The organism is Mesorhizobium sp. WSM4808, assembly GCF_055811675.1.
The window spans coordinates 14,790-58,699 of record NZ_JBVVQX010000002.1; the positions used below are offsets into that span (position 1 = coordinate 14,790).

A 43,910-nucleotide genomic window follows, 5' to 3' on the forward strand; every position below is an offset into this window, starting at 1 on the left:
CGCGGGCGTTATTTGCCCCCCCCGTTTTTTTGGTTTTGGTACCTGCCCCGCCTAGGGGGGGGGGGTTGTTTTATTTTCGGCGCTTGGATTGGGGTTTGGGGGGGGGGGGCGCCCTACGATGGAGGTGAACATGCCCCGCGACGCGCTGCTCCTGCTCTCCCGGTTGCTGCTCGCCGCCCTGTTCGTGCCTTCCGGTTTCCAGGCATTGAGCGACATTGCGGGCACCACAGGTTATTTCGCCGGCCTCGGCCTGCCGCTGCCGGCACTTGCCGCCTGGGGCACGGGACTGTTCGAACTGATCGCCGGGCTGCTCATCCTGGTCGGTTTCCAGACCCGGATCGCGGCGCTGCTGCTCGCTGCCTTCTGCATTGCCGCTGGCTTCATCGGCCATTACGGCCAGGGCGACGGCGACGGGATGCTCGCCTTCCTGCACCAGCAGATGCTGATGAAGGACATTGCGATATCAGGCGGGTTTGTTGCGCTGGCGATGGCCGGTGCGGGCGCATGGTCGATCGACGGGCGCGGTGCGGTTTGACATCTTTGCTTACACGCGCCCGAGCTGGTCGACCCCCACTCCGTCTCGGCTTCGCCGAGCCACCTCTCCCCCGATCGACGGGGTAGAGGAAGGGCGCGAGCCTATTGCCGCCAACGCTCTTCCAACGAGGCTCCCTTCCTTTCCCTCCGGAGAGGGGAAAGGTGGCGCTGCGAAGCAGCGACGGATTGGGGGAAGCCGGTCCTCAAACGCGAAGCCGCTGATAAATCACGCTCTGGTAGGCCGTGTTCATTTCACTGAAAGGCTCGGGCCGCCCTCGACAGCCAGCACCAGCCGGCGGTTGGTGATCCTGGCCAGCTGTGCCAGGCGCCCGGCCGGCCGCTCGCCATAGAGATCGGCCAGCGATGCCGGCAAGACCAGCGCCAGCACGCCGTTGGCGCGCTGTTCCCATTTCAGCCTGGGCATGATGCCGGGCATCGACGCCGTCAGCAGGTAGACGACGCGCATCATCGCGGCGAGCACGCGGGCGCGCTCCAGATAACGCGGCGGCGCCAGCGCCTTGATCTCGGGGGCGATGGCTTCGTTGAAGATGCCGTCGTGACGAAAGGCGTTGGCCATGGCCAGGAAGGCACGGCCGGGATGGTCGACGCCGAAGAAGGAGGCGTGCGCAATGATGTTGAGCGATTGCTTGCCGCGATATTCGGGATGCGCGCGCCAGCCGATATCGGCCAGCAATGCGGCCGCGTGGCGGTAGCGAGCCTCGTCTTCGGTCTCGTCGATGCCGAAAGCGGCAAAGGTCTTGGCGGTCCAGTCGACAAGTTCATGCGCATGGGCGACGGAGCGCGAGCGCAGGCGGGCGAGTTCCTCCGACGCCGAAATCAAGGGGTCGGCCTTCTGCTCGGCCTCATCGAGCAGCGAATAGAGAAAGCCTTCGCGTACGCCCAGAGCCGAGACGATGATCTTCGACGGCTGCATCGCCGCCATGATCTCCTGCAGCACGACGGCGCCATAGGGCAGCAGCGAACGGCGGTTCTTGGAAACGCCTTCGATGCCCTTGACCTTCTCGATCTCGGCCTTGGCCACCTGCTTGAGGAAATTCGCCGCGCTTTCAGCCGAGATCTCGTAATGGTGCATGACGCCAAGCGGATAGTTGGTCATCTCCATGTGCAGCCGGGCAAGATTTCGCCAGGTGCCGCCGACGGCGTAGAAGGGCCTGCCCTGCCCGCCTTTCAACAGCTTGGCCTTCGCCAGTTCGTCACGCGTGATCTTGGCAGCCTGAGCCAGCGAGTTCTTCGCCATGTCCTGCAGGCGCAGACCGCCCAGCGGCAGCGTGATGCCGTCGCCGATCGCTTCGCCGGCGACGTCGACCAGTTCGAGGCTGCCGCCGCCCAGATCGCCGGCGATGCCGTCGGCCGGATGGAAGCCGGAAATGACGCCGAGCGCCGAATAATACGCTTCCTGACGGCCGCTGATGACACGGATCTCGGTCTTCAGCACTTCCTCGGCGCGGTGGATGAAATCGGGACCGTTGACCGCCTCGCGGGCCGCGGCGGTGGCCAGCACATACATATGCTCGGCGCCGGCCTGGTCGGAAAGCGCGCGAAAGCGGCGGAACTCTTCCATCGAGCGCGTCACCGCCTCGGGATCGAGCTTGCCAGTCGAAACGATGCCGCGGCCGAGACCGGCCAGCATCTTTTCGTTGAACAGCATGGTCGGCGAGCGCGCCAGTCCCTCATAGACGACGAGACGGATCGAGTTCGATCCGATGTCGATGATGGACAGCGGTCGGCGGTCCTGCAGCCGGCCCTGGGAATCAGACAGCATCAGCCGGACGCTGCGGCGTTCTTCTTGCGGCGCTTGAACTGCGCGATGCGCTTGGGCGCATGCGATTTCAGCGCGTCACCCCGTCCCGACAGGCTCGGATTGGTCATGAAATATTCCTGCGCGTTGAACGGTTCCTCGCCCTCCTCCAGCACGACGCGCCGGGAGGTTCCATCAGCCAATACGTCGAAACTTTGCTGATTGTCCATGATGTTGCCCAGCATGATCTGGCCAAGGATCTGTTCATGCACAGTTGGATTGGTGATCGGCACCATGGTTTCGACGCGGCGGTCGAGATTGCGCGGCATCAGGTCGGCCGAAGAGATGTAGACGATCGCCTCGTCCGACGGCAGGCCGTAACCATTGCCGAAACAGTAAATGCGGCTGTGTTCGAGAAAACGGCCGACGATCGACTTTACGCGGATGTTTTCCGACAGGCCCGGAACCTGCGGCCGCAGGCAGCAGATGCCGCGCACGACAAGATCGATCTCGACGCCGGCGCGGCTGGCATCGTAGAGCGCGTCGATGATGATCGGATCGACAAGTGCGTTCATCTTCATCCAGATGCGCGCCGGTTTCCCCTGCACCGCGTAGGCAATCTCGTCGGCAATGTGCTTCAGGATGCGGCTTCTCAGCGTGAACGGCGAGATCGCCAGCCGCATTTCGTCCGTCGGCTCGGCATAGCCGGTGATGAAATTGAACAGCTGGGCGACATCGCGGGCAATCGTCGGATCGGTGGTGAAGAAGGACAGGTCGGTGTAGATGCGCGCCGTTACCGGATGGTAGTTGCCGGTGCCGAGGTGCACGTAGTTGCGCAGCTTGCCGTCCTCGCGCCGCACCACCAGCGACATTTTCGAATGGGTTTTCAGCTCGAGAAAGCCGAACACGACCTGCACGCCGGCACGCTCCAGGTCGCGCGCCCAGCGAATGTTGGCTTCTTCGTCGAAGCGCGCCTTGAGCTCGACAAGCGCGGTGACCGACTTGCCGGCCTCGGCCGCGTCGACCAGCGCACGCACGATCGGGCTGTCATTGGAGGTGCGGTAAAGCGTCTGCTTGATCGCCACCACTTCCGGATCGGCCATCGCCTGGCGCAGGAACTGCACCACGACGTCAAACGATTCGTAGGGGTGATGGACGACGATGTCCTTCTCGCGGATGGCGGCGAAACAATCGCCGCCATGCTCGCGGATGCGCTCGGGAAAACGCGGATTGTAGGGCATGAATTTCAGGTCGTCGCGGGGAACGGCCACGATCTCGGAAATCTGGCTGAGCGCCAATGGACCGGTCAAGACGCTGATGCGGCTCGACGACACGCCAAGCTCGCCGGCGACGAAATCGCGCAATTCGCCAGGCATCAGCCTGTCGAATTCGATGCGGATCACCGAACCCCGCCGCCGCCGCTTCAGCGCCGTTTCGAACAGGCGAACCAAATCCTCGGACTCCTCCTCGACCTCGATATCGCTGTCGCGAATGATACGGAACGTGCCGGAGCCCTTGACCTCGTAGCCGGGGAAGAGCTTGCCGATATAGAGGCCGACCGCCTCTTCCAGCGGGATGAAGCGGACATGATGCTTGCGGTCCGGCAGACGGATGAAGCGCTTCAGCGCCACCGGCAGGCGCAGCAGCGCGCTCATCTCCTCGCCATTCTTGCGATGGCGCAATTGCAGCGCCATCGAGAAGCCGAGATTGGGGATGAACGGAAACGGATGCGCCGGGTCGATCGACAGCGGGGTGAGCACCGGGAAAACCTGTTCCTGGAAATGGTCTTCCAGCCAAATCTTCTCGTCCTTGGTCAGCGCATCGCGGGTGATGCTCTCGATGCCTTCCTTGTTGAGCAGCACGGTAAGCGCCGAAAGGCTCTTCTGCTGGTCTTCCTGCAGTCGCTCGACCTCACGCAGCAGCTGTTCGAGCTGCTGTTCGGGGGTGCGGCCGTCAGGGCTCTTCAGCGTGATGCCCTCGCGCACCTGGCCGGCAAGACCGGCAACACGGACCATGAAGAACTCGTCGAGGTTGGCGGCCGAGATCGACAGGAAGCGGACGCGCTCCAGCAGCGGATGATTGAGGTTCAGCGATTCCTCGAGAACGCGCCGGTTGAACTGCAGCCAGGAAAACTCGCGGTTGACAAACCGGTCCGGGTTGCCGCCCTCCGGGCGAGCCACCTCGACATCCACGAATTCGTTCTGCACCGGCTTCAGTTCGTTCATGATTCCCGCTCTTCCCGTACCGTCAGCCGGTTAGCCGTCTTATAGCGACCCATGGTCCATCCCGAAAACCGAAATCGGTTTTCGGGTCATGGGTTAACCGGCTTAACTTATCCTCTGACAGGCTTTTGCGACAGTTTCATTTCATCGAACTTGCAAAGAGGTCTGATATGATCCAGATGCAGACGAGACTGCGTTAAGGAGACGACGATGGCAGGCGGTTCCATTCCCCATTTTCAGAACGATGCGGGCTTTCAGGCAATCGACATCGGCGTGAAGGAATTCATGTGCACGGGCGCCAATCCGCCTTTCGACCACCCGCATGTGTTTCTGGACATGGGCGACGACAACGAAAAAGTCTGCCCCTATTGCTCGACGCTCTACCGCTATTCGCCGAAGCTGAAGGCAACGGAAACGCTGCCGGCCGGCTGCATCTACATAGAACAAGCCGCCTGAGTCTTTCGCGACCAGCCCGATGAACGACACGCGCTCCCGGCAAATTGTCATCGCCGGGGCGGGTGTCGCCGGATTGACCGCAGCCCTCGCGTTCGCCGAACGCGGCTACCTTGTTCGGGTGTTCGAACAGGCGCAGCGCCTGGAAGCTGCCGGCGCCGGCATCCAGCTCTCTCCAAACGCGACCCTCATCCTTCGCCAGCTTGGTGTACTCGACCGGCTGCTGCCGGCGGCGGTGCGGCCGGAAGCCGTGGTGTTGAAGGAGGCCGCGACCTTGCGCGAACTGGCGCGCGTGCCGCTGGGGCAAGCCGCCGAAACGCGCTGGCAGGCACCCTATCTCGTCGCGCACAGGGCCGATCTGCAGAGCGCACTGACCGCGCGCGTTGCCGAGATGCCGGATATCCATCTCACCACCGGCGCCCGCATCGGCGACGTTGACACCGGCCCGGATGGCATCACCGCGACGGCCGAGATCGGCGGCAAGACCATCGAGGCGGAGGGTTTCCTGCTGGTTGGGGCCGATGGCGTCTGGTCGTCGGTGCGCGCACTTGTCGATTCGGCCAAGGGGTCGGCTTCGCCAAGGAACCATTTCTCCGGCGAACTGGCCTGGCGCGCCACCGTCGCGGCCGGCAGTGCCGCCGGTCGGAGCTTTGCCGCCATAGGCGCCAGGGACTGCGTCACCACCTTCCTGCATCCCGGCTTCCATATGGTCGCCTATCCCGTCAGCAAGGGTGCGGCCTTCAATCTCGCGGCCTTCACCAGGGGCGACCGCATTGCCGAGGGCTGGTCCGGCAACGCCGACGCCGGGATCCTGACCCGAGCCCTGCGCGGCACCGCGGCAGAACTTGCCCGTCTGGTCGAGCAGGCCGGCCCGTGGACCGCATGGCCGATCCACACTGTTGACCCGCAACAGCCCTGGACAACACCGAACGGCATTGCGCTGATCGGCGACGCCGCGCATGCGATGACCCCATTCGCTGCGCAAGGTGCGGCGATGGCGATCGAGGATGCGGCGACGCTTGCCGACATCATCGCCGACTTCCCTGCCGACCCCCTGGCCGCACTTGCCGTCTGGGAGCAGTCTCGGCGGCCGCGTGTCGCGCAGGTCGCCCGACGCGGCGCTGTCAACCGGCTGGCCTGGCATGCCTCGGGTCCAGTGGCGATTGCGCGCAATGTGTTCCTGAAGGTGCGCTCGTCGGAAAAACTCGCGGCGGATCTGGACTGGCTCTACGGCTGGCGGGCTCATTAGAATGCTTACATCGATAGAATGCTTACATCGGTCGACCTTGACGTAATGGCAATTTGTAGTTACATTTTTGTAGTCAACGAGGCGCAAATTGCGATTTGAATGGGACGCCGAAAAGGCGAAATCCAATTTCCGCAAGCATGGCGTAAGCTTCGACACCGCCGTTCGTGTTTTCGCCGATCCTTTCGCGCTATTGGAGCATGATCGAATTGAAGGGGGCGAATATCGTTGGCAGACAACCGGCTTGGTTGACACCGCATTGATATTGCTGGTTGCACACGCAGATCGAGAGGAAGACGGGATCGAGGTGATCCGCATCATTTCAGCGCGGCGAGCTACGTCCAAAGAGAAAAGGCATTATGCGCAAAATCGTTCGATATGAATTCGACCCGGCCAATCCGCCTCCTCTGACAGAAGCACAGAAAGCGGAGATCGCGGCTTTGAAGGCGCGACCAGAGGATGATGTCGACACGAGCGACATTCCCGAATTGACCGAGGAATTCTGGCAGAACGCCGTCCGAAATCCTTATTTCAAGCCGGTCAAGCAACAACTGACCCTGCGTCTCGATTCTGACCTCGTCGCCTGGTTCAAAAGGCGCGCACCGGATGGTCGCGGCTACCAGGGTGCAATCAACAGAGCGCTTCGAGAATATGTGTCCAAACAGGATCGCAAGGCCGGCTGATCACCGGAATGGCCTTCAATTATACAGCCGCATCGACAGGCCAAGCGATACAGGCAGCGGGTTCCACCAGCCGGTGCGCAGGCCGGCGATGCGCAAGGCCGCCGCCGTCCAGGTGTTGCAGCCGACCAGTGCGTTGAAATGGCCATTGGCTTCGTAGAAGCCGTCGAACCTGGAATAGGCTGCGTCCGGAACGAGGGTCGGGCCTTTCGGTCCCCGCTGGAAACTTGCATCGATGAAATCGAGCAACGCCGTGAACCGATCCTCGGTGATGTCGAATCCCGCGATATCGGGGCGCGGTTCGAGGATGTCACCGGCGACATCGACATGCATGACCGACGCGTCGAGTGTCAGTGCCTTCATCACCGGCACCGCCTTCAGCTCGGACCATGTCGGCGTCTCCAGGTAGAAGGCGCGGCCGCCCCAGCCGAAGACGATGTAGCGGACCTCCGGCCTGTCGGCCGGTATGCCCGCGTCGACCAGGAAATGGAAACGCCGGCGCACGGCGTCATCGACCGGGATGGCGATATCGGTGTGGATCGGATTGTTCAGCACCAGGATGTGACGCGTCGCGGCTGGCACGGCGGCGGCGGCCGGCCACAGCGGCCGTGGCACGAAGGTGCCCGTCGTCAGGGCGAGTGCGACGAGAACCAACAGAAGACCCAGAAAACGTCCCAGTCTTTTCATGAAAGGCGGCCCTGCAAACGCGCTCCGGCGCGACACGAACGCCCGCCTGTTATCCATACGCAAAAGAGCCCGGCAGTGTTTCAGCCGGGCTCTTCGTGGCCGTCGAGGCCTAGTGCAGGATCTGCGACAGGAACAGCTTCGTGCGCTCGTGGCGCGGGTGGTCGAAGAACTCGGCCGGCGTGTTCTGCTCGACGATCTGGCCCTGGTCCATGAAGATTACACGGTTGGCGACCTTGCGGGCGAAGCCCATCTCGTGGGTGACACACAGCATGGTCATGCCTTCCTCGGCAAGGCCAACCATGGTCTCCAGCACTTCCTTGATCATCTCCGGATCGAGCGCCGAGGTCGGCTCGTCGAACAGCATGATGCGCGGGTTCATGCACAGCGAACGGGCAATCGCCACACGCTGCTGCTGGCCGCCGGACAATTGGCCGGGATATTTGTGGGCCTGTTCCGGAATCTTGACGCGCTTGAGGAAATGCATGGCGATTTCCTCGGCCTGTTTCTTCGGCGTCTTGCGCACCCAGATCGGCGCCAGCGTGCAGTTCTCCAGGATGGTCAGATGCGGGAACAGGTTGAAGTGCTGGAACACCATGCCGACCTCGCGGCGCACCTCGTCGATCTTCTTGAGATCGTTGGTCAGTTCCTTGCCATCGACGATGATCTTGCCCTTCTGGTGCTCCTCCAGACGGTTGATGCAGCGGATCATGGTCGATTTGCCGGAGCCGGAGGGGCCGCAGATGACGATACGCTCGCCGCGCATCACTTTCAGGTTGATGTCCTTCAGCACATGGAACTCGCCGTACCATTTGTGCATGGCGATGATGTCGATGGCGACATCGGTCGTCGAAATCTGCATCTTGGCGGCGTTGACCTTGATCTCTTCGGCGCTGACGGCATTTTCGGTGGCCATGACAGGGATCCCCTTGTTCTTTTGTCGTTGGTAGTGATGCATGTCGTTATCCCAAAACCGCTATACACTTTTGGGCGACATGCATTCAGCGTTTGTGGCCGGTGTCGAGCCGGCGTTCGGTGTACATTGAATAGCGCGACATGCCGAAGCAGAACAGCCAGAAGACGAAGGCCGCGAAGATCAGGCCTGACCTCGCCGTCTGCGCGGTTGCCCAGTTTGCATCGGAGAAATTCTGTTTGACGATGCCGAGCAGGTCGAACATCGAGATGATGATGACCAGGCTGGTGTCCTTGAACATGCCGATGAAGGTGTTGACGATGCCTGGAATAACCAGTTTCAGCGCCTGCGGCATGACGATGAAATACATTTTCTGCCAATAGCCGAGACCGAGCGAATCGGCACCTTCATACTGGCCCTTGGGGATCGCCTGCAGGCCGCCGCGCACCACTTCGGCCATATAGGCCGCGGCAAACAGCGACACCCCGATCAGCGCGCGCAGGAACTTGTCGAACGACACACCCTCCGGCAGGAACAGCGGCAGCATGACGCTGGCGAAGAACAGCACGGTGATCAGCGGGATGCCGCGCACCGTCTCGATGAAGACAACGCACAGCGTCTTGATGATCGGCATCTTGGAACGGCGGCCGAGCGCCAGCACGATGCCGAGCGGCAGCGACACGGCAATGCCGACGAAAGACAGGCTGAGCGTCACCAAGAGCCCACCCCAAAGCGAGGTCTCGACATGCGGCAGGCCGAACATGCCGCCGACCAGCAGGACGAAGGCGACGATCGGCAGCACGAAGAACAGCAGAACCGCATTCAGCCCTTTGCGCGGCACCTTCGGGATCAGCATCGGCACCAGCAGCGCCACGAACAGGATAGCGACCAGGATCGGCCGCCAGCGCTCCTCGATGGGATAGCGCCCGAGCATGAACTGGCCGAATTTGGCATTGACGAAAGCCCAGCAGGCGCCGGTCCAGCCATCCGGCTGGATGCCGCCTTGCGCCACCGTGGCGCATACGGTCCGGTCCGGTCCCGTCCACACGGCGTTGATGAACGCCCAATTGATGATTTGCGGCAGGATCATCGCCACCAGGGCGATGCCGACGATCGTCAAGATGGTGTCGCCGGCAGAAGCGATCAGGTTCTTGCGCACCCAAGCGCCGAGGCCGGTGACGCTGGCGGGCGCCGGCTGCGCCAGCACCATTTCGGTGCGCACCCAGGACATATCATGTTCTTGCATGTCCTTACCTCACCTCTCCACCAGCGCCATCTTGGCGTTGAACCAGTTCATCACAAGCGAGGTCAGGAGGCTGATGGCGAGGTAGATCACCATCATGATCACCACGCCTTCGACGGCCTGGCCGGTCTGGTTCAGCACCGTCCCGGCGGTCGCCGTCAGGTCCGGATAGCCGATGGCGATGGCCAGCGACGAGTTCTTGGTCAGGTTGAGATACTGGCTGGTCAGCGGCGGAATGACGATGCGCATGGCCTGCGGCACGACGACCAGCCGCAGGATCGATCCGGACCGCAAGCCCAACGCACCGGCAGCTTCCGTCTGGCCCGCGCTGACACCCCTGATGCCGGCGCGCACGATCTCGGCGATGAAGGCGGCGGTATAGCAGGACAGCGCCAGATAAAGCGACAGGAACTCCGGCCGGACCTGGAAGCCGCCGGTCAGGTTGAAAGTCGACTGCTTCGGGTAGTCGAAGCTCAGGGGAAAGCCGCTCAGCGCATAGGCGAGCAGCGGCAGCCCGACGATCAGCGCCGCGGACGTCCAAAACACTGGAAATTGCTGGCCGGTCGCCATCTGCCGTTGCCGCGCCTTGCGCGCGACGAACCACGCCATGGCGATGCCGACAAGCAGGGCGACGAAGATCAGCCATGAGCCGTCGCCCCACACGGCGCGTGGAAAATAGAAACCGCGCTGGTTGAGGAAGGAGCCGAACGGCAGGTTGTAGCTGTCGCGTGGTGCCGGCAGCACGGCCAGCACGCCGGAATACCAGAAGAAGATGACCAGCAGCGGCGGGATGTTGCGGAAGACCTCGACATAGACGGTGCAGATCTTCCGGATCAGCCAGTTCTGCGAGAGCCGGCCGATGCCGATGACGAAGCCGATGATTGTCGCGGTGATGATGCCGACGATGGCGACGATGAGCGTGTTGAGGAGGCCGACCAGAATGGCGCGGCCATAGGTCGAATCCGACGAATAGGCGATCGCGCTCTCGCTGATGTCGAAGCCGGCGCGGCCCTTGAGGAAGCCGAAGCCTGAAGCGATGCGCAGCCGCGTCAGGTTGTCGATGACGTTGTGGGCAATCCACCAGACGCCCGCCACCAGCAGCACGACGACCAGCACCTGGAAGAATATGCCCCGGATTTTCGGATCGTTGATGAAGGAGCCGCGGCTGGGCTCCTCGCGAAGTACGTCCTGCGATGCCATTCGACCGTCCCCTGGAAAGAGAAACCGGGAGGCAGATGATCTGCCTCCCGGATCACATTTCGATCAGCGGATCGGCGGCGCGTATTGCAGGCCGCCCTTGGTCCACAGCGCGTTGATGCCGCGCGCGATCTTCAGCGGGCTGCCCGAGCCGACATTGCGCTCGAACATTTCGCCATAATTGCCGACGGCCTTGACGATGTTGACCACCCAGTCATTGGAGACGCCGAGATCGGTGCCGATCTTGGTATCGGCTTCCTGGCCGAGCACGCGCTTGATCTCGGGGCTTGCCGAGTTCTTCATCTCCTCGACATTGGCCTTGGTGATGCCGAGCTCTTCAGCCTGCAGCAGCGCGAAATAGGTCCACTTGACGATGTGATACCACTGGTCGTCGCCCTGGCGAACGGCCGGTCCGAGCGGCTCCTTGGAGATGATCTCGGGCAGCACGACGTGGTCGGCCGGCGCTCCCAGCGTCAGGCGGATGCCGTAGAGGCCCGACTGATCGGTGGTGTAGACGTCGCAGCGGCCGGCATCATAGGCGGCGTTGACCTCTTCCAGCTTCTCGAAGACGACGGGATTGTACTCCATCTTGTTGGCCTTGAAGTAGTCGGCGAGGTTCAGCTCGGTGGTGGTGCCGCTCTGCACGCAGACGGCTGCGCCCGAAAGCTGCAGGGCCGAATTGACGCCCGGCAGCTTCTTGGCGTTGATCATGAAACCCTGGCCGTCATAGTAGGTGACGCCGATGAAGTTCAGGCCAAGCGCCGTATCGCGGTTGATGGTCCAGGTGGTGTTGCGCGACAGGATGTCGATCTCGCCCGACTGCAGCGCGGTGAACCGCTCCTTGGCGCTGAGCGGCGTGAACTTGACCTTGGAGCCGTCACCAAAGACGGCGGCCGCGACAGCGCGGCAGAAATCCGCATCGATGCCTTGCCAGTCACCCTTGTCGTCCGGCGCCGAAAAGCCGGCAAGGCCGGTGGAGACGCCGCACTGGATGAAGCCCTTCGCCTTGACGGTGTCGAGCGTGGCCGCCGACGCGGCGGACGCCATCAATCCAAGCGTGGCGGCGCCTAGAATGCCGATAGCAATGTGTTTCATGACCCACAGACCCTTTTCTCTGTTTTCAGGAGTAAATCCTGATTTTTTTCTCCCGTGTGAACGCGGCTTCATCCCGGCCCATTCCCGAAACCCCGCATCGTAACCGACGCGCCGCCTCCCATTCACAAATGTCATCGAAGGCGATAATTCCTGTGAGGTCAAGGGAAATGACCGAAACCCAAAGAGTTTGAAAACCGATTGCCGCAAATGCCCGATTTACAGACAAACACGCCCGCGATTTAGCCAGCAGGGCTAATAAAGGCGGCAAATCTCATGCAACGCCAACGCGGGGCCAATACGGGCCGCGGCAGCGAAATCCATCCCGGGCAATAGCTCGTCGTTGTTGACCTCCGCGTGCGACGAACTACCAGGTCCCAAGATTGTCATCTGACAATTTACTGACGGCTGCATACCAATACAGACCGCCGACGAAGACTGTTCTCAAAGGGCTTGAAAGACGATCCAGATCCCGATGGCGGCCATCAACGCGCCTGAAACGCGCGGAATCAGCTGCCCGGTCGGCACCGTCTTCTCCAGCAGAACAAGGATGGCGATGCCGGCGATCCACAGCACGTTCATGACGCCACCGACGAACAACAGAGCCATCAGCGCCCAGCAGCACCCCAGGCAATAAGCGCCGTGATCGATGCCGAGCCGAAGCGCGCCGAGCGGAGCGGAGCGGAATCCGCCACGGCCGGCCAGGAACGCGATCGGCGCCTGACATTCGCGCAGGCAGACGCCCTTCATCGGCGTCCATTGATAGAGACCGGCGGCGATCAGAACGAGGCCGCCGAGGATCGCGCTGCCGGTTGCCATCGAGGGATCGAGCAAGGCAAGACGGGCGAGAAGCCATTGCGCACCGGTCGCCAGGAGGCTGAAGACGACCCAGACGGCGAGATAGCCGGCAAAAAACCATCCCGTCGAAGCGATGGGCCGGCCATCCGCCCGCGCCTTGCGGCCGACACCGGCATAGAGCAGCAACATCGGCGCGACCGACGGCGTCATCATGCCGACCATCATCACCGCCCACATCGTGAAGGTGAAGGCGAAATCGCCCAATGCCCAGGGCCGGAAGCCGGGCGCCATGGCGGCGCCCATATCCATGCCGGCCATATCCATGCCGGCCATGTCGCCGCCTCCGCCGTCCGGCAAGGGGGAGCCGGGCATGACCATGGTGGCGGCGAGCCACAGCACATAGGCCCAGGCGAGCACGGCAATCACCACGAGCGCGGCCATCACGACCGCGCGATCGCGCCTCAGCACCGCCTCGAGGGCCGTATCGCCCATTGGATCAGGTCAATGCACGATGCCGCTCTGCGTAAGATGCAGATTGGCGAAATGGCTGTGCGTATCGGCCAGTTCGAACTTGATCGGGCCCGTCGCCTTGGTCCAGCCGCGCCCGACCTCGGCGATCGCGTATTCGAAGCCGTGCGGCAAGTCGATGCGCGCCTGGTGCGCGGCGCCGGTGACCGGATTCCGGATCGGCTCGCCGCGACCGTCGGTTATACCCTCGACATGCAGCTGACTGGTTCGCGCGTCGACGTCGATCTTGAATTCGATCGGCGCGAAGATCGGATCGTGGAATTTCTCCAGCGTGGTCGAAAAGACCTGAAATATCGTTGCACCTGGCTCGGTGTCCAGACCGCCCAATATGCGAAGCAGCGCGCCACGTTGGGCTTCCGTCGCCCTCTCGTCGATGACCACCGCGGCTTCACCCCCGCCCTGGTGTATGGCGCCGGGCCATCTGAAAATCCCGACGAACCGCAACCCGTCGAGCTTGGTGTCGCCGTGATGGCCGCTCTCGATTTCCATGCCGGCGACCGCCTGGCAGAATCCGTATGTCGGCATGGCGTTGAACTGGCACGGGCAGCCATAGGCGCAGTTGCAGTTGATGAATTCGCTCGCCTTCATGGCCCATTTGACGTCCGGCATGTCATTCCTCCCTTGCCGCACTCACGCTTCATGAGCGCGATCCGGATCGTGGAGGACCAGAAGTCAACCGGCAGCAACCATCCGGCAGCATCTGATCGAAGCAATCCGGCGATTAATATTAGCAGGAAATCATATACCTTCCGCAGCCGCCCACAATAGGCCGATCGGCTGAGATTAGGGCTCCGAACGCAGGTCAATAAAAGGCCGCCTTTCGCGATAGGAATTTTTTCTTGACACCCTGCCCTCAGCTATGGTACATATTCGTCCATGGTGCTGATTTGCGCCGATAACCCGCCGCACAGGCGGGTTTTTCGTTTAATACCCTGCCCCAGCATCGCTGTTTTTGCCGCGACGAACTGGCATATCGAAGTCCGCCTCCTGGCGGGCGGTGGCTGTTGCACGGTCCATAGCGCCGCACTATGGCTACCGGCTTGTCAAACGAGGCGACGCAGAATGGCGAAAGACGGCGAGCACTTTAGCGGCGGGATGGGCGTCAACACGCGGCTTGCCCATTCGGGCAACAATCCGCACGACTATTTCGGCTTCGTCAATCCGCCGGTGGTGCATGCTTCGACCGTGCTGTTTCGCGACGCGGCTTCGATGGCGGCGCGCACCCAGAAATACACTTACGGCACGCGCGGCACACCGACGACCGATGCGCTTGCCCATGCCATAGACGCGCTGGAAGGCTCGGCAGGCACGATCCTGGTGCCGTCGGGCCTTGCGGCGGTGACGGTGCCGCTGCTCGCCTTCGTCTCGGCCGGCGACCATCTGCTGATCGTCGATACCGTCTATCATCCAACCCGCAATTTCGCTGACACGATGCTGAAGCGGCTGGGCGTCGAGGTCGAGTATTACGCCCCCGATGTCGGCGCCGGCATCGCGGCGTTGATCAAGCCCAACACCAAGGTGGTGTTCACGGAATCGCCGGCCTCCAACACGTTCGAGGTGCAGGACATCCCGGCTATCGCCAAGGCGGCGCACGCCGCGGGCGCCATCGTCATGATGGACAATACGTGGGCGACGCCACTCTATTTCCGTCCGCTCGACCACGGTGTCGACATCTCGATCCATGCGGCGACCAAATACCCGGCCGGCCATTCCGACGTGCTGCTCGGCACGGTGTCGGCCAATGAGAGCTGCTGGACGCATCTTTACGAGAGCTTCTGCACGCTTGGCTGTTGCGCCGGGCCCGACGACGTCTACCAGGTGCTGCGTGGCCTGCGCAGCATGGGCGTGCGCCTCGAACACCATCAGCGCAGTACGCTTGCCATCGCCTCCTGGCTCGAGGGCCAGAAGGGCGTGGCGCGCGTGCTCCACCCGGCCCTGCCCAGCCATCCGGACCACGCTCTGTGGAAGCGGGATTTCTCCGGCTCCAGCGGCATCTTTTCCATCGTTCTTGCCGGTGGCGGCCAGAAGCAGCAGCACGCCTTTCTCGACGCGCTGCGGATCTTCGGCCTCGGCTATTCCTGGGGCGGCTATGAGAGCCTTGCCGTACCGGTCTGGCTCGGCGACCGCGTCGTTCCAAAAGCGCCCTATGAGGGTCCGTTGATCCGCCTGCAGATCGGCCTCGAGGACGTCGACGACCTGAAGGCCGACATCTCGCGCGGCCTGACCGCCGCGGCGGCTGCGTAGCGGAATTCTATTCCCTAAAATTGTGGTTTACCGGATCAGTTTGGCTTTCAAATTCAACGATGCCGCGTCATTGCGGTGCGATCAGCACATTTTCGACTTCCCCTGGAATACCGGCAGAGTTTTCGACCCCATGGCTTTCCGCCTTTTTGTTCCCATTCTTGCCGGTGCGACGCTGCGCGAGCGTCTCGTCGCCTGTATCGGCGCGACGATCGGCATTGCACTCACCGGCGTGATCGCCAGCCTTGTGCTCGGCAACGGCCCGCATGTGCCACTGCTGGTGGCGCCGATGGGGGCGTCGGCGGTGCTGCTGTTCGCCGTGCCCGCCAGTCCGCTGGCACAGCCATGGTCGATCATCGGCGGCAACACGATATCGGCGCTGGTCGGCGTGATCGTGGCGCATTTCATCCACGAAACCGCCCTTGCCAGCGGCATCGCGGTGGCACTGGCCATTGCCGCCATGTCGTTCACGCGCTGCCTGCATCCGCCGGGCGGAGCGGCCGCGCTGACCGCGGTGCTGGGAGGGCCTGCCGTCATCAGCGCCGGCTTCCTGTTTCCATTCGTGCCGGTGGCGCTGAACTCGATCCTGCTGGTGGCGCTCGGCTACGGCTTCCACAGGCTGGCCCGGCGCAATTATCCGCATGTGCCGGTTGCAGCGCCGGCGAACAGCCACGGCACCGGCGATCCGCCGGCGCAACTGCGCGTCGGCTTCCGCTCCGAAGACATCGATGCCGCGCTTGGCGCACTCGACGAGACGTTCGATATCGATCGCAACGATCTCGACCGGCTGCTGCGGCAGGTCGAATTGCAGGCGATGGTGCGCGCGCACAAGACCCTTCTGTGCGAGGACATCATGTCGCGCGATGTCATCTCGGTCGATGCTCACACCTCGACCGAGGCGGCGCGCCAATTGCTGCTTGACCACAACATCCGGACCCTGCCGGTCGTCAATGCTGAAGCCAGGCTGGCAGGGACCGTGGGATTGCGCGAACTCACCCAGGCCTTTGGGACGGTCGGATCCGTTATATCGCCCGCGGCAACAGCCGCCGCAGGCTTTGCCGCCATGGGTCTGCTGCCGGTGCTCACCGACGGCCGCAGCCATGCGGTCATCATCGTCGACGACGACAAGCGGATTCTCGGGCTGATCACCCAGACCGATCTGTTGGCGGCCACGGCGCGCCTGCAGGCTGCCTGACAAGCCTTCGCTCGCACTGTAGGGTAGCGGCCGCCGGACCCGGCAGAAAATCTTCGGGAACCTTCTGCCGGCGACAGCGTCCAATCTCCCGATCGAGAATCTTGGTTCGGAGATTGGGTTGAGGAAACTGGCGATGCCTGCTGTGTTGACGGCCGTGCCTTCCGCTGTGCCAGGCGAGATGCAGCTTGTGCACCGCGCGCTGGCGCGCGACGACGACGCCTTCCGCACCATCATCAAGACACATAATCAGCGGCTCTACCGGATCGCGCGCGGCGTCGTGCGCAATGACAGCGAGGCCGAGGACATCGTCCAGGAGGCCTACCTCAAGGCTTTCGCCCATCTCGATGCGTTTCGCGGCGACTCCTCGCTCGCCACATGGCTGTCGCGCATCGTCATCAACGAGGCGCTCGGCCGCCTGCGCAAAAGGCGCAGAACGGTGGCAATGCCGGAAAATCCGCAAGCCGAGATCATCCGGTTCCCCCTCCACCCCGGCGACGATCCGGAACGGACGATGGCGCAAAGGCAGATCCTCCAACTGGTCGAACAGGCCACAGACAGCCTTCCCGACGTCTACCGGACGGTGTTCGTGGCGCGGGTGATCGAGGGGCTGAGCATCGAGGAGACCGCCGATCTCCTCGGCGTGCGGCCGCAAACCGTCAAGACAAGGCTGCACCGCGCCCGCGCCCTCGTGCGCAAGGCGCTGGACGATCAGATCGGGCCGGTGCTGCTCGATGCCTTCCCCTTCGCCGGCCGGCGTTGCGAACGACTGACCAGCGCGGTCATGCGGCGGCTCGGGCTGGAAAGCTGAGCCTCACCGGATTCAATTGATTTTGGCGGGAACGTTTGCCGCTGGCCAGCATCCAACGACCGTCAACCGAAAACACAGTCCGGCGAGATTTTCAGCGTCCGGCGAAGGAGATGCCATGTCCATCCGACACACTGCCGCGCTCGCCGCCCTGCTGCTGCTCGGCACCGCCCCGTTCGCACAAGCCGCCGACAAGCCAACCGATCCGCAGATCGCTCACATCGCCTATACGGCCGGGGTCATCGACATTGAAGCGGCCAAGCTGGCCATCGAAAAATCGAAGACCAAGGAGGTCGTGGATTTCGCCAACGACATGGTGCGCGACCACGAAGCCGTGAACGTGCAGGCGCTCGATCTGGTGAAGAAGCTCAAGGTCACGCCGGAAGACAACGCCACCAGCCAGGCGCTGACCAAAGCTGCGGCGGAGGAGCGGGCCAAGCTCGCCAAACTCGACGGCGCTGCCTTCGACAAGGCCTATGTCGATAACGAGGTCGCCTACCACAAGCAGGTCAACGGCGCGCTCGAAACCCTTTTGATCCCGTCGGCGCAGAATGCCGACCTGAAGAGCCTGCTGGAAACCGGCCTGAAGATTTTCCAGGGCCATGAGCAGCACGCCGAGCACGTCGCCGGCATGCTCAAGTAAGGACCGGGAGCATGCCGAAACGCCATCTGTGGATTGCGTTGACGCTGGCCGTCGGTACCGTTCCGGCGCGAGCAGAAACCATCCAGGTCATCATCGACAGGCTGGTGTTCTCGCCAGCCAGCGTCGAGGCCAAGGTCGGCGACACGATCGAGTGGGTGAACAAGGATGTGTTCGCCCACACGGCCACCGTGAAAGGCGGCTGGGAAGTGATGATCCCGCCGAAGAAATCCGCAAGCCTGACATTGAAGGCCGCGGGACCGGTCGACTATTTCTGCCGCTTTCACCCCAACATGAAAGGCCGTTTGGTGGTGGCGCCCTGATCCAACGCCAACGAGTGCATGTCGCCCAAAAGTGACCTCGGTTTTGGGAGAACGACATGCATAAAAACAAAGACCTGAAGCGGGTCGCCTGGCCTTTCAGGCGACCCGCTTCAGGCTCGCCTGGCCTCGTCGGGACGCGCGATATGCGTCCACGAGCCGTCATAGCCCGGCTCGCGGCGTGCCATCCAGGCATTCAGCCCTTCGCGCAGATCAGCGGTCGGGGCCATGCGGGCGAACTGCTCGGCCTCGACCAGCAAACCTTCGGCGATGCTCTGGTTGAGGCCGCGGGCCACTGCCGTGAGGATGCCGGCAATCGCCAGATCGGAGTGTCGCAGGATACGCCTGGCCAGGCCGATCGCGGCCGGCATCAATTCGGCATGCGGCACAACCTCGTTGACGAGACCCAACTCAAGCGCCCGCGGCGGCGCAAACCAGTCACCGGTCAACAGCAACTCCAGCGCCCGCTTGCGCCCGGCGATCCTTGGCAGGCGTTGGGTTCCACCGAAGGTCGGCGGCATTGCGAGGTTGATTTCCGGCTTGGCGAACAAAGCGCGGTCACTGGCGATGGCGAGCGGCACCGCCTCGGTGATTTCGCAACCGCCACCAAAGGCAATGCCGTTGACGGCAGCGATGACGGGTTTGCGAAACGCTTCCAGCCTCGCCGTCAGCCGTTGCCCGCGCATGACGAAATCACGCATCGCGACATCCACGCCGAGCGCCACGCTGGCCGAGAACTCATGAATGTCGCCGCCGGCCGAAAACGCCCGCTCCCCTGCACCGGTCAGAATGACCGCACGAACGCTGTCATCGACTTCAATGTCGTCAAGGATCGCAAGCAGGCCATCGATCAGGGCATAGTTCAAGGCGTTGAGCTTCTCCGGCCGATTGAGGGTGAGGATGGCAATCCCATCCCGGGGTTCCTTGAGGACAAGATCGGTCATTGGCTCTTCCTTCTTCATCATGCTGATGACCGGAAGACTATGCCCCTTTCCGCTTGTGTATATTCACTAGTCGGTATACCTAAGCTCATGCCTGACACGCAAAGTCCTACACGCAAACGTATTGTCGATGCCGCGACCAGGCTCTTCTATGCCGAAGGAATCGGTCGCGTCAGCGTCGATGCCGTCGCCGAGGAAGCGGGTCTCACCAAACGCACGCTCTACTACCATTTCAAGAGCAAGGACGACCTCATCGCCGCCTATCTCGATGGCCGCGACCAACCCAATCTGAAGCGGATGGCCGGCTGGTTCGATGCCGCCGAAGGCGGCGCGGATCGCAAGGTCGAGGCGATCTTCACCAATCTGGCGAGGTCCGCTCGTCACCCGAAATGGAAAGGATGCGGCTTCCTGCGCACGGCCGCCGAACTCGCCTCGATGCCCGGACATCCGGCGGTCAAGGTCGGCGCGCGGCACAAGCTGAATTTCGAAACATGGCTGGCCGGCGCCTTGTCGGACCATGGCGTCGGCGAGCCGCCTGCCTTGGCACGCGAGATCGTGCTTTTGATCGACGGCTGCTTTTCGATCATGCTGATCCACCGCAACCCCGATTACATCGAGGCCGCCGGCCGCGCCGCGGCGACGCTGGTGCGGGCGCGGATTTCAGGCAGCCAGGTCTAAAGCGCGACGCGCTTTAAGCCTTTGGTTTTATGCATGTCGTTGCGCCAAAACCGGGGCCACTTTTGGGCGACATGCATTAGAAACCAAACGCCAGCCATGCGGTGCCGGCGGCCAGCGTTATCAGCGTCAGCGGCAAGCCGACCTTGAAAAAAGCGCCGAACGACAGCGTCGTGCCGGCGGCTCGGCCCTGTTCGGCGACGATCAGGTTGGCGACCGAACCCAGCAGCGTGAAATTGCCGGCCAGTGTCGAGCTCATGGCGACGACCAGCCAGGCGCGCTCGGGGTTTTCCAGGCCGGGTATGAAAGGCCGCAGCGCCAGCACGGCCGGGACATTGCTCATGATGTTGGAAAGCACCGCGGTGAATCCGGACAGACGCCAGACATCGTCCAGCCCGAGGTTCTTTGCCGAGGCGATCATGTCTGGCGAAAGAAGCGTCTTTTCGGCGCCGGCGACGACCACGAACAGACCGGCGAACATGAACAGCAGCGGACCGTCGATCTCGCGGTAGATGCGTTCCGGCTTGATCGCCCGGGTAAGCAAGAGGATGGCGCCGCCGATGAGCGCGGCCTTGGCGACAGGCACACCGGCGAAGAAGGCGATTGCCAGTCCGATGCAAACTACCACCGCCTTCAGCACCTGCCCCTTGTGCATGCGGCCACGCGAGACCTCGGGCGTCAGTTGGACCGTTCGGGCGAATTCGGCCCGGTAGACGATACGAATGATGACAACGACCGCGACGAGGCCGAAAAGGGCGACCGGAGCCAGCGCTGCCGAAAAGGCCGGATAGGAAATGCCCGACAGCGCGCCGATGACCATGTTTTGCGGATTGCCCGTGATGGTAGCGACGCTGCCGCAATTCGACGCGGTGGCGGTGGCGATCAGATAGGGGATCGGGTTGCGCTTGATCACACGGGTGACATGGACGACGATCGGCGCCATGACGAGGCAGATGGCGTCGTTGACCAGGAAGGCGGACAGTACGCCGGTCAGCAGCGTCACCATCACCAAAAGCATGAAGGGCGCGTGCGCGTGTTCGATGGCGATGGCACCAAGGCCGCGAAAGGCGCCTGACACTTTCAGATGCGCCACCACGATCATCATGCCGAGCAGAAGCGTGATGGTGTCGAAATTGATCGCCCGGTAGGCATCCTCCATGCTGAGCGCGCCGATGGCGATCATCGCGGCCCCGCCGAGCAGCGCGATCCCTGCCCGGTCGAGGCGCAGACCGGGGATGCGGCCAATGGCGACACCGGCGTAAGTCAGGATCAGGATCAGCAGTGCCGCCGCGCCCATCAATGTCATCGATAGAAGTCCTGCCCAGTCTGTTTCCGCGCCGAAGCCTGCCACCCATCCGGAGGCCATTCGGGTGCTCACCCTTTAACGCGATGTCGAGCTGGATGCCAAACCGGCCGGGTAGACGGTTTCAGACGCCGGGCTAACGCAAATAGAAGTCCAGCCTCTGTCGCACAGCTTGGGAAGAATAGATCTGCTCGAAGGACTCCCTCGCCCTTTTTCCCACTGTCGCCCGCAATGTCGGATCGGCTTTGAGATCGGCAAGGATGCGCAACGCCTGTTCAGTCGTCTCGAACAAGAAACCGTTTTCGCCATGCCTTATGTGGTCGACGTAGCCGCCATGGGAATGGCAGACCACAGGCAGACCGCAGGCCATCGCCTCCAACACGACGCGACCGAAGGTTTCCACGTGCCAACCGGTGCGATAATAAAACACGTCGAGCGTCTGCAGAAACTCTTCGGCGGAAAATTGGCCGGGTGGGAACAGTTCGAGTTGCGGATGCGGCATGAGGCTGTCCTTGAGCCCTGCCCCGCCCTGAATCCGCAAGGCTGTGCCTTCGGCCAGCAATGTCTCGTAGAGGGGTATGTCATCGGCATGATGTTTGCCCGGCCCGTCGCGACTCAAGCGTCCGACGGTGAACGGACGATCCGAAGCCAGACGCCGGGGTGAAAAACGTTCGACATCGATCAGCGATGGATGCACGACGCCATCGACCCGCAGCATCCGTCTCTGAAAATCGGAAATCAGCACCAGTTCGGCGTCTGGCCAGTTCAGCATGCGGGGCATGCGAGTGGTCAGCGCGATGATTTTCGGGTGAAAGGTATTGAAGACATAGATCAGCCGGCGCGGCCGCGGGATCAGGTAAGGCCACATCTTGTTGCGCCAATGCGAGCCGAGAAAGACGTAGGTGCCGCCATTCGGTACATCCCACTTCGACAGCGAGACGCGGCGAATCGGGAAATTCCGCATCAACTCGCCGGACACGCTGGAGGAGGTTGCCCACAGATGCACCTCGGAATCGGCACTCAACAGCCGGTACAGTTCCAGAGCTTCAAGGTCACTGCCGCCGAAGGGGTCCTGAAAGCCGTTGAACAAATGGATCATGGTCGCTGCGCTTTGTTAGCTTGGCCGGCTGTTTGCCGATAGTGAAAATCTGGCCGTTGCCGTGCTGCCCACATGGCGATCGGTGGCCTTACTTGTGGCCGAGCAGAGCTAACGCAGCTGCTGAAAAATCGCTGTGAACAGAGATATCTACCTTCAGCTGGTATTTAGCTGCCCGAGATATCGGTCGCCCATTACGCAGGTTGCGTCAATACGGGGGCATTCGGTGAGTGCTAAGTCGTCCATCTATTGCTCAAAAACATCACTGGCAGCCTAAGCTGCGTCGCCTACCCCTTGCAGAGTCTCGCTATTTAGTTAAGCAAGTTATTTCAAGGTCAAGGCAGTAATTATCGACCGATAGCCTGTGGGGGGCATCAATGAAATGTATGGTTATTAACCTCGATCGGTCTCCCGATCGACTTGCCCATGTCACGGCTGAATTCGCGAAGGTTGGTGTTTCGTTCGACCGGGTTCCTGCCGTAGACGCGTTGCATCGACCGGAATTTGCTGCGACTTCACCAAGTTTAACTCCCACGGAAGCGGCTTGCCTTATGAGCCACAAGGTTTGCTGGACCATCATCGCAGATGGTGAGGATGCCTTTGGTGCGATCTTCGAGGATGATGTCCTGTTGTCCGAAGCAGCTGGCCCAATGCTTTCCGATGATGGATGGATTCCGGCCAACGCCGATATCGTCAAGCTGGAAACCTACCTAAAGAAAACCGTTATCGCGATGAAGCGCACCTGCGTCAGTCGGGTGTTTTCGGTTGTTAGGCTATATGGGTTCCACATCGGAGCGGCCGGGTACATCATTTCGAAGCAAGCAGCGCGCGATCTGATCGCCCGAAGTCTCGATGCGCCCGCCGATCACGTTATCTTCGATCCGTCGCTTCCGACATCGTCAAGCAAAGCGATCTACCAACTGTTGCCCGCACTGTGTGTGCAAAATGACCTTATTCGTGAGAAGGCCTTCGGGTTGACCAGCCTTCTTAGTGAGGAGCGGCTCGTGAGAGCCAGCGCAAATTCCGCTCCAAAGCGGAGTCCCGCGGAAAAGCTCCTGGTCGAAGCAAGGCGTATAAGTCGACAGATTTTCGATATCTGGCGCTTCAGGCGTGAGAAAACTATCTCTTTAGCGTGATGTCGGCAGCCAAAGCACTGCTGCGCGACGGTCCCGAGTCACCCATCAATGCACGGTGGCAACCCCGGGCGGAGGCGCCGGAGACGTTCCGGCCGGATCGAAGCTGACTTGATCGCGTCCGTTCGACTTGGCCGTGTAAAGCCTTTTGTCGGCAGCGGAGAAGATTTCCTCATAGGTGATCGGGCCGGTAAAGCTTGTGCCGCCGATGCTGACGGAAAGCGGACAAGGCCTGCCGCCGGGTGAGAATTCCATCTCCCTGATACGCCGGCGGATGCTTTCGGCGACCACCCAGGATTGCGAGGGGTCCACGCCGGGCAGAAACACGCCGAATTCTTCGCCTCCGATGCGGCCGACGATATCGCCGCCACGCAGTTGCCCTTTGATCGCCTGCGCTATCAGTTTGAGCGCCTGGTCGCCGCAATCGTGACCCAGGCGGTCATTGATCGACTTGAAGTGGTCGGCGTCGATGATCAGCAGCGCCCCCGAACGGGTCTGCTCCTGCTTTCGGGTCTGCTCGAGATAGGCTTCGACCAGCATAGAGAAGGCGCCACGGTTCAGCACTGCCGTCAGGCTGTCTGTCGCGGCGATGACGCTGAGATCGCGCTGCGCGATGGCCAGCTGGCGAATCTTCCACATCAGGAAAAACAGAAACGAGCCGCCCAGCACCAGGGGCAGCAACAAGTCGGTCATCTGCGCCCGCCACACGGCCTCGGGCGAAAGATAGGGGAAATTGAAGGAATCGACGAAGAACGCCACGGCAATGAAGAATGCCGTACCGACTACCGTGACAGCGATCACCCTGCCCCAGCTCGTCGGCGACAGATCGAGCTTCATCCCGTTCAACTCCGTTAGCCGCCGCTACTATGACGCACCAACCCAAACAAATTGATAAGACTTTCCCTCCAATTTCTGTCGGGCGGCGGAATCAAATCCACCCGCCAGCCCCGGTCGGTGACTTGCGACAGAGGCTTGCGCAAACGTGCCACAAGACGGCCGCTGGAAGCAGCCATCCTGTTTCGGAGCTTGAAGGCGTGGGCCAATTGCCGGCCGGGCAAAGGCAAAACGGCGCGCGAACCAGGCCGCCCGTCGTCAGTTGAGCGTTGGCTCACTCAGCGCATCGACGACAAAGGATGCCGCGATCAGGTCGTCGGCATCGAGGCGCAGGGAGCCTCCGTCGCCTCCCATGGCTGAAGCCACTTTTTGAAAGGTTTTCATTTCGTATTCCGTGATCCGGGCGTCCTGCATCTTGGCCTTGAGATCGGCGATACGCCGATCCAGAGCCGAAGATATGCCTATTTCTCGCTTCGACATGGCAACACTCCTCCCCACCCTTGTTTGCCTCCCGCCTGTCCACTTTTATATGAGGGTCCTCGAATACAGCGGGCCGAACGCGCCGTGCGCAGGAAGGTTCCGAAAAGGCGGAGTCACGAAATAATACGCTGGCGCCGGGCGGCTGCCCGAGCCACGCCAACGCCTCATCACCGAACAGGGTTGGACGGCTTGCGGTATTTGCCGCTGTCGGGGGCGACCCTGCATGGAGAAAGCTGATTCCGCGATTTTGCTATATCAGGCCTAGCTAATCCTTGACGCCGGCAGATGACGCCCCAGAATCAGTGGCATGGCAATAAAGGTCGGCGACGAAGTGGCGGTCATGGCGACGGTGCTGAAGCGCGTCACGGAAGACCGCGTCAGCGTGTCGATCCCCGGTTACAATTTTCCGCATTCGGTCATTGATCCGGCGACCAGGCTGACCAAGGGCCAGCAGATGGAATTATCCGGCGGCGTTACGCGGATCGACGGCGACAAGGTCACGGTATCGCTCGGGACAATGGTCACGGTGGATATGGACAAGGTGCGCCTGGTGCAAAGCCACGTCCCGCCGAAGCGAAGGGATCTGAGGATGTGAACAAGCGAAGTTCCACCGTCTCAGGGATCCAGCCCCTTACATCCCAGCAGTGCAGAGCCGCACGAGCGATGCTGAAATGGTCGCAGGTGCGACTCGCCGCGAAGTGCGGCCTCAGCGAAGGAACGATTGGCAGTTTCGAGAGCGGACGAAGGATTCCGAGTTCGGCCAAGCTGGCTGCCATCCGGCGAGGGTTGGAGGCAGCGGGCGTGGTTTTCATCAATCAGAAGGCCGCAGTGACCAAGAGCGGTCCGCCTCGTCAAACTATCGGTGGAACATAATTTAGACATCGCTGTTAGAGCGCAAACGGGAGGCGAGCGATGTTCAAACGTGAAATCGGCATTGTTTCGGACTGGTCGAAATTGGTGGCGGACGATCCTCTGATCGCCGCCGATATAGCCCGGCGTTTTTCTGTGCGCGCTTGCAATGACAACGCCGCCGACGACGACGACGTCCCGTGGCCCGGCACCGAAACCCGAAATCCCGACTTTGCCGGCCTCGCGACACCCGCCGAGTATCCTCGGCCCATCGTGCTTCTAGCGACGATCTATGCGTCGACGGTCCTGGGGGTAACGCTGCTTCTGGCGGCGGCGGTTTGAGCGCACGAGGCCCGATCCGGCTCTCTGAAAGCCCATGTCTCCGGTATAAACCGTAACCTATGTGTCCGGAACGGACCCGAAAGGCTTTGGCGATCCCGACGGCCCGCTGCCGAGAGGTGGCGGGCTCCCTCCTATTTCGCAAGCGAGTCGCCGGACAGCTCAAAAACTATCGGCTCGCCTCTGAAATCGGAATAGCGAATCCATTGGGGCGAAATCGTAAAGAGTTGTGCCCCTTGCTTTAGAAACTCCGCTTCAAGCGGACAGTTGGCAACGTGAGCATCTCTCAATCGCTGCAATTCGTTAGCCTTGGCAGGTCGGGCCAGGCCTTCAATTTGAACCGTCACGTTTTCGTCCCAGCCGATCACCATGGCGATCCGACTGTCTCGTTTAATATTTTCCAGCTTCCGACTGCCGGGAAAGCTGTCGAACACGATGTTGAGGTCGTCGCCCAACGTCACCTGTATGACGGCTGCCTCTGGAGACCCGTCCGGATGCACGGTGCTGATAGCCCCGAGCTTATGCCTAGCCAGAAAATCCCGAACAAGTTGCCGTCGCTCCTCCCCGCGCATTGACGTGTCCTCCCCACGATGCCGCGACTTTACCACTGGCACCCAATCCGTTCTAGCTGGACGCCCGCTACCTCTCGGCAGCGGGTTTCAAATTTTCTGCTGACACCGTGCTGACACGATGGATGGTGCCTTTGCCGCTGGCAGTCGGTTGTATGAACTATAGCAGCAAAAACAAGGAGATACTGGCGATCCCGACAGGATTCGAACCTGTGACCATCGGCTTAGAAGGCCGGTGCTCTATCCAGCTGAGCTACGGGACCGCTGGCCGGCCTTTGGGCCGGCTGGATATTTTTGGCACTGACCGCCGTTCAATGCGTCCAGGGCGTCCTGCGGTCATAGCGGAAATTCTCCGCATAGGAAATCTGGCGGCGCTTGGTCTCTTTCGGCTCTTCGACGCGGAAAGCGAGCCCTTGCTTTTCGGCGTAGGCTACCGCCTCTTCCCGCGTGTCGAAGCTAAGCCTGATCTGGCTTCTCATGTCTGCCGACGTCGTATAGCCCATCAGCGGGTCGATCTTCTTGCGCGTCTCGGGATCGAATTCCAGCACCCAGTGGCCGGTCTTGGCCTTGCCGGACTGCATCGCGGTTTTGGCTGGGCTGAAAATGCGCGCGGACATGGCCACCTCGTTCTTGTGCAAGGCAGCATCGCCACCCTTCGCCCGTCATTACTGCGCAATGCGCACGGCGGCAAGGTTTTTGCTCTCGCAGGTTTTTGCACTTGCCATGCACCACCGAAATGAATAGGCAACAGACCGTTCGGAGTGTAGCGCAGCCTGGTAGCGCATCTGGTTTGGGACCAGAGGGTCGGGAGTTCGAATCTCTCCACTCCGACCATCCCCTCATAGTCCAATGCCCGGCGCAGCCATATGGTCACTTGCTCCGGCTCCGGTCGTGCATCCGTGACCGGTTCGGCAACAGGGGGTTCAGATGCTTGGAATGGATGCCTGGGTGTCGCTTTTCGGACCGGCCTACTTTGCCTATGCCGGCATCACCGTTCCGTTCATGGTGACGTGGGCAATTGCCTGCGCCGCGCTGGCGATGTGGAACAACCGTGAAAGCCGCAGACAGGCGAGGCAGGCCCCAGGCGCCGTCGTCTCCCGCTCCTGGCGTATCAGTATCGGAATGTTTGTGCTGGTCGCCGCCGGCTATATCGCCGCTCACTCTGCCGTCTACCTCGCGGTCCGTCATTTCGCCGTAATGTGGCTCTGAGACTGACCTCTCAGCTAAATCTCGAATTCGCCCTGCCCTTCATCCATGGCGTTGACGGTTTCGGCTGCCAGCGCCCTGGTGATCGGCGTCTTGCGTTCGAGCGCGGTCCGGTCGAGCCGCTCCACCACGCGCATCGCTGTCGCTAGCGAGCGCTCGATGCGGCGGACCAGATACTGCACGACATGCGGCTCGACCTCGACCTGGCGGTCGGCGAACAGTTTGGTGATGACGCCGGCGAGCAGAAGATCGTCGGGCTCGTGGATCTCGACTGTCGCCGCCGCCTTCAGCCGCGAGGCGAGATCGGGCAGCCTGACACCCCAGGCCGACGGGAAGCGGCGCGCCGTCAGGAGCAGTGTGGAGCCTGCACCCCGCACCGCGTTGATCAGATGGAACAGGCCGTGTTCATCAACCGCCCCGGTATCGATATCGTCGATCAGTGCCGGCCGGGCGCCGAGATTGGCGATGCAGTCGCCGATGCGCCCGGCGTCGACCGCCACCGCGCTGGCGCGTGCGCGCCATATGGAGGCCAAATGTGTCTTGCCGGAGCCGGCGGGACCGGCCAGCACCACCACCGGCGAAGGCCAGTCAGGCCAGCGGTCGACCAAGGCCACCGCCTGGCTGTTTGTGCCGGAGACGACGAGGTCGTCGCGCGAATAGCCCGTGCCATGGCCGAGATCGAGCGGCAACTGGCGTGGCGGGTCGGTTGGCTGGGCAGTCACTTCAGCGACGCGGTTGCGTGCGGTGGCCGCCGCCGCGATCGGCCGGAAGCTGCGGCACAGGTGCCGCGCCACGGCCCTTGTAGAGCGGCGATTCGAGATAGCGGGCGATTGCAAACCGCACCAGCACGGCAACGGCAGCCGAAGCCGGCACCGCGATCAACAAGCCGACGAAGCCGAACAGGGCGCCGAAGGCAAACAGCGAAAACATCAGCCATACCGGGTGCAGGCCGACGCTTTTGCCGACCAGCCGCGGCTGCAGGATGTTGCCCTCGATGAACTGGCCGATGAAGAACACGACCGCGACGGCGACGATCATGGTCCAGTCCGGCCAGAACTGGACGAAGGCGACGCCGACGGCCAGCACCAGTCCGGTTAGCGAGCCGACATAGGGGATGAAGGAAATCAGCCCGGCGAACAGGCCGATGAGAATGCCGAAATTCAGCCCGGTCAGCGTCAGCCCGGTGGCGTACATGGCGCCCAGCACCAGGCACAGCGTGCCCTGGCCGCGCACGAATCCGGCGGTGGCGGTGTTGATGTCCTTGGCGATGCCGCGCACCGTCGCGACGTTATCGCGCGGCACCCAGCTGTCGATGACCGCCACCATGCGGTCCCAGTCTAGCAGCATGTAGAAGGCGACCACCGGCGTCACCACGAACAGGCTGACCACCGAGACCAGCGCCATGCCGGAACTCCACAGCGAGGTGAAGACGGTGGTTATCAGGCCGAAGCCCGAGGTCAGCAGTGAATTCAGCCCGTCGCGCAAGCTATTGGCGTTGACGCCGAATTTCTGCTCCAGCCATTTCGGATCGAACGACGTGATCAGGCTCTGCAGCCGGGTCAGATATTCCGGCAATTTGCCAGCGAAATCGGCCATCTGCGTGGCCAGAACCGGAATGAGGATGACGAAGGCCAGCACCAGCACGATGAGGAAGGTGATGAGGATGACCACCGTCGCCATGAAACGCGACAGGCCGAGCCGCTGCAGTCGATCGGCAACGGGATCGAGGAAATAGGCAAGCACCATGCCGGCGACGAAGGGCAGCAGGATGGCGCTGAAGACATAGAGGAAAAGCGCCAGCACTGCCAATCCGGTCAGCCAGAAGAATATCTGCCTGCGGAACACCAGAGAAGCAGTTTCGCCTGCCGCAGCGGCCTCAGCGGCCGCTTCGATGGATCCTTGGTCAGGTGCTCGGTTTGGAGCCTTCGCCATGTCAGCTCATATGCCTCAGCCAAGCCACGAGATAGGCCGCGGCCGAAGCCACGGTCAAGACCCCGGACAGCAATATGAGGGCCGGCCGCAGCGGGTCGAGGTGCACGGCAAGCGCGAGCTCACCCAGCACAACCGAGGCCAGTACGATCTGGATGGCGGTGTTGGCCTTCGACACGAAAAGCGGTTTCATCTCGACCGGATGGGCCATGACGGTGGACAACACAACAGCGCAGACGATCAGCGCGTCGCGCGACACCATGGTGACGACCAGCCAGAGCGGCAATTGCCCGATGAAGCCCATGACGACAAACACCGAAACCAGCAGCAGCTTGTCGGCCACCGGATCGAGATAGGCGCCGAGCCTGGAATGCTGGTTGAAGCGGCGGGCGATGAACCCATCGACGCCATCGGAAATGCCGGCGATGAGGAACCCGGCAAAAGCCCAGTCCCAGCGCGCCTGCAGCATCGCCAGCACCACCGCCGGCACCAGGATAAGGCGCAGGATGGTGATCAGGTTTGGGATGGTCAAATGCTTGGCACCTCCTCTTGGTCGGAGATAGATGATGAAGATAGCGGGTGGCAACAAGAGAGAAGCTGCCGATCTCCCGCACGGGAGAGCGGCTTTCAGCTTGGCTTTCGCCAATCACGAGCGCCTATATGCGCGCCCTGTCCACGGTTTTATGGGCCGAAATGGCCGTTATCCTTGCGGACAGAAACCGTTCATGCGAAGAGCCCGCGACAAGGAAAATTGTTGAACGGGCACCCGAAATGAGCAAGCGCGACGTGAACAAGCGCAAGAACGGGCTCACCTATGCCGAGGCCGGTGTCGATATCGACGCGGGCAATCTCATGGTCGAGAAGATCAAGCCGCTGGTGCGTGCGACGCGCCGGCCGGGCGCCGACGGCGAGATCGGCGGTTTCGGAGGCCTGTTCGACCTCAAGGCCGCGGGCTTTACCGACCCGGTGCTGGTGGCGGCCAATGACGGCGTCGGCACCAAGCTCAAGATCGCCATCGATGCCGGCAAGCACGACACGATTGGCATCGACCTCGTCGCCATGTGCGTCAACGACATCGTCGTGCAAGGTGCCGAACCGCTGTTCTTCCTCGACTATTTCGCCACCGGCAAGCTCGATCCCGACCAGGGTGCCGCGATCGTCGGCGGCATTGCCGAGGGCTGCCGCCAGGCCGGCTGCGCGCTGATCGGCGGCGAGACGGCCGAGATGCCCGGCATGTATCATGGCAATGACTACGACCTCGCCGGCTTTGCGGTGGGCGCCGCCGAACGCGGCCAATTGCTGCCCACCGACGATATTGTCGAAGGCGACGTGCTGCTGGGCCTGGCTTCCTCCGGCTTGCACTCGAACGGATATTCGCTGGTGCGCCGCATCGTCGCCGTCAGCGGTCTGTCGTGGAGCGATCCGGCGCCGTTCAACGACGAGGCCACTCTGGCCGAGGCGCTGCTCGAGCCGACCCGCATCTACGTGAAGTCGATTCTCAAGGCGATCCGCAACACGCATGGTATCAAGGCGCTCGCCCACATCACCGGCGGCGGGTTCCCGGAAAACATCCCGCGCGTGCTGCCCAAGGATTTTTCGGCCGAACTCGACCTCGAAGCGATCGACGTTCCTGCCGTGTTTTCGTGGCTGGCCAAGACCGGCGGCGTGGCGCCGGAAGAGATGATGCGCACCTTCAATTGCGGCATCGGCATGATTCTGGCAGTCGCATCCGGTCAGGCAGCACAGGTCGCCGCCGTGCTGCAGGAGGCCGGCGAGACGGTGACGCCGATCGGCCGCATCGTGCCGCGCCGCGACGCCGGCGTCATCTATCGGGGCTCGATCGGCCTATGAACGCGCAGAGGAAACGCACCGTCGTCCTGATCTCGGGGCGCGGCTCCAACATGACCGCGCTGATTGCCGCGGCCAGCGACCCGGCGTTCCCGGCCGAGATCGTCGGTGTCATTTCCGACAAGGCGGACGCCGCCGGGCTCGGCATCGCCAGAGCGCGCGGCATCGCCACGCAGGTCGTCTCGCGTGCCGACCATGGCAGCAAGCAGGCGCATGACGCCGCAATAGACGCGGCGCTCGCGGCCTTCAACGCCGAGATCGTGGCGCTGGCCGGCTATATGCGCATCCTCACCCCCGGCTTCGTCCAGAGATGGCAGGGCCGCATGATCAACATCCACCCTGCCCTGCTGCCGGCGTTCAAGGGGCTCGACACCCATGTGCGCGCACTGGCCGCCGGCATCCGCATCCATGGCTGCACCGTGCACTTCGTCACCTCCGAGATGGATGACGGCCCCATCATCGCACAGGCGGCCGTGCCGGTGATGGTCGGCGACACCGCCGATACATTGGCGGCCCGCGTGCTGAAGGCCGAGCACCGGCTCTATCCGCTTGCATTGGGACTGGTTGCCGAAGGCAAGGCGCGCATGGAGGCCGGCCGCACCGTGCTTGCCCACTTTGCCGACGATGCCGACAACGGCACTTCGGTGGTGATGGCCCCCGACCCGCTGCGCGAGGAAACCGACCTCGAGCATCTGGCGCGCATCACGCCGTGAGGCGAGAGCGTGACGATGAAACAGCTTCTCCTGCTTCGTCACGCCAAATCCAGCTGGGACGACCCTGGCCTTGATGATTTCGATCGGCCTTTGGCCGAACGCGGAGTGAAGGCGGCGCGCTCGATCGGGCGCGAGCTTGCGGCGCGCGGCTGGCTGCCGGACCTGGCGCTGGTGTCGCCGGCGCTGCGCACCCGCGACACCTGGCGGCTGGTGGCGGCGGAGCTGCCCGTCCAGCCCCGGATCGCATTCATCAAGGCGCTGTACGATGCTTCAGCGGCGGACATTCTGAGCCAGATTGGTCAATCCGACGCTTCAAGCGGCAGCTTGCTGGTAATTGGCCACAATCCGGGCCTGGAACATTTGGCCAGACAGCTTGCCGGGCCGGGGTCAGACGCCAAGGCGCTCGCGAGACTTGAAGAAAAATTCCCGACGGCAGCCCTGGCACGCTTCGCTTTCGAAGGTGACTGGTCCGGCCTGTCGAGCGCCCCGCTGACGCATTGTGTGCACCCGAAGGATTTGGGCTAGAATTCAGGCGCCGCGGGCAAGCTGCCACCCGGCAGACTTCGAACCAACGGTTCATGCCAACTGCGCAAATCGGCTGCTCAAACGATGCCCCGATTGTTGCTGGTTCCATAAAAAACAAGAGCGGCGGGCAAAGCCCACCGCTCTTTGTGGTCGCAGACTTCAGAAAATCAGCGACCCCAGATGCCCTGGCCCGACTGAGCCGGCACCTTGGCATTGGCATCACCCTGCGTCTTTACGGACTTCGGGATCGAGCCGGTGTGCGTGGTGTCGATGTTGGACACAGACTGGTTCGCAACCGGCTGGTTGGCATTGTAAGAGCCATAGTTGTCGCTGCCGGCAAAAGCAGTCCCCGTGGCAACGAGGATGGCGGCGGCGGTAAGAGCGATCTTGGTCATTTTAGTTACTCCAGTATTTCTTTGTTCTGTCCGTCTGGTGGCGTGCCCTTGGGAGGAATTTCGCGTCGCTCGGACCACCCCGAGATGGGTTTGCCCTGCCGCGGATTCCAATCACGAAGATGTTCCTTTGCGGCTCGAATCTGGGCCTTGAAATTTGGCACAGGGCCTCGGCGGTCATAATTTTATTGTTCGAAATCAAATGGTTAGTGAGATTCTTCTCCCACGCTACGAGGCCGACAACCAAGCCAGCGTTCACCACCTGCTATACAGTCCGTCAACAGAAATCGAACCGAACGGTTCGGTTTGAAGAGACCTGACCCCTCCAGCGTTCTTTTTTCGGTGCGGAGGTGGACGAGATATGGGTGCGTACGTCCAAGGACGACAAACCGGCCGCTATAGGCCGGTCATGCCCAGCACGTCGCGCATGTCATATTCGCCTGGCGGGCGTCCCTCGAGCCAGAGCGCGGCGGCGATGGCGCCGCGGGCGAACATGACGCGGTCGCCGGCCGCATGCGACAAGGTCACAATCTCGCCGTCGGCACAGAAGCTCACGCTGTGTTCGCCGATGATGCTGCCGCCACGCAGCACCGCAAAGCCGATCTCACCGGGAGGCCGCGCGCCAATGGTGCCGTCGCGTGCAAGCCTTGCGACCGTGTCCAGGTCGATGCCGCGTCCGCCGGCTACGGCATGCCCCAGCATCAACGCCGTCCCCGATGGCGCATCGACCTTGTGGCGATGGTGTGCCTCGACAATCTCGGCATCCCAGTCCCGGGATCGAGTGCCCGCGCCGCCTGCTCGACCAGCCCGATCAACATGTTGAGCCCGAGCGAAAAGCTGCCGGAGCGCACGATGGCAATTGTTTTCGCGGCATCAGCGATAGCAGCCGATTCATCAGCATCGAAGCCCGTTGAGCCGATGACCAGGGCCGGCCCGCCGCGCTCGGCGCAAATGCTGGCCAGATCAGCCGAGGCAGCCGGCGTGGTGAAGTCGATGACCACGTCGGCCACGGCAAGCGCCTCGTCGCGGCTCACCAGCCCTTCGCCGATACTGCCCGGCCGGTGGAAGCGGGCGGCGAGCGCCAGCCGCGCGTCGCCGTGCACGGCGGACGCCATCTCGCGGCCCAGGCGGCCCAGCGCACCCGCTATGGCGACCCTGACCGGTGGTTTCAACATGGGGCGCTATCCCGCAGCTATTTCCACATGCCGCGCATGCGCGCGCCGATGTCGACGCGCACCTCCGGCCGAGCCGCCCTGCCCTGTGCCACCTGTGCGCTCGGCCAGGACACCTGCTGGAACGCAGCCAGGATCGAAGCCGGGATGAAGCGGGTGCGCGAGGCATAGAGATGGCGGTCGCCGCGCGCCGCCTGGCCGTGCGGAAAGAAGCGTTGCGGCATGACCAGGTTGAGATTGTCCTTGGCCCGCGTCATCGCCACGTAGAGCAGCCGGCGCTCCTCCTCGATGTCTTCCTTGGTGCCGACGCCGAGATCGGCCGGGATACAGCCGTCGACCGTGTTGAGCACGAAGACGTTCTTCCATTCCTGGCCCTTGGCCGAATGGATGGTCGACAGGATCAGATAGTCCTCGTCGCGATGCGGCGGCCCGGCCTGGTCACTGGTGGCGTCCGGCGGATCGAGCGTCAGTTCTGTCAGGAAGCGCTCGCGCGAAGCATAGCCCGAGCCGATCTGCTCAAGTTGCAACAGGTCGGCGCGGCGCGTCGTCGCGTCCTCGTGGATGCGCTCCAGATGCGGCTCATACCACAGCCTGATCTGTTCGAGGTCGGCAGGCCATTTGGCGCCGGTCCGCAGGCCGGAATAGAGCGAGACGAAGCCCGGCCAGTCATCCGCGGCGCGTTGCGGCGGACGCCAGCCGGCCAGCCCCATGGCCTCGTCCAGCGCCGTCGTCATGGTCTCGACGATCTGCGCGGCAGCCGAAGGGCCGATGCCCGGCATCAGCTGCAGCACGCGGAAGCCGGCGACCCGGTCGCGCGGGTTCTCGGCGAAGCGCAGCACCGCCAGCACGTCCTTGACATGGGCTGCATCGAGGAATTTCAGCCCGCCGAACTTGACGAAGGGAATGTTGCGCCGCGTCAATTCGATCTCCAGCGGGCCGCTGTGGTGCGAGGCGCGAAACAGCACCGCCTGCGATTTCAGTGCCGTGCCGGCCTCGCGCTCGGCCAGGATGGTATCGCAGACGAAATTGGCCTGCTCGACCTCGTCGCGCACGGTCACCAGTTTTGGCCTGTCGGTCGACTTGCGCTCCGACCACAGGTTCTTGGTGAAGCGCTCCGAGGCTTCGCCGATCACCGCATTGGCGGCCGCCAGGATGGTTTCGGTCGAGCGGTAATTGCGCTCCAGCATCACGACGTCAGCGGCTTGCGCGAACTGGTTGGGGAAGTCGAGGATGTTGCGCACCTCGGCGGCGCGGAACGAATAGATCGACTGCGCATCGTCGCCCACCACCGTCAGCCCGGCGCCGTCGGGTTTCAGTGCCATGAGGATCGAAGCCTGCAGGCGATTTGTGTCCTGGTATTCGTCGACCAGCACATGGTCGAAACGCCCGCCCAGATGCGCTGCTATCTCGGGCTCCGCCGCCATCTGCGCCCAGTAGAGCAGCAGATCGTCGTAATCGAGCACGTTTTGCGCCTGCTTGGCCTCGACATAACCGGCGAACAATTGTTTCAGCTGGTCCGCCCAGCCGGCGCACCAGGGAAAGGCGGAACCCAACACCTCGTTGAGCGGCGCCTGTGCGTTGACGGCGCGCGAATAGATGGCAAGGCAGGTTCCCTTGGTGGGGAAACGCGCTTCCGTCTTCGAGAAGCCGAGTTCGTGGCGGACCAGATTCATCAGGTCGGCGGAATCCTCGCGGTCATGGATGGTGAAGGCCGGGTCGAGGCCGATCTCCAGCGCATAGTCGCGAAGCAGCCGCGCGCCGATGCCGTGAAAGGTTCCCGCCCAGGTCAGCGCATCGGTGATGACAGCTGCATCGCGGCCGAGCACTTCGCCGGCGATACGCTCGACGCGCCTGGCCATTTCGGACGCGGCGCGGCGCGAAAACGTCATCAGCAGGATGCGGCGCGGGTCTGCCCCCTTGACGACCAGATGAGCGACGCGATGCGCCAGCGTGTTGGTCTTGCCCGAACCGGCGCCGGCAATGACCAGCAGCGGACCGGCTATCTGGCCGTCGCCGTGCTCGACTGCCTGGCGCTGGGCATCGTTGAGCCGGGCGAGATAGGCAGGCTGGACGGTCGGGTCCCGAAAGGTCGAATCAGCAGTGGCGAGGTTCATCGCCCATCAAGCATCGTTTCTGCTTTGTTCGCAATATCGATGCGGGGCTGGCCTCGTGCTAGACAGGCCGAAGCGCGTCGTCCGTGTCTTTAGCGTTGCGGATCGACACCCATGTCGGCCGACTGCCGCCGCAAGGTCTCGCGATCATGCTTCGACGGCGGCAACAGCAGCGGGTCGACCGTATCGGGCACGTTTTCGACCATCTTCCTGGCGATACGATAAGTGACATAGGCGAAGGCGCCGGCGACGAGCAGACGGAACATAGTGCAACACTCCTTTGGAGCAGAACCAACCGGGGAAACCGCCTTTGGTTCCCTTGCCAATCGTCCACGCACGCAGTCGAAGATGGAGGGCGGTTTCGCCAGCGCTCCCCGATGCATTCTCGAGGCAACCGGAGGCGGAACTTGGCTTTTGCGAGGTTCGCGTGCTGCCGCAACCCGTTGTGGCGCCCCTTACTCACTTTTGGAGAAGAAGGCCGGCGCCGCTTGGGAGGAGTGAAGCGCCGGCCAAGCGGATAATTAGGTCCGCCGCACGGGTAAGGCTAGCTGAGTCTTTCCCCTGCGTCATCGGGGGATTATCTTTGTTAAAAGCGTACCGAGGCGCACTGCCCTATCGGTCGCCGGTCCGTCACAAGCTTGTCCTGGCCAGCATCCCGGCAATCTCCTTCATCTTCCCGCCTCGCCGCCCAGTCGTTGCCTGACCAGCGCGAAATGGAAATTAGTGCCGAACAACAGCCCGTCATCGTTGAAGTCGTAGCTGGAATTGTGCAGCGGCGCCGAGCCCTCGCCATTGCCGAGGAAGACGAAGCAGCCCGGCACATGGTCGAGGAAGCGGGCGAAATCCTCGGAGGCGGTCATCGGCTCGCGGGCGACGGCGATGTTGCCGGGTTCGAAGACGTGCCTTGCGGCGGCAAATGCGGCATCGACCAGCTCGGCATCGTTGCGCAGCGGCACGAACTCCCTGCTGTAATTGACCTCGGCCGCGACATTGTAGGCGGCAGCGGTGCCCTGCGTAATGATGCGCATCTGCCGCTCGATCTCGGCGCTGACCTCGGGGCGGAAGCTGCGCGCATCGCCGAGGATGCGGGCAAGGCCGGGCAGAGCGTTGCGGGTGCCGTCGGTGATCAGCTCGGTCACCGAAACCACCGATATGTCGGCCGGGCTCAGCCGGCGCGAGACGATGGTCTGCAGATTGGTGACCAGTGCGCAGGCGGCGACCAGCGTCTCGTTGCCCGCATGCGGCCGCGCGGCATGGCCGCCGAGCCCTTTAAGCACGATCTCGAAGATATCCTCGGCCGACATGATAGGGCCGGCACGGGTCTCGAAATGACCGATCGGCAGGCCGGGCATGTTGTGCAGGCCGAAGATCTCGTCGAAGGGAAAGCGCTGCATCAGCCCATCGTCGAGCATGGCGAGTGCCCCCCTGCCCCATTCCTCGGCCGGCTGGAAGACGAAGCGCACGGTGCCGTCGAAACCGCCCTCACCTGCCAGCAGCTTTGCCGCGCCGAGCAGCATGGTGGTGTGGCCGTCATGGCCGCAGGCATGCATGATGCCAGGATTGCCGGATCGGTAGGATGCGTCCGATTGCTCTGATATGCGCAGTGCATCCATGTCGGCCCTGAGCGCAATCGCCCGGTTGCCGCTGCCGCGCGTCAGCGTGCCGACGACGCCGGTGCCGCCGACGCCTTCGGTGACATCATCGAGGCCGAACTCACGCAATTTAGCGGCGACGAAGGCTGCGGTACGCTTCTCCTCGAAACCGAACTCGGGATGCGCGTGCAGATCGCGCCGCCAGAAAATCATTTCCTGCTTCAGCGCATCGCGATCGAGTTCAGACATTTCTTTGCCCCTTCTGACCTAGTTTGCCAGTTGCGCGGCCACATCAAGCAGGATGTTGGCCCCGGCAACAAGCTCGGCATCATCGGTGTGTTCGCGCGGACTGTGACTGATGCCGCCGGCGCTCGGCACGAAGATCATGGCCGCCGGTGCGATGCGCGCCAGCATCTGCGCATCATGGCCGGCGCCTGATGTCATGCGCCGGACACCGAGGCCACGGTTTTTCGCGGCGGCCTCGATCAGCTCGACGATGCGCAGGTCGAAGATCACCGGTTCGAAGCGGGCCAGTTGCTCGACCGAGATCGTCACGTTCTCATCGGTGGCAAGCTGCTCGAGATAGGCGGCAAGCGCCGCCTCCTCCGCCTGCAGGCGCTGTTCGTCGGGATCGCGCAGATCGATGGTGAAGACGGCGCGCGAGGGAATGACGTTGATGGCATTCGGCTCGAAGCGGATCGTGCCGACGGTGGCGACGGTCGGCGCGTTCGAGACTTTGGCCCGGTCGAGCAGGAAGGTGATGGTCCGGGCGGCGGCGTGGCCGGCATCGTTGCGCATCAACATCGGCGTGGTGCCGGCATGATTGGCGACGCCGTCTATGGTGATGCGCTGCCAGGAGATGCCCTGCAGATTCTCCACCGCGCCGATCGGCAAACCTTCGCGTTCCAGCACCGGCCCCTGTTCGATGTGCAGTTCGAGATAGGCGTGCGGCTTGAGGAAGCCGGGCTCCCGGTCGCCGGCATAGCCGATGCGGGCGAGTTCCTGCCCCAGCACGCTGCCGTCCGTGCCGACGGCCGCCAGCACCGTTTCGGCATCGATGCCGCCGGCGTGGACCAGCGAGCCCATCATGTCGGGCGTGTAGCGTACGCCCTCCTCATTGGTGAAAGCGGCGACCACGATCGGGCGCGACGGCGAAAAGCCTGTCGCCTTGAGCGTCTCGATCACTTCCAGCCCGGCAAGCACCCCGTAGCAGCCGTCATAGATGCCGGCATCTATGACGGTGTCGATATGCGAGCCGATGAGCAGCGGCGCCTGCTCCCTGTTGTCCGGGCTTTGCCAGATGCCGAATATGTTGCCGACCCGGTCGATGGCGACATCGAGCCCGGCCTGCCGCAGCCAGCCGACGAAGAGATCGCGGCCCTGCCTGTCGGTGTCTGAGGCGGCCAGCCGGATCAGCCTGTCCTCGCCGTCGCGACCGACGGCACCGAGTTCGCGGATACGGCCAAGCAGGCGCTGTGCATCGATGGCGATCATGCCGTTGCCTCGGCTTTCATCTTGCCTTCCAGCACATCGGCCGGGCTCATGCCGACCAGCTCGGCATAGCGATGCGGGTCGGTGGCACCTTCGGTGTTGATCACCAGCACCCGCGATTTGCCGTCCAGTCCAAGCTCGGTCGGGTTGTCAGCCATCGCCCGGATCAGCCCGGCAAGACCAACACCGCCGCTTTCGCCGGCGACGATCACCGGATCCCCGCCGGCCGGCCGGGCCAACCGCCGCATCACCGTGATGGCGTCGGTCTCATCCACCGTCATGAAGGCATCGGCGGCGCGCGCCAGCACCCGCCAGGCTACCGGGGAGGCCTCGTAGCATTCAAGCATGGCCATCACCGTCGGCCGGCCATGCGCGACCTTGACCGGGTGCCCGGCCTGGGCGGCTGCAAAAACACAGGCTGCACGCGCCGGCTCGACCACGATGAAGGTCGGCCTGGCGTCACCGAGCACGATGGCGAGATGACCGGCCAGCGCGGCGGCAATGCCACCGACACCAGCCTGCACAAAGACGTGGGTTGGTGTCCGAGGGAGCTGACGCAGCGCTTCGCGCACGATCGCCGTATAGCCCTGCATGACCAGGCCAGGAATCCGTTCATAGCCCGACCATGAGGTGTCGGACACGACGGTCCAGCCCTTCTCGGCCGAAACCTGGGCGGCCTGCCTGACCGAATCATCATACTTGCCGTCGACGCGGATCATCTCGGCACCATAGCGGGCGATCGCCGCTATGCGCTCCTCGCTGACGCCGGCGTGGACGAAGATCGCCGCCCGCGCGCCGACGAGTTGCGCGCCTTGCGCAACGGAGCGGCCATGATTGCCGTCGGTCGCACAGGCAAATGTCATCGCCGCGGCGACGGCACACACGTCGGGCCGATCGAGATCGGCAACATCGACGGGCCGGCCAAGCCGGTTGCCTGCCTCCTCCAGCACCAGGCGGAAGACGGCATAAGCGCCGCCCAGAGCCTTGAAGCTGCCGAGGCCGAGGCGAAAGCCTTCATCCTTGATATGGATAGCGCTAATTCCGAGTTCGCTGGCAAACGCCGGAAGCGCATGCAGCGGCGTTTTCAGGTGATTGTCGCGACGGGAAAGAAAACGCTCGACCGTGTCAGCGCCGGCCACGCCGAGGATTTCGGCATCGGCCGGATCGAGTGGCAGGCGATGCAGACTATTGCGGTTGAGCAGGAACACTGGCGGGCCTCCTTGGCGTTCGGCGAGAATATATTGCAGGACCGGTGCAAAGGGCGCTGTAATATGGCCTCCCAAATGCAAGTTTGTTTCGCCGAGGACCTCTCTATTGCCTGTATCGCCACCCATTCTCGACAGTTTCGATCTCGCCATCCTTGCTATCCTGCAGCGCGACAACACGACGCCGCAGCGGCTGATCGGCGAGGCGGTGAACCTGTCGGCACCGGCGGTGCAGCGCCGCATCAAGCGCATGGAGCAGACCGGCGTCATCGCCGGCAATGTCGCGGTCGTCGAGCCGGCAGCGGTCGGCCAGCCGATCACCATCTTCGTCGAGGTGGAACTCGAGAGCGAACGTGCCGAACTGATCGACGCGGCCAAGCGGCAATTCTCGGCAACCCCCGAGGTTCAGCAATGCTACTATGTCACCGGCGAGGCCGATTTCATCCTGGTCATCACCGTGGCCGACATGGCCGCCTATGAGGCGCTGACGCGAAAACTGTTCTTCGACAGCAACAATGTCCGCAAGTTCCGAACTTTTGTTGCGATGGACCGGGTCAAGGTCGGGTTGACGGTGCCATTGCCCGGCTAGCGTCAGGCGGCCGAAAAATCCAGCACGGTCTGATCTGGCGCGAGACGAGCGGAGTTCTCGCCGACCTCAGCCTGCCGCGCGCAGCCAGACCTTGTTGTCGTGGAAGGCAGCACCGCCATAGGGCGCCGGCGCATCGGCGCCGGTCAGAACGTTGATGCCTTCGCCGCGCTCATGGGCGCTGTTTGGCCAGATGCCTTCGGCGATGACGACGCCGCGCTTGATCCCGTCAAACAGCTTTGCATGCAGCACGACTTCGCCGCGCGTGTTGCCGACCTCGACGCGATCGCCGTCGGCCAACCCAAGGGCTGCGGCATCGTCGGGATGCAGAAGCAGTTCCGGGCGGCCCTCCCTGGCCTTCGACACCGGCGTTTCCGAAAAGGTCGAGTTGAGAAAATTGCGCGCCGGCGACGTCGTCAGCCGGAACGGATGCGCTTCGTCGGCGACCTCGATCAAGTCGACATGGTCGGGAAATTCCGGCAGAAGCGCCACCGGGCCGAACAGGCCCATGCTTTTCGGCGGCCGGTTGGGCGCCGCCTGCCCGGTCCAGTCGGCGCGGAAGCGGAATTTTCCATCCGCGTGGCCAAATCCATTGATGAAGTGTGCTGCCTCGAAATCCGGCTGCAGGTCGATCCACTTGTCTTCCTTCAAGCTGTCGAAGCTGCCCAGCCCGCGCTTGCCCAGGATGATGTCGATATGCTGCTGCTCGGTGAGGCCGAAGCCCGGACGATCGGCGACGCCAAGGCGTTTTGCCAATTCCTCGATGACGAAATGGTTGGTGCGCGGTCCTTCCGGCGGCTCGATCAGCTTGGGGCCGAGCGTGATGTGCTGATTGCCGCCGCCCTTGTAGACGTCGTCGTGCTCGAGGAACATCGTCGCCGGCAGCACGACATCGGCAAGCTTGGCCGTGTCGGTCATGAACTGCTCATGCACGCAAGAGAACAGGTCGTCGCGCATAAAACCCTGTTTCACCAGCCGCTGTTCCGGCGCGACATTTACCGGGTTGGTGTTCTGGATCAGCATCGCCGTCACCGGCGGGCCGCCATAAAGCGCGTCGCTGGCTCCGGTCAGCACCGGGCCGATGCGCGAATGGTCGAGATGGCGGATCGAGGGATCGCGCATCCTGGTGCCTTCCAGAACTTCCTGGTTGAGCTTGAAGATGCCGGAGTTGGAATGGAAGGCGCCGCCGCCCTCATATTGCCAGCTGCCGGTGACAGCCGCGATGCAGGACGCTGCATGCATGTTGACGGCGCCATTGCGCTGGCGCGCGAAGCCGTAGCCGAGGCGGAAATAGGTCTTTTTAGTCGTGCCGACGAGGCGGGCGAAGGCCTCGGTCTCGGCGACCGTCAAGCCGGTGATCCCGGCCGCCCAGTCCGGCGTGCGCGTCTCGAGATGCGCTTCCAGCCCTTTCGGGTCGTCCGTGTACTTTTCGAGATAGGCGCGGTCGGCCATGCCTTCCCTGAACAGCACATGCATGACCGCGCAGGCCAGCGCGCCATCGGTGCCCGGCTTCAGCACCAGGCCGAGATCGGCCTGCTTCATCGTCGCATTCTCATAGACGTCGATGACGACGATCTTCGCGCCGCGCTCCTTGCGCGCCTTGATGGCGTGCGTCATGACGTTGACCTGCGTCACCACAGCATTGGTGCCCCAGATCACCACGCAATCGGATTTCGCCATCTCGCGCGGGTCCGGCCCGCGCAAGGCGCCGGCGCCCATCATCCAGCCGGTCCAGGCGAGATTGGTGCAGATCGAACCGAAAAAGCCGGAGTATTTCTTGGCGTGGCGCAGCCGGTCGATGCCGTCGCGCTGCACCAGCCCCATCGTGCCGGCATAATAATAGGGCCAGACCGTCTCCGAGCCGTATTTCTCCTCGGCCGCAATGAATTTTTCGGCGACGAGGTCGAGCGCCGCCTCCCAGCTTGCTTCTTTCCAGGCGCCGTCGCCCTTGGAACCGGCGCGGATCAGCGGCTTCAGCAAACGGTCGGGATGATGGACGCGGTCGGCATAGCGGGCAACCTTGGCGCAGACGACACCGGCCGTGTAGCTGTTGGACTTGGCGCCATGGACGCGGCCGATGCGGTTGCCGTCGAGCAGCTCGACCTCGAGCGCGCAGGTCGAGGGGCAATCATGCGGACAGGCCGAATGGCCGATGCGAAGCTTGGCGTGTTGGTTCATGGGGCGAGGTTAACCGGTTCCGGACGCGGCGTGTAGGGCCAGATCTTACCCTCCCCTTGATGGGGAGGGTCGGCGTGTAACGCCGGGGTGGGGTGTGGCGCAGAGGGGGGCCCCCCCCCCCCCCGGGGGGCGGCCCCCCCCCCCCCCCGGGGGGGGGGGGGCGGCGGGGCGCGGGGGGGGGGGCCGCGCGCGG

General features: G+C 62.9%; 46 protein-coding genes, 2 tRNA genes and 1 pseudogene. 21 read left to right on the forward strand and 28 right to left on the reverse strand.

What is annotated here, in order from left to right:
• The first annotated feature begins 130 nt into the window (after positions 1-130).
• The gene (locus AC0L2U_RS02770) at positions 131-535 is read left to right on the forward strand and encodes a DoxX family protein (RefSeq protein WP_027037842.1); all 405 of its coding nucleotides are present in this window, start codon (positions 131-133) and stop codon (positions 533-535) included.
• Between the two features lie 246 nt (positions 536-781).
• Here AC0L2U_RS02770 and ppx read toward each other — a convergent pair whose 3' ends face one another.
• Both ppx and AC0L2U_RS02780 read right to left on the reverse strand, forming a co-directional pair.
• Positions 782-2,317, reverse strand: coding sequence for an exopolyphosphatase (gene ppx, locus AC0L2U_RS02775; protein ID WP_292634128.1), 1,536 nt, complete (start codon positions 2,315-2,317; stop codon positions 782-784).
• Positions 2,317-4,518, reverse strand: coding sequence for an RNA degradosome polyphosphate kinase (locus AC0L2U_RS02780; protein WP_027037844.1), 2,202 nt, complete (start codon positions 4,516-4,518; stop codon positions 2,317-2,319). The genes ppx and AC0L2U_RS02780 overlap by 1 nt, the downstream gene beginning before the upstream one ends.
• Positions 4,519-4,725: 207 nt before the next feature.
• Between AC0L2U_RS02780 and AC0L2U_RS02785 the strand changes: the two genes are divergently transcribed.
• The 4 genes from AC0L2U_RS02785 to AC0L2U_RS02800 all read left to right on the forward strand — a co-directional run bounded on the left by AC0L2U_RS02785 (position 4,726) and on the right by AC0L2U_RS02800 (position 6,897).
• Entirely contained in the window at positions 4,726-4,971 is a 246-nt protein-coding gene (locus AC0L2U_RS02785; RefSeq protein WP_292634130.1) for a zinc-finger domain-containing protein, read from the forward strand.
• Between the two features lie 19 nt (positions 4,972-4,990).
• Positions 4,991-6,217 (forward strand): FAD-dependent monooxygenase, encoded by a 1,227-nt coding sequence (locus tag AC0L2U_RS02790; protein WP_292634132.1) that lies wholly within the window; start codon positions 4,991-4,993, stop codon positions 6,215-6,217.
• Between the two features lie 88 nt (positions 6,218-6,305).
• Positions 6,306-6,596: a BrnT family toxin gene (locus AC0L2U_RS02795; protein ID WP_127810806.1), complete on the forward strand. Its 291-nt coding sequence runs from the start codon at positions 6,306-6,308 to the stop codon at positions 6,594-6,596.
• A complete protein-coding gene (locus tag AC0L2U_RS02800; protein ID WP_128288937.1) occupies positions 6,574-6,897 on the forward strand; it encodes a BrnA antitoxin family protein in 324 nt (107 codons plus the stop codon). Before AC0L2U_RS02795 ends, AC0L2U_RS02800 begins: the two co-directional genes overlap by 23 nt.
• A 15-nt stretch (positions 6,898-6,912) precedes the next feature.
• On the opposite strand, the gene AC0L2U_RS02805 is transcribed toward AC0L2U_RS02800, so the two are convergent.
• From AC0L2U_RS02805 to AC0L2U_RS02835, 7 genes are all read right to left on the reverse strand, one after another.
• Positions 6,913-7,581: a TIGR02117 family protein gene (locus AC0L2U_RS02805; RefSeq protein ID WP_127396949.1), complete on the reverse strand. Its 669-nt coding sequence runs from the start codon at positions 7,579-7,581 to the stop codon at positions 6,913-6,915.
• Positions 7,582-7,690: 109 nt separating this feature from the next.
• The gene (locus tag AC0L2U_RS02810; protein ID WP_031260969.1) at positions 7,691-8,440 is read right to left on the reverse strand and encodes an amino acid ABC transporter ATP-binding protein; all 750 of its coding nucleotides are present in this window, start codon (positions 8,438-8,440) and stop codon (positions 7,691-7,693) included.
• 139 nt (positions 8,441-8,579) lie between these two features.
• The gene (locus tag AC0L2U_RS02815) at positions 8,580-9,737 is read right to left on the reverse strand and encodes an amino acid ABC transporter permease (RefSeq protein ID WP_127321837.1); all 1,158 of its coding nucleotides are present in this window, start codon (positions 9,735-9,737) and stop codon (positions 8,580-8,582) included.
• A 9-nt stretch (positions 9,738-9,746) separates the two neighbouring features.
• Positions 9,747-10,934 (reverse strand): amino acid ABC transporter permease, encoded by a 1,188-nt coding sequence (locus AC0L2U_RS02820; protein ID WP_127810810.1) that lies wholly within the window; start codon positions 10,932-10,934, stop codon positions 9,747-9,749.
• 63 nt (positions 10,935-10,997) lie between these two features.
• On the reverse strand, positions 10,998-12,026 hold the full coding sequence (locus AC0L2U_RS02825) for an amino acid ABC transporter substrate-binding protein (RefSeq protein WP_127268988.1): 1,029 nt from the start codon (positions 12,024-12,026) through the stop codon (positions 10,998-11,000).
• Between the two features lie 441 nt (positions 12,027-12,467).
• Positions 12,468-13,313, reverse strand: a complete 846-nt coding sequence (locus AC0L2U_RS02830; protein ID WP_127810812.1) for a DUF2182 domain-containing protein — start codon at positions 13,311-13,313, stop codon at positions 12,468-12,470.
• Between the two features lie 9 nt (positions 13,314-13,322).
• Positions 13,323-13,958 carry a DUF1326 domain-containing protein gene (locus AC0L2U_RS02835; protein WP_127810813.1) on the reverse strand — a complete coding sequence of 212 codons (636 nt, stop codon included), beginning with the start codon at positions 13,956-13,958 and terminating at the stop codon, positions 13,323-13,325.
• Between the two features lie 453 nt (positions 13,959-14,411).
• Between AC0L2U_RS02835 and AC0L2U_RS02840 the strand changes: the two genes are divergently transcribed.
• The 5 genes from AC0L2U_RS02840 (at position 14,412) to AC0L2U_RS02860 (ending at position 18,553) form a co-directional block, all read left to right on the forward strand.
• Complete coding sequence (locus AC0L2U_RS02840) at positions 14,412-15,593, forward strand: cystathionine beta-lyase (RefSeq protein WP_127810814.1); 1,182 nt, start codon at positions 14,412-14,414, stop codon at positions 15,591-15,593.
• A 130-nt stretch (positions 15,594-15,723) separates the two neighbouring features.
• Positions 15,724-16,785: an HPP family protein gene (locus AC0L2U_RS02845; protein ID WP_127810815.1), complete on the forward strand. Its 1,062-nt coding sequence runs from the start codon at positions 15,724-15,726 to the stop codon at positions 16,783-16,785.
• Positions 16,786-16,918: 133 nt separating this feature from the next.
• Positions 16,919-17,593, forward strand: a complete 675-nt coding sequence (locus AC0L2U_RS02850) for an RNA polymerase sigma factor (protein WP_473601372.1) — start codon at positions 16,919-16,921, stop codon at positions 17,591-17,593.
• Positions 17,594-17,708: 115 nt separating this feature from the next.
• On the forward strand, positions 17,709-18,233 hold the full coding sequence (locus AC0L2U_RS02855; RefSeq protein ID WP_292634138.1) for a DUF4142 domain-containing protein: 525 nt from the start codon (positions 17,709-17,711) through the stop codon (positions 18,231-18,233).
• A gap of 11 nt (positions 18,234-18,244) precedes the next feature.
• Complete coding sequence (locus AC0L2U_RS02860; protein WP_127810818.1) at positions 18,245-18,553, forward strand: cupredoxin domain-containing protein; 309 nt, start codon at positions 18,245-18,247, stop codon at positions 18,551-18,553.
• 110 nt (positions 18,554-18,663) lie between these two features.
• Here the strand turns inward: AC0L2U_RS02860 and AC0L2U_RS02865 are convergent, their stop codons facing one another.
• The gene (locus tag AC0L2U_RS02865; protein WP_292634142.1) at positions 18,664-19,494 is read right to left on the reverse strand and encodes a crotonase/enoyl-CoA hydratase family protein; all 831 of its coding nucleotides are present in this window, start codon (positions 19,492-19,494) and stop codon (positions 18,664-18,666) included.
• An 87-nt stretch (positions 19,495-19,581) separates the two neighbouring features.
• Here AC0L2U_RS02865 and AC0L2U_RS02870 point away from each other — a divergent pair, with 87 nt between their 5' ends.
• Positions 19,582-20,169, forward strand: coding sequence for a TetR/AcrR family transcriptional regulator (locus AC0L2U_RS02870; protein WP_164748925.1), 588 nt, complete (start codon positions 19,582-19,584; stop codon positions 20,167-20,169).
• Positions 20,170-20,245: 76 nt separating this feature from the next.
• Here AC0L2U_RS02870 and AC0L2U_RS02875 read toward each other — a convergent pair whose 3' ends face one another.
• Both AC0L2U_RS02875 and AC0L2U_RS02880 read right to left on the reverse strand, forming a co-directional pair.
• Positions 20,246-21,472 (reverse strand): anion transporter, encoded by a 1,227-nt coding sequence (locus AC0L2U_RS02875; RefSeq protein ID WP_128288942.1) that lies wholly within the window; start codon positions 21,470-21,472, stop codon positions 20,246-20,248.
• Between the two features lie 133 nt (positions 21,473-21,605).
• On the reverse strand, positions 21,606-22,568 hold the full coding sequence (locus AC0L2U_RS02880; protein ID WP_127810821.1) for a glycosyltransferase family 4 protein: 963 nt from the start codon (positions 22,566-22,568) through the stop codon (positions 21,606-21,608).
• Positions 22,569-22,942: 374 nt separating this feature from the next.
• Between AC0L2U_RS02880 and AC0L2U_RS02885 the strand changes: the two genes are divergently transcribed.
• On the forward strand, positions 22,943-23,701 hold the full coding sequence (locus AC0L2U_RS02885) for a glycosyltransferase family 25 protein (protein ID WP_127270453.1): 759 nt from the start codon (positions 22,943-22,945) through the stop codon (positions 23,699-23,701).
• Between the two features lie 45 nt (positions 23,702-23,746).
• On the opposite strand, the gene AC0L2U_RS02890 is transcribed toward AC0L2U_RS02885, so the two are convergent.
• A complete protein-coding gene (locus AC0L2U_RS02890; RefSeq protein WP_128288943.1) occupies positions 23,747-24,535 on the reverse strand; it encodes a GGDEF domain-containing protein in 789 nt (262 codons plus the stop codon).
• Positions 24,536-24,790: 255 nt separating this feature from the next.
• Positions 24,791-25,012 (reverse strand): hypothetical protein, encoded by a 222-nt coding sequence (locus AC0L2U_RS02895; RefSeq protein WP_127319259.1) that lies wholly within the window; start codon positions 25,010-25,012, stop codon positions 24,791-24,793.
• 307 nt (positions 25,013-25,319) lie between these two features.
• Between AC0L2U_RS02895 and AC0L2U_RS02900 the strand changes: the two genes are divergently transcribed.
• From AC0L2U_RS02900 to AC0L2U_RS02910, 3 genes are read left to right on the forward strand one after another with little or no spacing between them, the layout of a single operon-like run.
• Positions 25,320-25,607, forward strand: coding sequence for a hypothetical protein (locus AC0L2U_RS02900; RefSeq protein WP_164895683.1), 288 nt, complete (start codon positions 25,320-25,322; stop codon positions 25,605-25,607).
• On the forward strand, positions 25,604-25,885 hold the full coding sequence (locus tag AC0L2U_RS02905) for a helix-turn-helix domain-containing protein (protein WP_127322157.1): 282 nt from the start codon (positions 25,604-25,606) through the stop codon (positions 25,883-25,885). The genes AC0L2U_RS02900 and AC0L2U_RS02905 overlap by 4 nt, the downstream gene beginning before the upstream one ends.
• A 39-nt stretch (positions 25,886-25,924) precedes the next feature.
• Positions 25,925-26,203, forward strand: coding sequence for a hypothetical protein (locus tag AC0L2U_RS02910; RefSeq protein ID WP_127381231.1), 279 nt, complete (start codon positions 25,925-25,927; stop codon positions 26,201-26,203).
• A gap of 131 nt (positions 26,204-26,334) precedes the next feature.
• On the opposite strand, the gene AC0L2U_RS02915 is transcribed toward AC0L2U_RS02910, so the two are convergent.
• From AC0L2U_RS02915 to AC0L2U_RS02925, 3 genes are all read right to left on the reverse strand, one after another.
• Positions 26,335-26,772, reverse strand: a complete 438-nt coding sequence (locus AC0L2U_RS02915) for a pyridoxamine 5'-phosphate oxidase family protein (RefSeq protein ID WP_127810825.1) — start codon at positions 26,770-26,772, stop codon at positions 26,335-26,337.
• Between the two features lie 183 nt (positions 26,773-26,955).
• Positions 26,956-27,032, reverse strand: a tRNA-Arg gene (locus AC0L2U_RS02920).
• Positions 27,033-27,080: 48 nt separating this feature from the next.
• On the reverse strand, positions 27,081-27,386 hold the full coding sequence (locus AC0L2U_RS02925; protein WP_023812590.1) for an ETC complex I subunit: 306 nt from the start codon (positions 27,384-27,386) through the stop codon (positions 27,081-27,083).
• A 140-nt stretch (positions 27,387-27,526) separates the two neighbouring features.
• Between AC0L2U_RS02925 and AC0L2U_RS02930 the strand changes: the two genes are divergently transcribed.
• Both AC0L2U_RS02930 and AC0L2U_RS02935 read left to right on the forward strand, forming a co-directional pair.
• Positions 27,527-27,603: transfer RNA gene (locus tag AC0L2U_RS02930), tRNA-Pro, on the forward strand.
• A 93-nt stretch (positions 27,604-27,696) separates the two neighbouring features.
• Positions 27,697-27,978: a hypothetical protein gene (locus AC0L2U_RS02935; RefSeq protein ID WP_127810826.1), complete on the forward strand. Its 282-nt coding sequence runs from the start codon at positions 27,697-27,699 to the stop codon at positions 27,976-27,978.
• Between the two features lie 14 nt (positions 27,979-27,992).
• Here the strand turns inward: AC0L2U_RS02935 and hdaA are convergent, their stop codons facing one another.
• Genes hdaA through AC0L2U_RS02950 form a run of 3 tightly spaced genes read right to left on the reverse strand, consistent with a single transcriptional unit; the run spans position 27,993 to position 30,436 of the window.
• Positions 27,993-28,697, reverse strand: a complete 705-nt coding sequence (gene hdaA / locus AC0L2U_RS02940) for a DnaA regulatory inactivator HdaA (RefSeq protein WP_473601373.1) — start codon at positions 28,695-28,697, stop codon at positions 27,993-27,995.
• A gap of 1 nt (position 28,698) precedes the next feature.
• Positions 28,699-29,907, reverse strand: coding sequence for an AI-2E family transporter (locus AC0L2U_RS02945; protein WP_473601374.1), 1,209 nt, complete (start codon positions 29,905-29,907; stop codon positions 28,699-28,701).
• A 1-nt stretch (position 29,908) separates the two neighbouring features.
• Positions 29,909-30,436, reverse strand: a complete 528-nt coding sequence (locus tag AC0L2U_RS02950; RefSeq protein WP_473601375.1) for a CDP-alcohol phosphatidyltransferase family protein — start codon at positions 30,434-30,436, stop codon at positions 29,909-29,911.
• 239 nt (positions 30,437-30,675) lie between these two features.
• On the opposite strand from AC0L2U_RS02950, the gene purM reads away from it, so the two are divergent.
• From purM to AC0L2U_RS02965, 3 genes are read left to right on the forward strand one after another with little or no spacing between them, the layout of a single operon-like run.
• Positions 30,676-31,755 (forward strand): phosphoribosylformylglycinamidine cyclo-ligase, encoded by a 1,080-nt coding sequence (purM, locus tag AC0L2U_RS02955; RefSeq protein ID WP_027037916.1) that lies wholly within the window; start codon positions 30,676-30,678, stop codon positions 31,753-31,755.
• Positions 31,752-32,465 carry a phosphoribosylglycinamide formyltransferase gene (purN, locus tag AC0L2U_RS02960; RefSeq protein ID WP_127398439.1) on the forward strand — a complete coding sequence of 238 codons (714 nt, stop codon included), beginning with the start codon at positions 31,752-31,754 and terminating at the stop codon, positions 32,463-32,465. Before purM ends, purN begins: the two co-directional genes overlap by 4 nt.
• A 15-nt stretch (positions 32,466-32,480) precedes the next feature.
• Entirely contained in the window at positions 32,481-32,990 is a 510-nt protein-coding gene (locus tag AC0L2U_RS02965) for a SixA phosphatase family protein (RefSeq protein WP_128362626.1), read from the forward strand.
• Between the two features lie 167 nt (positions 32,991-33,157).
• On the opposite strand, the gene AC0L2U_RS02970 is transcribed toward AC0L2U_RS02965, so the two are convergent.
• From AC0L2U_RS02970 to AC0L2U_RS03000, 7 genes and pseudogenes are all read right to left on the reverse strand, one after another.
• Positions 33,158-33,385, reverse strand: a complete 228-nt coding sequence (locus AC0L2U_RS02970) for a DUF680 domain-containing protein (RefSeq protein ID WP_127270735.1) — start codon at positions 33,383-33,385, stop codon at positions 33,158-33,160.
• 393 nt (positions 33,386-33,778) lie between these two features.
• Positions 33,779-34,557: pseudogene (gene dapB / locus AC0L2U_RS02975) on the reverse strand (4-hydroxy-tetrahydrodipicolinate reductase).
• Positions 34,558-34,574: 17 nt separating this feature from the next.
• Positions 34,575-36,668: an ATP-dependent helicase gene (locus AC0L2U_RS02980; protein ID WP_473601377.1), complete on the reverse strand. Its 2,094-nt coding sequence runs from the start codon at positions 36,666-36,668 to the stop codon at positions 34,575-34,577.
• Positions 36,669-36,757: 89 nt separating this feature from the next.
• A complete protein-coding gene (locus AC0L2U_RS02985) occupies positions 36,758-36,931 on the reverse strand; it encodes a hypothetical protein (protein WP_081738796.1) in 174 nt (57 codons plus the stop codon).
• Between the two features lie 402 nt (positions 36,932-37,333).
• Positions 37,334-38,506 carry a M20 aminoacylase family protein gene (locus AC0L2U_RS02990; RefSeq protein WP_127397347.1) on the reverse strand — a complete coding sequence of 391 codons (1,173 nt, stop codon included), beginning with the start codon at positions 38,504-38,506 and terminating at the stop codon, positions 37,334-37,336.
• 18 nt (positions 38,507-38,524) lie between these two features.
• Positions 38,525-39,751: an allantoate amidohydrolase gene (locus AC0L2U_RS02995; protein ID WP_473601378.1), complete on the reverse strand. Its 1,227-nt coding sequence runs from the start codon at positions 39,749-39,751 to the stop codon at positions 38,525-38,527.
• Entirely contained in the window at positions 39,748-40,956 is a 1,209-nt protein-coding gene (locus AC0L2U_RS03000) for a diaminopropionate ammonia-lyase (RefSeq protein WP_473601379.1), read from the reverse strand. Before AC0L2U_RS03000 ends, AC0L2U_RS02995 begins: the two co-directional genes overlap by 4 nt.
• 106 nt (positions 40,957-41,062) lie before the next feature.
• On the opposite strand from AC0L2U_RS03000, the gene AC0L2U_RS03005 reads away from it, so the two are divergent.
• Entirely contained in the window at positions 41,063-41,542 is a 480-nt protein-coding gene (locus tag AC0L2U_RS03005) for an Lrp/AsnC family transcriptional regulator (RefSeq protein WP_127397344.1), read from the forward strand.
• A gap of 66 nt (positions 41,543-41,608) precedes the next feature.
• Here AC0L2U_RS03005 and AC0L2U_RS03010 read toward each other — a convergent pair whose 3' ends face one another.
• Positions 41,609-43,717 carry a molybdopterin-containing oxidoreductase family protein gene (locus AC0L2U_RS03010; protein ID WP_128288952.1) on the reverse strand — a complete coding sequence of 703 codons (2,109 nt, stop codon included), beginning with the start codon at positions 43,715-43,717 and terminating at the stop codon, positions 41,609-41,611.
• Positions 43,718-43,910: the final 193 nt, after the last annotated feature.

Bases quoted from the DNA above. Each gene is read 5' to 3' on its own strand.
- AC0L2U_RS02885 (WP_127270453.1), top strand. From the start codon at position 22,943: ATGAAATGTATGGTTATTAACCTCGATCGGTCTCCCGATCGACTTGCC.
- AC0L2U_RS02805 (WP_127396949.1), bottom strand. From the start codon at position 7,581: ATGAAAAGACTGGGACGTTTTCTGGGTCTTCTGTTGGTTCTCGTCGCA.
- AC0L2U_RS02895 (WP_127319259.1), bottom strand. From the start codon at position 25,012: ATGTCGAAGCGAGAAATAGGCATATCTTCGGCTCTGGATCGGCGTATC.
- AC0L2U_RS02865 (WP_292634142.1), bottom strand. From the start codon at position 19,494: ATGACCGATCTTGTCCTCAAGGAACCCCGGGATGGGATTGCCATCCTC.
- AC0L2U_RS02985 (WP_081738796.1), bottom strand. From the start codon at position 36,931: ATGTTCCGTCTGCTCGTCGCCGGCGCCTTCGCCTATGTCACTTATCGT.
- AC0L2U_RS02880 (WP_127810821.1), bottom strand. From the start codon at position 22,568: ATGATCCATTTGTTCAACGGCTTTCAGGACCCCTTCGGCGGCAGTGAC.
- AC0L2U_RS02860 (WP_127810818.1), top strand. From the start codon at position 18,245: ATGCCGAAACGCCATCTGTGGATTGCGTTGACGCTGGCCGTCGGTACC.
- AC0L2U_RS02935 (WP_127810826.1), top strand. From the start codon at position 27,697: ATGCTTGGAATGGATGCCTGGGTGTCGCTTTTCGGACCGGCCTACTTT.
- AC0L2U_RS02925 (WP_023812590.1), bottom strand. From the start codon at position 27,386: ATGTCCGCGCGCATTTTCAGCCCAGCCAAAACCGCGATGCAGTCCGGC.
- AC0L2U_RS02900 (WP_164895683.1), top strand. From the start codon at position 25,320: ATGGCAATAAAGGTCGGCGACGAAGTGGCGGTCATGGCGACGGTGCTG.
- AC0L2U_RS02855 (WP_292634138.1), top strand. From the start codon at position 17,709: ATGTCCATCCGACACACTGCCGCGCTCGCCGCCCTGCTGCTGCTCGGC.
- AC0L2U_RS02845 (WP_127810815.1), top strand. From the start codon at position 15,724: ATGGCTTTCCGCCTTTTTGTTCCCATTCTTGCCGGTGCGACGCTGCGC.
- AC0L2U_RS02825 (WP_127268988.1), bottom strand. From the start codon at position 12,026: ATGAAACACATTGCTATCGGCATTCTAGGCGCCGCCACGCTTGGATTG.
- AC0L2U_RS02910 (WP_127381231.1), top strand. From the start codon at position 25,925: ATGTTCAAACGTGAAATCGGCATTGTTTCGGACTGGTCGAAATTGGTG.
- AC0L2U_RS02915 (WP_127810825.1), bottom strand. From the start codon at position 26,772: ATGCGCGGGGAGGAGCGACGGCAACTTGTTCGGGATTTTCTGGCTAGG.
- AC0L2U_RS02970 (WP_127270735.1), bottom strand. From the start codon at position 33,385: ATGACCAAGATCGCTCTTACCGCCGCCGCCATCCTCGTTGCCACGGGG.
- AC0L2U_RS02995 (WP_473601378.1), bottom strand. From the start codon at position 39,751: ATGATCGCCATCGATGCACAGCGCCTGCTTGGCCGTATCCGCGAACTC.
- AC0L2U_RS02790 (WP_292634132.1), top strand. From the start codon at position 4,991: ATGAACGACACGCGCTCCCGGCAAATTGTCATCGCCGGGGCGGGTGTC.
- AC0L2U_RS02800 (WP_128288937.1), top strand. From the start codon at position 6,574: ATGCGCAAAATCGTTCGATATGAATTCGACCCGGCCAATCCGCCTCCT.
- AC0L2U_RS02945 (WP_473601374.1), bottom strand. From the start codon at position 29,907: ATGGCGAAGGCTCCAAACCGAGCACCTGACCAAGGATCCATCGAAGCG.
- purN (WP_127398439.1), top strand. From the start codon at position 31,752: ATGAACGCGCAGAGGAAACGCACCGTCGTCCTGATCTCGGGGCGCGGC.
- AC0L2U_RS02780 (WP_027037844.1), bottom strand. From the start codon at position 4,518: ATGAACGAACTGAAGCCGGTGCAGAACGAATTCGTGGATGTCGAGGTG.
- AC0L2U_RS02830 (WP_127810812.1), bottom strand. From the start codon at position 13,313: ATGGGCGATACGGCCCTCGAGGCGGTGCTGAGGCGCGATCGCGCGGTC.
- AC0L2U_RS03010 (WP_128288952.1), bottom strand. From the start codon at position 43,717: ATGAACCAACACGCCAAGCTTCGCATCGGCCATTCGGCCTGTCCGCAT.
- purM (WP_027037916.1), top strand. From the start codon at position 30,676: ATGAGCAAGCGCGACGTGAACAAGCGCAAGAACGGGCTCACCTATGCC.
- AC0L2U_RS02965 (WP_128362626.1), top strand. From the start codon at position 32,481: ATGAAACAGCTTCTCCTGCTTCGTCACGCCAAATCCAGCTGGGACGAC.
- AC0L2U_RS02990 (WP_127397347.1), bottom strand. From the start codon at position 38,506: ATGTCTGAACTCGATCGCGATGCGCTGAAGCAGGAAATGATTTTCTGG.
- AC0L2U_RS02820 (WP_127810810.1), bottom strand. From the start codon at position 10,934: ATGGCATCGCAGGACGTACTTCGCGAGGAGCCCAGCCGCGGCTCCTTC.
- AC0L2U_RS02890 (WP_128288943.1), bottom strand. From the start codon at position 24,535: ATGAAGCTCGATCTGTCGCCGACGAGCTGGGGCAGGGTGATCGCTGTC.
- AC0L2U_RS02980 (WP_473601377.1), bottom strand. From the start codon at position 36,668: ATGAACCTCGCCACTGCTGATTCGACCTTTCGGGACCCGACCGTCCAG.
- AC0L2U_RS02835 (WP_127810813.1), bottom strand. From the start codon at position 13,958: ATGCCGGACGTCAAATGGGCCATGAAGGCGAGCGAATTCATCAACTGC.
- AC0L2U_RS02810 (WP_031260969.1), bottom strand. From the start codon at position 8,440: ATGCAGATTTCGACGACCGATGTCGCCATCGACATCATCGCCATGCAC.
- AC0L2U_RS02840 (WP_127810814.1), top strand. From the start codon at position 14,412: ATGGCGAAAGACGGCGAGCACTTTAGCGGCGGGATGGGCGTCAACACG.
- AC0L2U_RS02815 (WP_127321837.1), bottom strand. From the start codon at position 9,737: ATGCAAGAACATGATATGTCCTGGGTGCGCACCGAAATGGTGCTGGCG.
- AC0L2U_RS02785 (WP_292634130.1), top strand. From the start codon at position 4,726: ATGGCAGGCGGTTCCATTCCCCATTTTCAGAACGATGCGGGCTTTCAG.
- AC0L2U_RS02850 (WP_473601372.1), top strand. From the start codon at position 16,919: ATGCCTGCTGTGTTGACGGCCGTGCCTTCCGCTGTGCCAGGCGAGATG.
- ppx (WP_292634128.1), bottom strand. From the start codon at position 2,317: ATGCTGTCTGATTCCCAGGGCCGGCTGCAGGACCGCCGACCGCTGTCC.
- AC0L2U_RS02770 (WP_027037842.1), top strand. From the start codon at position 131: ATGCCCCGCGACGCGCTGCTCCTGCTCTCCCGGTTGCTGCTCGCCGCC.
- AC0L2U_RS02875 (WP_128288942.1), bottom strand. From the start codon at position 21,472: ATGACATTGATGGGCGCGGCGGCACTGCTGATCCTGATCCTGACTTAC.
- AC0L2U_RS02870 (WP_164748925.1), top strand. From the start codon at position 19,582: ATGCCTGACACGCAAAGTCCTACACGCAAACGTATTGTCGATGCCGCG.